Origin of the sequence: Paraburkholderia sp. Ac-20340, from assembly GCF_017104965.1 — a bacterium.
Lineage (GTDB): Bacteria > Pseudomonadota > Gammaproteobacteria > Burkholderiales > Burkholderiaceae > Paraburkholderia.
The window spans coordinates 57,672-113,924 of sequence record NZ_JAAGPR010000021.1 but is presented as its reverse complement, the minus strand read 5'-3'; the positions used below and the strand labels follow the sequence as shown (position 1 = coordinate 113,924).

54 protein-coding genes (2 of these 54 running past the window's edge) are annotated in these 56,253 nt (G+C 62.1%); 38 read left to right on the top strand and 16 right to left on the bottom strand.

All coding sequences use genetic code 11. From position 1 onward, the window contains the following. Positions 1–404: the beginning of a SulP family inorganic anion transporter gene (locus G3N59_RS23955; RefSeq protein WP_205985277.1), read on the bottom strand. Its footprint begins 1,171 nt before the window's first position; only the first 404 of its 1,575 coding nucleotides appear in the window; the start codon lies at positions 402–404; the stop codon falls past the left edge of the window. Between the two features lie 37 nt (positions 405–441). Next, positions 442–1,047 carry a carbonic anhydrase gene (locus tag G3N59_RS23950; RefSeq protein ID WP_205985276.1) on the bottom strand — a complete coding sequence of 202 codons (606 nt, stop codon included), beginning with the start codon at positions 1,045–1,047 and terminating at the stop codon, positions 442–444. Positions 1,048–1,366: 319 nt separating this feature from the next. Here G3N59_RS23950 and G3N59_RS23945 point away from each other — a divergent pair, with 319 nt between their 5' ends. From G3N59_RS23945 to G3N59_RS23925, 5 genes are all read left to right on the top strand, one after another. Continuing rightward, on the top strand, positions 1,367–1,906 hold the full coding sequence (locus G3N59_RS23945) for a hypothetical protein (RefSeq protein WP_205985275.1): 540 nt from the start codon (positions 1,367–1,369) through the stop codon (positions 1,904–1,906). Positions 1,907–2,058: 152 nt separating this feature from the next. Further along, positions 2,059–2,406, top strand: coding sequence for a winged helix DNA-binding protein (locus G3N59_RS23940; RefSeq protein ID WP_205985274.1), 348 nt, complete (start codon positions 2,059–2,061; stop codon positions 2,404–2,406). Positions 2,407–2,456: 50 nt separating this feature from the next. Continuing rightward, a complete protein-coding gene (locus G3N59_RS23935) occupies positions 2,457–2,954 on the top strand; it encodes a DUF523 domain-containing protein (protein WP_205985273.1) in 498 nt (165 codons plus the stop codon). Between the two features lie 251 nt (positions 2,955–3,205). Next, complete coding sequence (locus tag G3N59_RS23930) at positions 3,206–4,237, top strand: DNA-binding protein (protein WP_205985272.1); 1,032 nt, start codon at positions 3,206–3,208, stop codon at positions 4,235–4,237. A gap of 117 nt (positions 4,238–4,354) precedes the next feature. Continuing rightward, positions 4,355–5,059: a pyridoxamine 5'-phosphate oxidase family protein gene (locus G3N59_RS23925; RefSeq protein ID WP_205985271.1), complete on the top strand. Its 705-nt coding sequence runs from the start codon at positions 4,355–4,357 to the stop codon at positions 5,057–5,059. A 42-nt stretch (positions 5,060–5,101) separates the two neighbouring features. On the opposite strand, the gene G3N59_RS23920 is transcribed toward G3N59_RS23925, so the two are convergent. Then, complete coding sequence (locus tag G3N59_RS23920; protein WP_205985270.1) at positions 5,102–5,617, bottom strand: GNAT family N-acetyltransferase; 516 nt, start codon at positions 5,615–5,617, stop codon at positions 5,102–5,104. Between the two features lie 103 nt (positions 5,618–5,720). Here G3N59_RS23920 and G3N59_RS23915 point away from each other — a divergent pair, with 103 nt between their 5' ends. Next, positions 5,721–6,647 (top strand): LysR family transcriptional regulator, encoded by a 927-nt coding sequence (locus G3N59_RS23915; protein WP_205985269.1) that lies wholly within the window; start codon positions 5,721–5,723, stop codon positions 6,645–6,647. 3 nt (positions 6,648–6,650) lie between these two features. On the opposite strand, the gene G3N59_RS23910 is transcribed toward G3N59_RS23915, so the two are convergent. Then, on the bottom strand, positions 6,651–7,058 hold the full coding sequence (locus tag G3N59_RS23910) for a hypothetical protein (protein ID WP_205985268.1): 408 nt from the start codon (positions 7,056–7,058) through the stop codon (positions 6,651–6,653). 84 nt (positions 7,059–7,142) lie between these two features. On the opposite strand from G3N59_RS23910, the gene G3N59_RS23905 reads away from it, so the two are divergent. The 5 genes from G3N59_RS23905 to G3N59_RS23885 all read left to right on the top strand — a co-directional run bounded on the left by G3N59_RS23905 (position 7,143) and on the right by G3N59_RS23885 (position 11,455). Beyond that, positions 7,143–7,529 (top strand): hypothetical protein, encoded by a 387-nt coding sequence (locus G3N59_RS23905; RefSeq protein WP_205985267.1) that lies wholly within the window; start codon positions 7,143–7,145, stop codon positions 7,527–7,529. A 163-nt stretch (positions 7,530–7,692) separates the two neighbouring features. Continuing rightward, on the top strand, positions 7,693–8,982 hold the full coding sequence (locus tag G3N59_RS23900; protein WP_205985266.1) for an FAD-binding oxidoreductase: 1,290 nt from the start codon (positions 7,693–7,695) through the stop codon (positions 8,980–8,982). A gap of 15 nt (positions 8,983–8,997) precedes the next feature. Further along, the gene (locus G3N59_RS23895) at positions 8,998–9,555 is read left to right on the top strand and encodes an XRE family transcriptional regulator (RefSeq protein WP_205985265.1); all 558 of its coding nucleotides are present in this window, start codon (positions 8,998–9,000) and stop codon (positions 9,553–9,555) included. A 98-nt stretch (positions 9,556–9,653) separates the two neighbouring features. Then, the gene (locus G3N59_RS23890; protein ID WP_205985264.1) at positions 9,654–11,000 is read left to right on the top strand and encodes a glutamine synthetase family protein; all 1,347 of its coding nucleotides are present in this window, start codon (positions 9,654–9,656) and stop codon (positions 10,998–11,000) included. A gap of 176 nt (positions 11,001–11,176) precedes the next feature. Further along, the gene (locus tag G3N59_RS23885) at positions 11,177–11,455 is read left to right on the top strand and encodes an HU family DNA-binding protein (RefSeq protein ID WP_027818693.1); all 279 of its coding nucleotides are present in this window, start codon (positions 11,177–11,179) and stop codon (positions 11,453–11,455) included. A 216-nt stretch (positions 11,456–11,671) separates the two neighbouring features. Here the strand turns inward: G3N59_RS23885 and G3N59_RS23880 are convergent, their stop codons facing one another. Beyond that, a complete protein-coding gene (locus G3N59_RS23880; RefSeq protein WP_346777923.1) occupies positions 11,672–13,192 on the bottom strand; it encodes a GGDEF domain-containing protein in 1,521 nt (506 codons plus the stop codon). A gap of 62 nt (positions 13,193–13,254) precedes the next feature. After that, a complete protein-coding gene (locus G3N59_RS23875) occupies positions 13,255–13,560 on the bottom strand; it encodes an NIPSNAP family protein (protein WP_205985263.1) in 306 nt (101 codons plus the stop codon). Positions 13,561–13,694: 134 nt separating this feature from the next. On the opposite strand from G3N59_RS23875, the gene G3N59_RS23870 reads away from it, so the two are divergent. Continuing rightward, complete coding sequence (locus G3N59_RS23870) at positions 13,695–14,591, top strand: LysR family transcriptional regulator (RefSeq protein WP_205985262.1); 897 nt, start codon at positions 13,695–13,697, stop codon at positions 14,589–14,591. 118 nt (positions 14,592–14,709) lie between these two features. Here G3N59_RS23870 and G3N59_RS23865 read toward each other — a convergent pair whose 3' ends face one another. Beyond that, the gene (locus tag G3N59_RS23865) at positions 14,710–16,461 is read right to left on the bottom strand and encodes an IlvD/Edd family dehydratase (RefSeq protein WP_205985261.1); all 1,752 of its coding nucleotides are present in this window, start codon (positions 16,459–16,461) and stop codon (positions 14,710–14,712) included. 167 nt (positions 16,462–16,628) lie between these two features. Continuing rightward, complete coding sequence (locus G3N59_RS23860; RefSeq protein ID WP_205985260.1) at positions 16,629–17,936, bottom strand: MFS transporter; 1,308 nt, start codon at positions 17,934–17,936, stop codon at positions 16,629–16,631. Positions 17,937–18,251: 315 nt separating this feature from the next. On the opposite strand from G3N59_RS23860, the gene G3N59_RS23855 reads away from it, so the two are divergent. Together G3N59_RS23855 and G3N59_RS23850 are read left to right on the top strand one after the other, a co-directional pair. Beyond that, a complete protein-coding gene (locus G3N59_RS23855; protein ID WP_241023887.1) occupies positions 18,252–19,010 on the top strand; it encodes a hypothetical protein in 759 nt (252 codons plus the stop codon). Positions 19,011–19,406: 396 nt separating this feature from the next. Continuing rightward, positions 19,407–19,706 carry a hypothetical protein gene (locus tag G3N59_RS23850; RefSeq protein WP_205985259.1) on the top strand — a complete coding sequence of 100 codons (300 nt, stop codon included), beginning with the start codon at positions 19,407–19,409 and terminating at the stop codon, positions 19,704–19,706. Positions 19,707–19,859: 153 nt separating this feature from the next. Here the strand turns inward: G3N59_RS23850 and G3N59_RS23845 are convergent, their stop codons facing one another. Then, positions 19,860–21,002, bottom strand: a complete 1,143-nt coding sequence (locus tag G3N59_RS23845) for an MFS transporter (RefSeq protein ID WP_205985258.1) — start codon at positions 21,000–21,002, stop codon at positions 19,860–19,862. 64 nt (positions 21,003–21,066) lie between these two features. Here G3N59_RS23845 and G3N59_RS23840 point away from each other — a divergent pair, with 64 nt between their 5' ends. From G3N59_RS23840 to G3N59_RS23825, 4 genes are all read left to right on the top strand, one after another. After that, entirely contained in the window at positions 21,067–21,687 is a 621-nt protein-coding gene (locus G3N59_RS23840) for a TetR/AcrR family transcriptional regulator (RefSeq protein ID WP_205985257.1), read from the top strand. Between the two features lie 453 nt (positions 21,688–22,140). Continuing rightward, on the top strand, positions 22,141–23,166 hold the full coding sequence (locus G3N59_RS23835) for an amidohydrolase family protein (protein WP_205985256.1): 1,026 nt from the start codon (positions 22,141–22,143) through the stop codon (positions 23,164–23,166). Between the two features lie 2 nt (positions 23,167–23,168). Beyond that, positions 23,169–23,852 carry a 4-carboxy-4-hydroxy-2-oxoadipate aldolase/oxaloacetate decarboxylase gene (ligK, locus tag G3N59_RS23830; RefSeq protein ID WP_205985255.1) on the top strand — a complete coding sequence of 228 codons (684 nt, stop codon included), beginning with the start codon at positions 23,169–23,171 and terminating at the stop codon, positions 23,850–23,852. A gap of 64 nt (positions 23,853–23,916) precedes the next feature. After that, positions 23,917–24,570, top strand: a complete 654-nt coding sequence (locus G3N59_RS23825; protein WP_241023885.1) for a substrate-binding domain-containing protein — start codon at positions 23,917–23,919, stop codon at positions 24,568–24,570. Positions 24,571–24,680: 110 nt separating this feature from the next. Here the strand turns inward: G3N59_RS23825 and G3N59_RS23820 are convergent, their stop codons facing one another. Further along, a complete protein-coding gene (locus tag G3N59_RS23820; RefSeq protein ID WP_205985253.1) occupies positions 24,681–25,127 on the bottom strand; it encodes a rhodanese-like domain-containing protein in 447 nt (148 codons plus the stop codon). Positions 25,128–25,224: 97 nt separating this feature from the next. Here G3N59_RS23820 and ftrA point away from each other — a divergent pair, with 97 nt between their 5' ends. Continuing rightward, entirely contained in the window at positions 25,225–26,241 is a 1,017-nt protein-coding gene (ftrA, locus tag G3N59_RS23815) for a transcriptional regulator FtrA (protein WP_205985252.1), read from the top strand. A gap of 4 nt (positions 26,242–26,245) precedes the next feature. Here ftrA and G3N59_RS23810 read toward each other — a convergent pair whose 3' ends face one another. The 3 genes from G3N59_RS23810 to G3N59_RS23800 form a co-directional block, all read right to left on the bottom strand. Further along, positions 26,246–27,253 (bottom strand): NAD(P)-dependent alcohol dehydrogenase, encoded by a 1,008-nt coding sequence (locus G3N59_RS23810; protein WP_205985251.1) that lies wholly within the window; start codon positions 27,251–27,253, stop codon positions 26,246–26,248. 47 nt (positions 27,254–27,300) lie between these two features. Beyond that, positions 27,301–27,675 carry a DUF427 domain-containing protein gene (locus tag G3N59_RS23805; RefSeq protein WP_205985250.1) on the bottom strand — a complete coding sequence of 125 codons (375 nt, stop codon included), beginning with the start codon at positions 27,673–27,675 and terminating at the stop codon, positions 27,301–27,303. A gap of 202 nt (positions 27,676–27,877) precedes the next feature. Then, positions 27,878–28,720 (bottom strand): MetQ/NlpA family lipoprotein, encoded by an 843-nt coding sequence (locus tag G3N59_RS23800; RefSeq protein WP_205985249.1) that lies wholly within the window; start codon positions 28,718–28,720, stop codon positions 27,878–27,880. Positions 28,721–29,039: 319 nt separating this feature from the next. Here G3N59_RS23800 and G3N59_RS23795 point away from each other — a divergent pair, with 319 nt between their 5' ends. The 7 genes from G3N59_RS23795 (at position 29,040) to G3N59_RS23765 (ending at position 36,797) form a co-directional block, all read left to right on the top strand. Continuing rightward, a complete protein-coding gene (locus G3N59_RS23795) occupies positions 29,040–30,302 on the top strand; it encodes an SfnB family sulfur acquisition oxidoreductase (RefSeq protein ID WP_205985248.1) in 1,263 nt (420 codons plus the stop codon). A 36-nt stretch (positions 30,303–30,338) separates the two neighbouring features. Beyond that, complete coding sequence (locus tag G3N59_RS23790) at positions 30,339–31,580, top strand: SfnB family sulfur acquisition oxidoreductase (protein WP_205985247.1); 1,242 nt, start codon at positions 30,339–30,341, stop codon at positions 31,578–31,580. Next, positions 31,580–32,959, top strand: coding sequence for an LLM class flavin-dependent oxidoreductase (locus G3N59_RS23785; RefSeq protein WP_205985246.1), 1,380 nt, complete (start codon positions 31,580–31,582; stop codon positions 32,957–32,959). Before G3N59_RS23790 ends, G3N59_RS23785 begins: the two co-directional genes overlap by 1 nt. A gap of 117 nt (positions 32,960–33,076) precedes the next feature. Then, positions 33,077–33,343: a helix-turn-helix transcriptional regulator gene (locus G3N59_RS23780; protein WP_205985245.1), complete on the top strand. Its 267-nt coding sequence runs from the start codon at positions 33,077–33,079 to the stop codon at positions 33,341–33,343. A 3-nt stretch (positions 33,344–33,346) separates the two neighbouring features. Continuing rightward, positions 33,347–34,675, top strand: a complete 1,329-nt coding sequence (locus G3N59_RS23775; RefSeq protein WP_205985244.1) for a type II toxin-antitoxin system HipA family toxin — start codon at positions 33,347–33,349, stop codon at positions 34,673–34,675. 138 nt (positions 34,676–34,813) lie between these two features. Further along, positions 34,814–35,551, top strand: a complete 738-nt coding sequence (locus G3N59_RS23770; protein WP_205985243.1) for a response regulator — start codon at positions 34,814–34,816, stop codon at positions 35,549–35,551. Next, positions 35,535–36,797 carry an ATP-binding protein gene (locus G3N59_RS23765; protein WP_205985242.1) on the top strand — a complete coding sequence of 421 codons (1,263 nt, stop codon included), beginning with the start codon at positions 35,535–35,537 and terminating at the stop codon, positions 36,795–36,797. The genes G3N59_RS23770 and G3N59_RS23765 overlap by 17 nt, the downstream gene beginning before the upstream one ends. On the opposite strand, the gene G3N59_RS23760 is transcribed toward G3N59_RS23765, so the two are convergent. After that, positions 36,776–37,456 (bottom strand): TetR/AcrR family transcriptional regulator, encoded by a 681-nt coding sequence (locus tag G3N59_RS23760; protein WP_205985241.1) that lies wholly within the window; start codon positions 37,454–37,456, stop codon positions 36,776–36,778. The genes G3N59_RS23765 and G3N59_RS23760 overlap by 22 nt on opposite strands. A 279-nt stretch (positions 37,457–37,735) precedes the next feature. On the opposite strand from G3N59_RS23760, the gene G3N59_RS23755 reads away from it, so the two are divergent. The 4 genes from G3N59_RS23755 to G3N59_RS23740 all read left to right on the top strand — a co-directional run bounded on the left by G3N59_RS23755 (position 37,736) and on the right by G3N59_RS23740 (position 44,722). After that, entirely contained in the window at positions 37,736–38,983 is a 1,248-nt protein-coding gene (locus G3N59_RS23755; RefSeq protein ID WP_205985240.1) for an efflux RND transporter periplasmic adaptor subunit, read from the top strand. Positions 38,984–38,994: 11 nt separating this feature from the next. Continuing rightward, on the top strand, positions 38,995–42,159 hold the full coding sequence (locus G3N59_RS23750) for an efflux RND transporter permease subunit (RefSeq protein ID WP_205985239.1): 3,165 nt from the start codon (positions 38,995–38,997) through the stop codon (positions 42,157–42,159). Then, positions 42,152–43,663, top strand: coding sequence for an efflux transporter outer membrane subunit (locus tag G3N59_RS23745; protein WP_205985238.1), 1,512 nt, complete (start codon positions 42,152–42,154; stop codon positions 43,661–43,663). The genes G3N59_RS23750 and G3N59_RS23745 overlap by 8 nt, the downstream gene beginning before the upstream one ends. A 132-nt stretch (positions 43,664–43,795) precedes the next feature. Continuing rightward, positions 43,796–44,722, top strand: coding sequence for a LysR family transcriptional regulator (locus G3N59_RS23740; protein WP_205985237.1), 927 nt, complete (start codon positions 43,796–43,798; stop codon positions 44,720–44,722). Between the two features lie 6 nt (positions 44,723–44,728). Here G3N59_RS23740 and G3N59_RS23735 read toward each other — a convergent pair whose 3' ends face one another. Next, complete coding sequence (locus G3N59_RS23735; RefSeq protein ID WP_205985236.1) at positions 44,729–45,862, bottom strand: polyamine ABC transporter substrate-binding protein; 1,134 nt, start codon at positions 45,860–45,862, stop codon at positions 44,729–44,731. Between the two features lie 301 nt (positions 45,863–46,163). On the opposite strand from G3N59_RS23735, the gene G3N59_RS23730 reads away from it, so the two are divergent. From G3N59_RS23730 to argE, 5 genes are all read left to right on the top strand, one after another. Continuing rightward, complete coding sequence (locus G3N59_RS23730; RefSeq protein ID WP_205985235.1) at positions 46,164–47,543, top strand: aspartate aminotransferase family protein; 1,380 nt, start codon at positions 46,164–46,166, stop codon at positions 47,541–47,543. Between the two features lie 255 nt (positions 47,544–47,798). After that, positions 47,799–49,142 carry an NAD(P)/FAD-dependent oxidoreductase gene (locus G3N59_RS23725; RefSeq protein WP_205985234.1) on the top strand — a complete coding sequence of 448 codons (1,344 nt, stop codon included), beginning with the start codon at positions 47,799–47,801 and terminating at the stop codon, positions 49,140–49,142. Next, a complete protein-coding gene (locus G3N59_RS23720) occupies positions 49,143–49,574 on the top strand; it encodes a RidA family protein (protein ID WP_205985233.1) in 432 nt (143 codons plus the stop codon). A 20-nt stretch (positions 49,575–49,594) separates the two neighbouring features. Continuing rightward, positions 49,595–50,272: a DUF1028 domain-containing protein gene (locus G3N59_RS23715; RefSeq protein WP_205985232.1), complete on the top strand. Its 678-nt coding sequence runs from the start codon at positions 49,595–49,597 to the stop codon at positions 50,270–50,272. After that, positions 50,265–51,428, top strand: coding sequence for an acetylornithine deacetylase (gene argE, locus G3N59_RS23710; RefSeq protein WP_205985231.1), 1,164 nt, complete (start codon positions 50,265–50,267; stop codon positions 51,426–51,428). The genes G3N59_RS23715 and argE overlap by 8 nt, the downstream gene beginning before the upstream one ends. A 3-nt stretch (positions 51,429–51,431) precedes the next feature. Here the strand turns inward: argE and G3N59_RS23705 are convergent, their stop codons facing one another. Then, positions 51,432–52,352 (bottom strand): LysR substrate-binding domain-containing protein, encoded by a 921-nt coding sequence (locus tag G3N59_RS23705; protein ID WP_205985230.1) that lies wholly within the window; start codon positions 52,350–52,352, stop codon positions 51,432–51,434. Between the two features lie 240 nt (positions 52,353–52,592). Here G3N59_RS23705 and G3N59_RS23700 point away from each other — a divergent pair, with 240 nt between their 5' ends. The 3 genes from G3N59_RS23700 to G3N59_RS23690 form a co-directional block, all read left to right on the top strand. Then, on the top strand, positions 52,593–54,086 hold the full coding sequence (locus tag G3N59_RS23700) for an aldehyde dehydrogenase (RefSeq protein ID WP_205985229.1): 1,494 nt from the start codon (positions 52,593–52,595) through the stop codon (positions 54,084–54,086). 127 nt (positions 54,087–54,213) lie between these two features. Further along, the gene (locus G3N59_RS23695) at positions 54,214–55,629 is read left to right on the top strand and encodes a cytosine permease (RefSeq protein WP_205985228.1); all 1,416 of its coding nucleotides are present in this window, start codon (positions 54,214–54,216) and stop codon (positions 55,627–55,629) included. A gap of 242 nt (positions 55,630–55,871) precedes the next feature. Continuing rightward, a protein-coding gene (locus G3N59_RS23690) for a muconate/chloromuconate family cycloisomerase (protein WP_205985301.1) crosses the window boundary here: on the top strand, positions 55,872–56,253 show its 5' portion. It continues 755 nt past the right edge of the window; only the first 382 of its 1,137 coding nucleotides appear in the window; the start codon lies at positions 55,872–55,874; its stop codon lies off the right edge, out of view.

The window sequence follows — 56,253 nt, the reverse complement described above, 5'->3', positions numbered from 1 at the left end:
TGTTTGACGATCAGCAGCAAGCCAATCGATGCCAGCATGCCCTTGATGACGGGCACCGGCACGAAGCTCGCCAGTTGCCCGGCGCGCACCAGACCGAACACGACTTGCAGCGCGCCCGCGATCAGCACCGCGCACAGAAACGCAGAAAAACTGCCGAGCGTGCCGATGGCGGACACCACGATCACGACGAGACCGGCGGCCGGGCCGCTCACGCTCAGATGCGAACCGCTGAGCAGCGCCACCACAAGACCGCCGACGATGCCGGACAGCAGGCCGGCGAACGGCTCGACGCCGGACGCCGTGGCGATGCCGAGACACAGCGGCAGCGCGACGAGAAAGACCACGATGCCAGCGAACAGGTCGCTGCGCAGGGTCGCGAAGTCGATGGAACGAGATTTCGGCATGGAAATTCCAGAGTGGGGAGTTCGATCCAAAGGTCTTTCAGGCGGCGACGGCGGCGTTGTGCGCGTCGTGCAGTTGCAGCAGCCGGCCTTCGCGCAGGCCGAAAACCCAGCCGTGCACTTGCGGCCGGCGTTTGGCGTCGCGCAGGATCGGCGAGGCTTCGAGGCGCGCGACCTGCTCGATCACATTGAGTTCGGCGAGACGGTCGACGCGTGCATCCATGTCGTCGATGGCGTCGAGGTCCGCGCGATGTCGCGCGGCCAGTTCGCGCAGTCCGGCGATGCGACGGTTCACGAGCGGCAGTGCGGGCGAGGGCGCCGAAAGCGCGGCGCGCACGCCGCCGCAATGGTGATGACCGCACACGATGATGTGTTCGACTTCGAGTGCATGCACGGCGTATTCGACCACGCTGGAGGCGTTGGCGTCATCGGCGGCGAACAGGTTGGCAATATTACGGTGTACGAACAGTTCGCCGGGCCGGGCGTTGATGATGCGCTCGGCGGGCACGCGGCTGTCCGAACAACCGATCCAGAGTACGCGCGGCTGCTGGCCCTGTGCGAGTTGGGTAAAGAAGTCCGGTTCTCGGGCCGCTATTTCGCTGGACCACGCGAGGTTGGCAAGCAGGAAGCGTTTCGGAGGGTTCATCGTTTCAGACTCCAGGTCGGCGGGGGAAGTGAGTTTACGAATAGCTTTCGATAGGATGGTTCCGAAAATAAATCGCGCGCGACGAAAAAAAATCGAAAAATATTCAGCGTGGATGTTTTGTTAAATTCGCATGCGCGGGATGACATTTGGGGCATCGAAACCTGGCGTATCGACGCTCTAATCGATTTCCTTTCATGCCTCTTGTAGATTTAACAATTTGACGTTATATTTTTTATAACAATAGAACCTGAGAGAGCACCGCAGCGACGCGGCGCGCCTGTGTATCGTTCTGGCGCGCCGCGATCGCCCGGATTGTCGTATGGCTTCATCCGATATCTGGTTGGTCCGTTATCCGTTATTCCGTGAAGCGCTGTTTCATGGCGCCATGCCGCTTGGCGCGTTGCCGCCCCAGGCGCGCGCGGTCATCGCCCAGCGTGTGTTTGCGGGAGGTGCTGCGGGAGACATTGCCGGGAGCACCGCCCGGCACGTTGTAAGCGATGTGCGCGTGGCGTACGTCGAACTGCCCATGACGCTCGTCGACGAGGCAGTGCGCGCTCATTGCGAACTCGATGAGGGCGAGAATCTGGACGCCGCGATCGGCGAAACCCGTTTGCACTATCCGCGCGTGGCGCGTCCACCGTGTCTGCTGATGCCCGGGCAGGGCGTTTTTCTCGACAGCTGGATGCGCTTTCTTGCCTATCGGGCGCGCGGCGATATCACCGTGCCCGTGCTGGCCGTCGACTGGTTTACGCTTTACGAACGCATTGCGCGGATGCTCGAAGGCGAGCAGGCCGCAACGCCATACTCACGTCTCGCGGCCGATCGTTGTGAATCGCGCGAGCCTGGTTTCATCGAATAGACACAATTAGAAGAAAGCCTCCGGGAGATCGGCGCCAGATCGCCGGAGCGAAAGCGGTTATGGGTTTATCGGCGCGGTAAAATGCATCGCGTTCCCTTGCGCGCGACGTGTTGGGAATGTCCGAGCAGTCGACGATAGGCGAATTTCCCACCATGACGCGCCCTGCTGATATCTATTTCCGTTTTCTGCAATTGGCAGACGCGCTGCGAGGTCTGCCCACGCTGCCGGCGCTCGATCCGCTCGAACAACGCATCCTCGAATGCGTGGCGCGCGTTGCGCAGACGAACGAGCGTCTTTCGGTGCGGGACATCATGGCCAAAAGCGAACTGGGTTCGCCGGCCACGCTGCATGCGCGTCTGACTTCGATGCGCGAGAAAGGCTGGGTGCGTCTGGGCGATACCGAGGACGCGCGCCGCAAACAGGTCGAACTCACGCCCGCCGCGCTGCGCCACTTCGATAAACTCTCCGAAGCGTTTCTGCGCGCCGCGAAAGACGAATAACGCGCGGCTGGCGCTTTTTCATCGTCTGCTCGCCGTCTCCTTCCATTTCGATGATTCACAAGATTCTGGTTAGCGCGTGTCTGCTCGGCAGCCCGGTTCGATACAACGGCGCGGCGAAGACGCTGGCGCATCCGCTGCTCGACGCGTGGCAGCGCGAAGGGCGCATCGTCTCGGTGTGCCCGGAGTTGATGGGCGGATTCGGCGTGCCGCGTCCGGCGGCTGAAATCGCATTCGCGCGGCAAGGCGCCGATGTGCTGGCGGGCGGCGCGCAGGTGGTCGATCTTTCCGGCGCGGATGTTTCGGCGTTGTTCGTGGCCGGTGCACAGGCAGCGCTGGCTGCCGCGCGCGAGCACGACTGCCGCTTTGCCTTGCTGATCGATGGAAGTCCCTCGTGTGGGAGCGGATTCATCTACGACGGCAGTTTTTCCGGCCAGCGCCACGCCGGGGCAGGGGTGACGGCGGCCTTGCTGCGCGCGAACGCTATCGAAGTATTCGCCGATTCGGAAATCGAAGCGCTGGCCGAACGGTTGGCGCGCGAAGAGGGCTGAGATCGATTGAAACGGTTCGTGCCGCCGGATTCGAAAGCGCACGTTGTTCTCTTCCTCGCTTCACGTTGATAGCGGCGCGCGCTCCGCGAGCATCGCAAATTCCTGATTTTCCGTCCTGGGCACGTTCTCAGAGATGGTTCATGGCAAAAATACGAACATTATAAAAGTAATGTCAAAATATGAACTCTAATAGGTAGAAAATCGACTGTTTACGTTGTAATATTAATGAATCGAATACGCACGCAAACACCATGTCAGACGTCGCCCCCGAAGAAGTCCGCATCAGCGCTGAAATCGAGCGTCTCAAGGCTGAATTCCCCAAGACGCGCGAGCTCTATCGCGAGGTGTGCGCCCTCTTGTTTTTCCGCTTCGGCATAACGCCTACCGCGAACCGTCTTTATCAACTGGTTCATCGCGGCAGCATGGGCACGCCTACGGCGGTGCTGTCCGAGTTCTGGGCGGAATTGCGCGAAAAGAGCCGCGTGCGCATCGAGCATGCTGACCTGCCGGAAGAGTTGCAGGGCGCGGCGGGCGAACTGGTCGCCGCGTTGTGGACGCGCGCCACGGCGGCTGCGCAGGCTTCGCTCGAAGCGTTGCGCGTGGAAGTCGAAGCGGTGCGCCACGAAGCCGAAACGCGCGTCGCGACCTTGCAGAACGATCTGGTGCGTACGGAAACCGCGCTGGAGCAACGCACGACAGCCTTGCTGGCCGCGCAGGTGCGTATTCACGAACTGGAGCAGGTACAGGCCGCAGGCGAGGCCACGCGCGTGGCGCTCGAAGGGCAGGTTGCGGGTTTGCAGCAGGAAGGCCGCGAGCGTGACGCGGCGCTCGTCCAGGCGCGTGCCGATTTCGCCGCCGAACTCGACAAACTGCGCGCGGGCGCCGAACTGGCGGAAACGCGTTTGCAGGCGTCGGAAAAGCGTGCGCTGCTGGAAATCGAGCGCGAGCGGGCGACGAGCACGCGCCTGCAACGCGATCTGGACGCCGCCACGAAGCGCGCGACACAAGCGGAAGAGTCCGCTCGCGCCGAAGCGCAGGCACTACAGGCGCAACTGGGCGATCTGCGCCATCAGGCCGGGATGCTCGAAGGCCGTCTGGAAGCGCAGCGCATCGCGCACGCGGCGCAGACGCAGGAAGTGGAAGCCTTGCGCACCAAGGCTACCGCAGCGGCGGCGGCCAATGCCGTTCCCGGCACGCGTCGTACGCCGCGGCGTGCGGCAAGATCGGCGGAAGTCGCTGCGAAGCCTTTGCGCGTGCCGCGCAAGAAAGCGGTGCAAAACTGATCGACATCGACGCGGCCCGTGGCCCTACACATCCTTGCCATGCTGGATCTACTCATGGGGCCACGACTTCGCTAACGTAATCGGCTTTCCCCCACCAGAAAGCAGGAGAAGCCGAGGATGTCCGAGAGCGAGAACAACAATAACAATAACGAAGCCGATTCCGTCGCCCGCCAAAGCGTGCCGACGCCGCGCACGCGCATGCGCCGCATCGCCGAGCGCGCGCAATACGATCGCGACACGCTGTACGCGATTCTCGACGCCGCGTACGTCTGCCACGTCGCCTTCGCGGACGATCATGGCGTGCATTGCATCCCTACCGCATGCTGGCGCGAAGGCGATCATCTCTACATTCACGGCTCCAATGGCAGCCGCATGCTCAAACTCGCCGCCGATGGCGCGCAGGTCTGCGTGACGATCACGCATCTCGACGGCCTCGTGCTCGCGCGCTCGGCCTTCAATCACTCGATGAACTATCGCTCGGCGATGATCTATGGCGCGTTCGAAGTGGTCGCGAACGAGCACAAGTCGGCTGCGCTCGACGCGTTCATGGAGCACATCGCGCCCGGGCGCCTGCACGAAGCGCGCGCGGGCAATCGCAATGAACTGGCCGCGACGACCGTGCTGCGTCTGCCGCTCGACGAATCGGTTGCCAAGGTGCGTGCGAAAGGCCCGGAAGACGACGAGGAAGATCTCGATCGTCCGGTCTGGGCAGGCGTGTTGCCGATGGCGCTCAAGCCGCTCGCGCCTGAACGGGACGGGGCGTTGCCTGAAAGCGGCGAACCTGCGTACGTGAGCGAATGGGCGAAACGCGCCGCAGGCTGATGGTTTTCGGCCGCGCCGCCGGGCTGCCCGGCGGCGCAGATCTCATTGCGTGATAGCCGAAGTCGATTGCACTGGCGTTGGCGCGAACGCCATCTCCCGGATCGCATCGCCTTCGACGCGATAGCGAATCCACTCGCTTTGCGCCTTCGCGCCGAGCGATTCGTAGAACTGGATCGCCGGTTCGTTCCAGTCCAGCACGCTCCATTCGAAGCGTCCGCAGCCTTTTTCCCACGCAATCGCCGCGAGATGCTGCAGCAGGCGTTTGCCTGCGCCAAGTCCGCGCGCGTCGGGAGAAACGTACAGATCTTCCAGATACAGACCGGCTTTGGCCTGCCACGTCGAATACGAGAAAAAATACACCGCGTAGCCGATTGCCTTGCCGTCGAGTTCGCAGATCAAGGCCTTCGAAGGCGATTCCGCACCGAATAGCGAAGCGACGATGCTTTGCGTCGTCGCGGCAACCTGGTCTTCGGCCTTCTCGTAGATGGCGAGTTCGGTAATGAAATGGAGGATGAGCGCCGCGTCGTCAGCGACGGCGGGGCGGATAGTCAGTGCCATGATGATGATTCGGTTCCAGGGAAGCAAGGGAGTGGCAGGCTGACGATGTTAGTCGAAATGCAATCTGCGTATACTGCATTTTCCTCATTGCCGAATGAACGTTATGCATCATGACCTGCGTCGTCTCGACCTGAACCTGCTGCTCGTATTCGACGCGCTCGTGCGACACCGCTCGGTGACGCTGGCGGCCGACGAGTTGTCCATGAGCGCATCGGCGTTGAGCCATGCGCTGGCGCGCCTGCGCGATGCGCTCGCGGACGAACTGTTCGTGCGCGTCGGCAATGAAATGCGCCCGACGGCCGCCGCCGAACGCATCATGCGACCGGTTGGCGAGGCGCTCGATCTGCTGCATGCGGGGCTCGCGCCGGTGCGTCAGTTCGATCCCGCCGCGAGCGAGCGCACATTTGTGTTCGCCGCGACCGACTACACGGCGTTCGCCATCCTTCCTGCCTTTATCGCGCGGATGCAGCAGGCCGCGCCGAATGTGCGTTTCAAGGTGGTGTATTCGCGCGGGCGGGAGTCAGCCGACGAACTCGCTTCCGGGCGCATCGATTTTGCGCTCGGCTATGACGAAGAGGCGTTGCCGTTGCCCGCCGGTGTCGAAAGCGCGGACTGGTTTTCCGATGAATACGTGGTGATCGCCAGCCGTCAGCATCCGTCGATTCGTCGCAAGCTGAGCATGGCGCAATATCTCGCCGCGCAGCACGTGGTCGTGACACCGTGGGACGAGTCGCGCGGCTCGATCGATCTCGTGCTCGACCGCCTGGGCGTGGCGCGCGACGTGGCGGTGCAATTGCCGTCCGTGCTCGTCGCGCCTTTTATCGTCGCGAATTCCAGCCTGCTGATGACGGTGCCGCGTCACGCCGCGCGCGTGTTGCGCGATGCCGCGCCGGTGACGATCTATCCCACGCCGTTCGCTCCGCCACGTTATACGCTGAAGATCTATCAACACAGGCGGCACGCGGGGACGCCCGCGCATCAATGGATACGCGATCAGTTGCTGCGGTCCGTGCCCAGTCGGGTGGGCTAAAGCTCATCCGTTTATTGCCGTTAACTGCTTATTGTTCGCAAGAAATGAGAGGTCGGGGGAGTGGGTTGCAATAGCAATAGCAATAGCAATAGAACGAAAAGAACGGGAATTAACGCGATAGTCATGATCATGGGGTGCTCGCTGGCAACTCAGGCAGCCCATGCGATCGCGCAGACCAAGGTCCATCACGTCCAGCAAACGCATCATTCGAAAGTCTCGGCGGAGTCGCACGAACATCACCGGCCTGAGCGCTTCCAGCACGTTGGGCACTCGAAACACGAGGAACGGGCGAAACGCGCGCGTGGGGTGATGACCCATCCAGAGGCGCGCCGATATACGCATCGCGTGCGCTTTCACCAGCACCCGATTCACCACGGTCCATGGGCGCCCCGCGCGGTTCACCATGTTCATCGGGCGCGATCCGAACAGGAAATGTGGCCCACCCAGACTACACACGCTCCCACGTGGGTTCTCCCTCCCGTCTGCGAGCAGGTCGTGAACTACACCGGCGCGTGCCAGCCAGCGGTGCTGGAAAGTCTTCGCGTTCTCGGTGTCCAGGCGCCGAATGTGGAAGACCGTGAGCGGATGGCCCAGCATCTCCAGTCGATGCTGGATCGCGAGGGCCTGGACCGCGTGCAGGCCGAATGCCAGTCTTTATTGGCGGAGGATCAGCGAAAGATCGGCGGGCTGCAGACGCTGCTGGCGCGCGCCCATGTCGTCCCCCCGGATGACTGCTCCCAGGCGGTTCAGAATCTGGCCGGCGAGCAACTGACGGCTCAGGCCAACGCGGCTCAGGTTCAGTCTGCGTCCGCTGCCGCGGGTGCGTCGGGCGCTGCGCAGGCGCCCGTGGCCTCGTCCGGACCGCAGAACGTGCAGCCCTAGAAACGGTGCTGTTCACCAATCCTGGCGGGTCTCCAGTGCCCGCAACCGGCTGCCTGCTTCCCCGATCTGCGGGATAACGCGTAGGCACGCCCGACTTGCATCCGTGAAATTGCCGTGCTAATTTTTCATGAAATTTGCACGATAAAATTTCACGGATGCCGCCATGTTCGTCGAGTCGACCCAGCATGTTGAGAGCTACTACGCCCAAACCCTGCCAGCCGCCGCGCCTGCGCGCCCGGCGCTGGAAGAGGATTGCGATGTCGATGTCCTGATCGTCGGCGCGGGGTTTAGCGGCTTGCATACGGCGCTGCGGCTGGCGCAGGCGGGCAAGCGCGTCGCCGTGGTGGAAGCCAGCCGTGTGGCGTGGGCCGCGTCTGGCCGCAACGGCGGGCAGGCGCTGCTCGGCTGGTCGTGCGATATGGCGCCGCTCGAGCATTCGCTGGGCGTCGAGCGTGCCCGCGAGCTATGGGACAGCATGCGCTGGGCTGCGCGCGAAGTGCGCGAGCTGCCCGCGCGTCATGGTTTCGATATCGATTACCGGCCGGGAAGTCTCTGGGCCGCCGTGAAACCCAGCCGCGTTGCCCTGCTCGACGAAGCACGCGACGAAGCCGCGCAGAAGTGGGGCTACGACGCGCTGCGCGTGATCGAACAACGCGACATGCCCGAGTGGATCGGCAGCCCGCGCTATCGCGCCGCGCTCTACGATCCCGAGGCAGGGCATCTGAATCCGCTCAAACTCGCGCTCGGCATCGCGGCTGCCATCGAACAGGCTGGCGGCAAGATTTTCGAGCAGACGCGTGTGCAGTCGTGGCGCGAAACGTCGTCCGGCTTTATCGCGACCACCGCGCAAGGCACGATTCGCGCCGATACGCTCGTGCTCGCCTGCAACGCCTATATCGATCGCCTCGATCGCGAACTCGCGCGCCGCGTGCTGCCGGTCGGCACGTATCAGGTGGCGACCGCGCCGCTCGATCCGGCGCTCGCGCAGTCGCTGCTGCCGCGTAATAGTTGCGTGATCGACAATCAGTTTGTACCCGACTACTTCCGCCTGAGCCCTGATCATCGGCTGCTGTTTGGCGGCGCATGTACGTATCTGGGCGGCATCCCGAAGGATATCCGCGCGGCGATTCGCCCGAGCCTGGACCGGGCGTTTCCGCTGCTGCGCGATGTCGCGCTCGAGTTCGCGTGGGGCGGCCATATCGATATCAGCATTCGACGCACGCCCGATGTCGGTCACGCGCGCGGGCGTTATTGGTTGCAGGGTTTTTCCGGGCACGGCGTATTGCCGACGCTTGCAGCGGCGCGCGCGGTATCCGATGCGATCCTCGGCGATACGCGCTTGCTCTCGCACTACGAGGCCATCCATAATCCGCGATTTCCGGGCGGCGACGCGCTGGCCGCGCCGCTGGAGGCGCTGGGCAAGCTCTGGTATCGCCTGCGCGACGTCGTTTGATGGAGTAAAACCGGCATGGACAGGCAGGAAGAGATCGAAGGGCTCGCGATCCTGATTCGCGATCTGCGCAAGCACAAGAAGGTCACGCTGGCGGAACTGGCGGAGCGCATCGGGCGCTCGGTGGGTTTTCTTTCGCAGGTCGAGCGCGGGCTGTCGCGGCCGACCGTGGCGGATCTCACCGCGATCGGCGAGGCGCTGCAGACGCCCACCACGTATTTTTACAGCGTCAGCAAGCCGCGCGCGTTGCCGTGGGTGACGCGACCAGCTGAGCGGCGCACGCTTTATTACGGCGGCGGCATTACGGACGTGCTGGTGTCGCCGAGCATGTCGTCGGGCTTTTCGATGCTGGAAAGCCTGCTGGAACCGGGCGCGACCAGCGGCGAGCGCCCGGTGGACGATAGCGACGAGCAGGGCGGTTTCGTGCTCGACGGCGAACTGACGATCTGGCTCGACGCCGATGGCGAAGCCGTCACGCTCAAGACCGGCGACAGCTTCCAGCTACCTTCGCGCTGCCGCTTTAGCTACGCGAATCTTTCGGAGCAGCCTGCGCGCGTGCTCTGGGTTTTCACCTGATCTAGCCGTTTCAGCACGCATCGCACTGCATGCGTGTTTTCTTGATGATCTGCATTCCTGATTAAAAAAATCTCACTCGCGCCAACAAGGACCCTGACGTGACAGCCATCGCCTCCGATCTCCTGAGCGAAGTACGCGCCTTTCGAGCGGCGCATCCCGACGTGCAATACGTCGATCTGATCAGCCTCGATCTGCCGGGCCATTTCTACGGCAAGCGCTATCCCATCGGCATGCTCGAAAAAGTGGCCGCGGGCGCGATGCTCAAGCTGCCGCAGAACACGATCCTGCTCGGCGCTCAGGGCGGCGTGTATCCGATCGGCGATTATTGCTTTCACGACGGCGATCCAGACGCGGCGCGCCGGCTCGTGCCGGGCACGCTCAAACGGGTACGCTGGGAGCCGCAACCGCTCGCGCAGATGCTCATCACGTCGGACGGCACAGCGGCGCCGATCGGCTTCGAGCCACGCGAAGTGCTCGCGCGCGTGCTGAAGCGTTTCGCGCGGCGCGGGCTCAAGCCGGTCGTTGCCTTCGAGCTGGAGTTCTATCTCTTCGACGCGAAGCTGCGCGAAGGTTTGCCGCAACACGCGCGCGACACGCTGAGCAACGACGCCGACGATCAGCCGAACATGCATATCGAACGGCTTGCGCGTTTTTCGCCGGTGCTGCACGAGATGGTGGAGGCGGCGCGCGAACAGGGTGTCGACGCAACGGTCATCACCGCCGAACTCGGGCCGGGGCAGTTCGAGATCAATTTCGGCCATTGCGACGATGCGTTGCGTGCCGCCGACTGGTCTGCGCTTTTCTGCCGCAGCACGCGCGGCGTCGCTTTGCAGCACGGCTATCGCGCGAGTTTCATGTCGAAACCCTGGCTCGACGCGCCGGGCAGCGGCATGCATGTGCACGTCAGTCTTTACGACGAGGCGGGGCGCAACGTGCTGGCGGCGAATGAGCGGCGCGGCTTGCGTCATGCCGTGGCCGGATGTCTTGCGCTGCTGCCGCATTGCATGCCGATTTTCGCGGCGAATCACAACGCGTTTCGCCGCTACGGAGCGATGGTCAACGCGGCGAGCCGGGCGAGCTGGGGCTTCGAAGATCGCGACGCCTGCATCCGCATTCCAGAGTCGGACGAGGCGAATCTGCGCATCGAACATCGCCTGGCGGGCGCCGACGCGAACCCCTATCTGGTGCTCGCGGCGATCCTCGCGGGCATCGAATCCGGCCTCGACGCGGGCCGGGAACCCATCGCGCCGCTCAACGAAAACCGTGCAAGCGGCGTCGATTTTCCCGGCGATATGCTGACCGCCGTCAGCGCGATGCGGGGCCACGCAGGGGTGCGCGAAGCGCTCGGCGAGGACTTTGTGATGGTCTATTGCGAAAATAAACGTCAGGACCATCTCGATTTTATGCACGCGATTGCCGCACGCGAATACCGGTGGTTTTTGTAAAAATACGCGAAATAGTCACTAAATAGGCGAGAAAATCGCCTTGCATGAATCATTCCCGGTGCTCGCAACCGTCTGTAAGCCCCGTGCGTGTTACGTTTCGATATGCAACGCGATTTGCCTGTTTTGCCCGCGTGAGGTAGGGTATGCAGGTTTTCTCAACTCAACACAGGTAGCAGATGAACAAACAGGAACTCATTGACGCAGTCGCCGCAAGCACGGGCGAGACCAAGGCAGCCACGGGCGCGGCAATCGACGCGATCCTCGAAGTGGTCACCAAGGCGGTCACGTCGGGCGATTCCGTGCAGCTCGTCGGCTTCGGTTCGTTCTCGACCGGTCAACGTGCAGCACGCGTCGGCCGCAACCCGGCCACCGGCGCTGAAATTCAGATCGCCGCTGCCAAGACCGTGAAGTTCACGGCTGGTAAGGCCTTCAAGGACGCAGTCAACGCGTCGTGATGCCGGCAGCCGTCGCACGGCGCGCACGCTGGATGGCATGACAGGGGCGGCTTCGCGCCGTCCTTACATGTGATCTGACGTGCGCCTTTCGCGTGGCCGCAAGCTACGCACGTGCGTCGGCATGACGTATCACAAGCCGGGAGCGAGGCGCTTTGCGTCGCGCTCCCGGTTGCCGTTTACGTCGGAATTTGCTTGCTATTGGCGCGGCAGTAGCGCTTAAAGCTCGCCCTTGCGCGGCTTGTTGCGCAGATCCACCGACTCCGCACCATTGCGTGCGAGTTCGTTGCGCCGGCGCTTCGCCTCGTACATCGCCGCGTCCGCGGCACGCAACATCAGTTCCACACTTTCGCCTTCCGCACAGCTGTCCCAGCCGAGCGAAAAGCTCAAACGCGGGCCGCCATAGAACTGGTTGTTCAGTTCGACCAGCTTGCCGATGCTATCCGCGACAATTTCCGCGTCGCGCGCGTCTGCGCCCGGCATCAGCACCGCGAATTCGTCGCCACCGATGCGCGCCGCGTGATACGGCTTCTGGATGGCTTTCGCGAGCACTTCGCCTGCACGGCGCAGCAGCGCGTCGCCAGCCGCATGACCCAACTGGTCGTTGACGGCCTTGAGGTTGTCCATGTCCAGCACGATCGCGCTGACCGGGAACGGCCCTTTGCGCTGCAGACGGTTCAATTCATCGACGTAAAACGAGCGGTTCTTGAGCTTCGTCAGCACATCATGTTTGCCGAGGAATTCGAGGTAGGCTTCGGCTTTCTTGCGCGCCGTGATGTCCGTGAGCGCGAGCAGCACGAGATCCCAGCGCTCCTCGTGACCGGGAAAAACCGAAAATTGCAGATGGACGTTGAGCTCGCTGCCGTCGAGCGCGTAGTTGATCACCTCGCGCTGCTGGAACAGGCGGCCTTCCCATAGATCGAGCAACTGCTCGCGAAAATGCGGGCGCATTTCATCGCGGAAAATCTGCGGCAGGCGCGCGAGCAGGGTGGCTTTGTCCGGCGCGCGATACATGCCGAGCGTGTAGTGATTGACGTCGAGCACCTGGATTTCGCTCATGCAGCGCTCGACGAACTCGGGATGCACGTCGGTAAAAGTGCGGAAATCGACGATACCCTGCATGCGCACTTCGTCCAGCAACTCGCGGATCGCCGAAAAATTCTCGACCCAGAGCGACACCGGCGCGTGTTCGAAAACACCCAGCGCGTATTGTTCGCTGGCCGTCGCGCGATGACGGGCTTCTTCGAGCGCCGAAACATCTTCGATCGACACCAGCACGCGGCTCCAGTCGTTTTCATGGCCCGGCAGGATCACGCCGCGCAGGAGAATGTCCATGCGCCGCCCGCCGAGCGTGTAATTCACGCTCTTGCTTTCGAAGGTGCTGCTGCCTTGCCACATCTGTTCGAGTTCGCCCACGTGCGCCTGGAACATGTCGTCGCGCAGGACTTCGGCCAGATGTTCGGTCAGTTCGTCGTGGCTGCGCGCGCCGTAGAGCGCGAGCGTATGGCGGTTGACCTTGAGTACGCGGATGCAGGCCGAGCATTCGGCAACGCGGCGCGGATCTTCTTCGAGCCACGCGCGTATATTCGTCACGCCGCCTTCGCGCCAGCGCTCGAACAGGGCGCGTAGCTGGCTATAGTCCTCAAGCCACAGCGAAGTGGGGGTGACGTCGAAGAAGTCGAGCAGATCGACGCCCATACTGGCAAAGCTGGCGGCGGTGGCCGGAGTGCCTTGTTGCATGTCGTTTGCGCAGAAAGAGGTTGAGGCGCGGCACGGAACGCGCCGCGCGCACTACCCGAATCCTACCCGAATACCGGACGCATGAAACTGCGTTCATAACTCACGATGCAGCGTGTGTCGTTTGCATACTGGAACGCCGCCTGGCAGTCGGCGTCATGCTGCGATTGCTGGCGATAGGTTTCGTAGGCGGCGAGGCTCGGGAACGAGAACAGCGCGAGCGCGATATTGTTCGCGCCTTCGCTGGGCAGAAAATAGCCGTGATGCTGGCCGCCGAAGCGCTCGACCAAAGGAATCCACATCTTTGCGTAGGCTTCGAATTCGGCGAGTCGATACGGGTCGATGACGTAGCGCAGCGTGCAGGTGATCATGATCGGGCGATGGCCTCGGTGGTTTGGGTGATCTGCGATTCTAGTTCGATCCGCACAAAATTTTGCTCGGACCAGCGCGTGATGCTGGCCGTCATGATCTTTCAACGATTCCCTTCTCTGTCATAGAATCGGTTATGGACATTCGTTATGTGCAGAGTTTTGTCGCCGTGGTGGAGAGTGGGTCCATCGCCGAAGCAGCGCGACGCCTTGGGCTGACGGCAACTGCGGTTGCCGCGCGGATTCGCTCACTCGAAGAAAGCCTGGGAACCACGCTGATTCAACGCTCAGGACGCAACGTTGGACCCACTGCCGAAGGTGTAAAGGTGTTGGATAGCGCGCATGCACTTCTTCGCGCCGTGAGGGACATGCAGGCCATTGCACAAGATGGCCAGATGCAAATCGGCGAACTGAGGGTGGGCGTGTTCCAGTCGGCGATGGTCAGCATACTGCCGTCGGTCCTGCAGGGTGTGTATGCCACGTATCCCGATCTGAAGATTTTTGTCGATACGGGAAGTTCGGTCGACCTTTGCAAGAAGGTCTGCGCGGGTGAGCTCGATGTCGCCATCGTTGTCGAGCCACAATTCGCCATGCCCAAAACGTGCGAATGGCATCCGCTGACTGAAGAGCCACTAATCGTGGTAGCGCACGAATCGATGAGAGGGCGTGATGCCCACGAACTTCTGACTTCCGAGCCATTCGTTCGTTACGCTCGTTCTGTCCTCGGCGGTCAATTGGCCGACCGCTACTTGCGAGACAACGATTTACACCCGCGGCAGAGACTTGAAATTGACGGATTGCTCGCCATCGCGACGCTCGTGGCCAAAGGGCTGGGCGTATCGTTGGTGCCCGACTGGCCTTCGTTATGGACGAGCGGGCTTGCGATCACGCGTATTGCGCTCCCCGAACGCGCACCGGTACGTCGTATCGGACTTGTGATCGCACGACATTCACCGCGATTCGCGCTGGTGAAGTTGTTCGCGCAGGCAGCCGCGAGTACTTTCAACCGGCCTCATGACGACGCACTGGCGTGAAGCGCGCCTGCGCGGAGAAGCCGCAAACATCACGGCAGGGCACGCGCCGGTGGTTGAGCGACTCGCTTCGTAAGCTGGCGCGGTCCGAGGCATCGTGTGTTGCCCCGGACCTGCATGTTCATTCGGTTGGAGTGTCTTTCTGAAGGCTGGCTGCTCGCAGGAAGTCGAAGTCTACCCCTTCGTCCGCCTGCGTTACGGTTTGCAGGAAGAGCTTGCGGTAGCCACGATCCGCCGTCGGTCGCGTAATGGGCGTTTCCACTGCGCGCTGTTTCAACGCTTCATCGGCGACGAGAAGCGATACCTCTCGATTCACGACGCTGAGACGAATGCGGTCCCCGTTGCGAACATAGGCCAACGTTCCCCCTGCGGCTGCTTCGGGCGTAACGTGCAAGACGATCGTGCCAAATGCGGTTCCGCTCATCCGACCGTCGGAAATTCGGACCATGTCTTTCACTCCGGTACGCGCGAGCTTTCGCGGGATGGGGATGTAGCCGGCTTCCGGCATGCCAGGCGCACCCACCGGTCCGATGTTCTTGAGCACGAGGATGTCGTCGGCATTCACGTCCAAGGATTCGTCGTCGATGCGATTGATCAGGTCTTCGACGTTTTCGAACACAACAGCGCGGCCCTCGTGTTCCATCAGTTTCGGGTCGGCAGCAGACTGTTTAATGATTGCGCCGCCCGGAGCGAGATTGCCGCGGAGAACGGCCAGGCCACCTTGTGGGTAGATCGGTTGCGAAAAAGACCGCACCACATCCTGCTGGAACCCTTGACCACTTGCCTCAATCTGCTCACCCAGCGTGTGACCGCTTACCGTTAATGCATCGAGATGCAGAAGCGGCTTCAGCTCGCGAAGCAGGGTGGCGACGCCACCTGCCTTATGAAAATCCTCCATATAGTGCTGCCCCGTCGGCTTGAGGTCGAGCAGGACGGGCGTTTCCTTGCCCATCTGGTCGAGCGTATCGAGGTCAATCTTGTGACCAAGGCGGCCGGCGATCGCGCTAAGGTGCACTATCGCGTTGGTGGAGCCGCCGATAGCGAGCAGCACGCGCATTGCGTTCTCGAACGCCTTTGGCGTGAGTATCTTGTCGATGGTCAATCGTTCTTTTGCAAGCGTGACGGCGGTCGTGCCGGTTTGCTCTGCCACGCGGATACGGTCGGCCGTTACCGCGGGAGGCGTTGCACCGCCAGGCACCGTCATGCCCAGGGCTTCGGCGATACATGCCATGGTGCTCGCCGTACCCATGACGGAGCAAGTGCCCACGCTCGCAACGAGTTGGTTATTGACGTCGTCGACCTCTTCCTGGTCGATTTCGTTCGCACGGAACTTGCCCCAGTATCGGCGGCAGTCCGTACATGCCCCCACACGTTCGCTCCGATGCGAGCCCGTGAGCATGGAGCCAGTGATAAGTTGAATGGCGGGCATACCGGCCGAGGCGGCACCCATCAATTGGGCAGGCACCGTTTTGTCGCAACCGCCGATCAGTACGACCGCATCCATCGGCTGCGCGCGAATCATTTCTTCCGTGTCCATCGACATCAGATTGCGCAGATACATCGACGTCGGTGACGAGAAGCTCTCGTGAATCGAGATGGTCGGAAAGTCAATCGGCAAACCGCCTGCGAGCATGACACCCCGCTTCACCGCCTCGACGAGTTGCGGCATGTTTCCATGGCATGCATTGAAGCCGCTGCCGGTGTTGACGATTCCGATGACCGGACGGTCAAGCGCCTGATCCGTATAACCGGCACCTTTGATAAACGCTTTGCGAAGGAACAGCGAGAATCCCTGGTCACCGTAAGAGGTCAACCCGCGCTTCATGCCAGTAACATCGGCGGGTGTTTGCGGACTATCTTTTTTGTCAGCCATGACTTTCTCCAAAATTTGCACTTGCTATCTGCCGCTTAATCTTTCGATTCGTCACGTCAGTGAAACGGACTCAGTCAGATGTAGAGGGCGGTTGACTCATGTCGATGAGGTGGCTGCGTCTGCATTCCGATATGCAGCCTCGGCCGCTTTCTGCAAACCTGCACGCGTCATCGGTTCACCACCTTGGCCGGAAGGAATACCAGAATCAATACCGCAGAGAGCGTCAGGCTTCCCGCGACAAGGTATAAGCCGGAGGTCAAGGAGTGAGTCTCGGTTTTTAGCCAGCCCATGACCGAAGGGCTGACGAATCCGGCGAGATTGCCGGTCGAATTGATGAGCGCGATACCGGCCGCTGCGGCGGTGCCACCGAGGAACGAGGTGGGAAGCGCCCAAAACATCGGCAGGGCGGAAACGATGCCCGCTGCAGCGAGTGACAGGCCAATCATCGCGGGCACAAGCTGATGGTCGCTGAGCGCACAGAGACAGAATCCCATCGCAGCTACGAGCGCGGGAGCGCTAACATGCCAACGACGCTCGCGCATACGGTCGGCACTGCGCGCAACCAGAATCATTGAAATGAGCGCGCAGGTGTAAGGAATCATCGTGAGCAAGCCGACCGTCAGCGGGTCATTGACGCCGGACGCCTTGATAATGGTCGGCTGCCAGAAACCGATTGCGTACGATCCCATGATGATGCCGAAAAGGATAAGACAGAGTAGCCAAACCCAACCGGACGAGAATGCATCCTTGACCGAGCCATGAGTGCGACTGACCGCGTCGCCGTCGATTTCCCGTGTGATTTGCGCTTTCTCTTCGCCACTGAGCCAGTTCGCGTCTTTCACGCGGTCGTCGAGAAAGAAGAAGACGATGATGCCAAGCGCGATTGCCGGCATGGCCTCGATAATGAAAAGCCACTGCCAGCCGCTATGACCTGCGACTCCCGCGAAAGAGTGCATGATGAATCCCGAGAGGGGACCGCCAAGCATGCCGGAGACCGGATTGCCGGCCGTAAGCACGGCCATCATCTTCCCGCGCCGATGGGAAGGAAACCAGTAGGTCAGGTACAGAATCATGCCGGGATAAAACCCAGCTTCTGCAACGCCTAGAAAGAAGCGGACGATGTAAAACATGGTCGGCGTGGTAACCCACGCGGTAGCGAGCGAGAGGATTGCCCAGGTCACCATGATGCGCGCGATCCAGCGGCGTGCACCCACACGATGAAGCAGCAGATTGCTAGGGACTTCGAACAAAAAATAGCCGACAAAAAACAGGCCTGCTCCAAGACCGTAGACTGCCTCGCTGAAGTTGAGGTCGTTCAGCATCTGGAGTTTGGCAAACCCCACATTCACCCGGTCAAGGTAGGCGACCACGTAACAGACGAACAGAAGCGGCATGAAGCGCCACGCTGCTTTTCGAAACGTAGCATCCGCGGATGTGCGCGTGGCATCCGCAGGTATGGCTGGATGTGAGGACATCGTTGTCTCCTGATTTATCGTCGTGATGGGCACGCGACGTCGGCATGCCGCCCCTCGTGAGCGGAGGCGTTCGCCTGCATTGTTGATGTTCGTATCTCGCTGGCCAGGTACTGCGTTCAGCGGCTTACGATCCGTGTCGAGAATATGCAGGAGCGCGTGCCGGCATTGAAGTCGATGGCATTGGGTTCAGAACGAAAAGATTTTTCGGTGTGCCACGGTCGGCGGTATCGATTGGGGACAGAACTCGCCGTTTTGGCCGCGCCTCGTGCCGTCGCCGTTTAGCTATACGTTGGCGCGCCTGCCGGGATGAGCACGATGAATCGTTACAATGTCTCGCTGAGTTCTCTGCGACAGAATCGAATGCGAAATACCTTGACCTCCTTTTTCTGGAGCGGCGACGCCATCCGCAGTCGCCGCGTCAGTGACATCGTTTTATCCGGAACGCTCGATCTGCCGGCGCCTTCTGCGGCCGTGCTTGCGGATTGGCAAAGAGAAATAGATGTGCGGCTCGCTCTGGAGCCTGGAGATGTCGAGGTGATGCCGCTGGCGCGCACGCAAATGCGCTGGCCGGACTACAAGCGCTGCGTGCAGGCGACGTCTGAGTGGACCGGCACCCTGGGGCTGCCCGCACTGATTGCAGATTGCGACATGGCGCTGATGGGCTGTCGTGGCGCGAGGTATCACCACGACGGCGAACAATACGGCGGTAACGCCTTCTGCAATCTCTTCCTGACGGAAGATAAGGGTCTGGATTTGCACTTTCCCTTGACGGGCCAACGCATTCCCATCAAGCGGGGAACAGCCGTAATTTTCGATCCGGTTCAGCCGCACGGGGTCATTCAGCGCAGCAGCGACAGTTTCTCGGCGGCCGAATTCGCCCCGGGCCAGGACTTTGCCCAGATTTTCCTGACGTGGGAACTTCCCATCGAAGACGCCAATATTGCTAGCGCGCTGAAGATCGCTTTCGATGTTGCTCCCTCGACGTCGCTGCAACTCGAGAATGAGCAAGTCTGGTCTAACGGCTCACCAGCCGCCGTGTGCCCGGAATCGGGCCGCTTGCTTCGCGTTGACTAGCATTCGAGTCACGCCCGGTAGCGTGTGAGTGCGCTGACCTAAATCGGAACTCGCGTGTGGTCGCCCGCAGGTCCGCGCGGTGCCAGGAAGCGGACGTTCTGCGACAGAGGGATCTGTACAGGAAATGTCTGGGAGGACAGCGTCGGAAGCAGCAGGGTGCTTGTGGCGATTTCGTCGCGCCATTTTCCTTAATGGCAGCTTTCAAGGACGTGGCGATAACCGCAACGATGCGCTGGAACCTTCGATTCTATTCGCTTCTCTGCGTACAGCAAGGCATCCGTTGTTTCGAACGCAAACCCCATGTACGTTGTCCGGCAGCTTTGTTCCGGTTGTGCAACGATAGCCGTGCAACTCGCAACGGTCTGCAGGTTTTAGATAGCCGAACGGGGAGGATAGATGAGAGAAGATGCCACGACATTATTTGTCGCTTCCGAGGACATTGGCACAGCGCTGAATTTGCTGGAGAGCGTTGAGATTGAGGTCGGCTTCGATAGCGACGATCCGGAGAGCGTCGAGCAGGCGATTCTCGCTGTCGAGGAAGCGATCAATACTCGCCTGATGGCCTATCGTGGAGACGATCGCATTGAATCCGCGATTCTTCGCGTCAAGTTCGACTTCCGGTGCGCAATACTTGACCACGCCTCGTCCGAGGATGCCGATGAGGAGGAGATCAGCAGCGTTCACTTCTTGCATTGACGATCGCGGGTGGGGACCAGATGAACCGCCACGGAGAGCAGAACTGGAACCCGACGCCGGATGCAACTGTCCGGGCGGCAATCCCGCATGGGGGTGCCGCCCGGATAACGCGTTCGTTTTCTGCGAAGGACAGCGATTGCTACGCGCGATGCCTTACGTTCTGCGGAATTGGTTGAGCAGCGGCAAACCCAATGCAACAACCAGCCCCATCGCAGCAGCGGCTCGAAACAGTGCTGCTGTGTTGCCTGGCGAATATTGCATGAAAGACGGTATGCATTGCCCTGCAAAAATAGCCATCGAAAGCGCCGCGAGCGCACTGCCGCGCCTATTTTCCGAGCTGATTTCAACCGTCAAATGATTCACTAGAGGCACCGAAAGACCGAATCCAGCGCCCAGCGCAACAGCACCGCAGAAAAATGCCGGTAGTGCATCGGAGACCGAAAATATTGCGTGTGCAACGGCGTAGGAAATGAACGCAACGAAGAGGGTCGTATTCGATCCCGCACGCGATGCCAAGCGAGGCATGAGCGCAGCAAAGCCCACGGCTACCAATGAAACGAACGCAAGGAAATAGCCCGTGAGCGCTTCTCCAATGCCGATTTCGTGAAAGCGAAGGGGCAGGACGATGACACCCACAAAGAAGCACCCCATCGAGAAGAATGCCGCGCAGTAGACGCGCAGCAATTCCCTGGGCATACCCGCAGCATCTTGCTCAAGTGTCGGACCTGCCTGTTTCGGTTGAACCGGAATGTAGCGCAGCGCCAGCGCCAGGAGGACCCATGCGAGTGCGTATTGTGAGAACGGATACCACCAGCCGCGTGACGCAAGCCAACCGCCGATCGTCAGGAATATGACGCCGCCCAATTCAATCGCCATGCCTTGACGGGCAATCATGGCTAGCCGTTGCTGACCGTCGTAAAAGGTCGAGATGAGCCCCGTGCCCGTCGCCATCACCAATGCGGTTGCCCCGCCCAACAGAAACCGGTCGATGAGCACGACGTACGGGCCGTGAAGCAGGGGCGCCGCCACTCCGAATGCTCCGTAAAGAAAGAGTCCCAACAACAGACCCGGACGCAGGCCGACTTTATCGACCAGTCGGCCCGCCACGGGACCGAGCACAACGACACCCACGGAAGGCATCGTCACAAGCCAGCTTTCCAGGCCTTTCAGGCCAAGCTGGTGAGCCACGACGGGCAATCCCGGCACAATCGCGCTGCCGACCATGATGGTCAGGCATGCAGTGGCCAAAAGAACAAAGGCCCCGGACGGCCGGAGCAAACGAGATGAAGCGGACATGATTGGCAACCTCAATTACGAGACTGCGGTATCATAATTTAAATACGAGACTACGGTATTGAATATGAGCACGTTGGATAAGGACGATGCGCAGGCGCGCCAGCCGGGGCGTCCGCGCGACGATGCCACGGCCCCGGCGCTGCGCCAGGCGGCGCGACAACTGGTGATCGAGCAGGGCTACAGCGCGGTCAGCATCCAGCAGATCGTCAACGCGGCGGGCGTTGCGAAGCAGACGCTGTATCGGCGCTGGTCAAGCAAGGCCGAACTGGTCCTCGATGCGTTTCTGGAAAGTGCCGCGCGCGTGCAGGTGCTGGAGAATGGCGCGCTCGATCGGGTCCTGCGGCAGTATCTGCTCGATCTCTTCGACAATCTGGCGATCGACGGTCCCGCTATTCGGAGCCTGATCGCCGCTGCGCAGGAAGAGCCCGATTTCCTTGAGCGCTTCAGGCATCGATTCGTCGAACCGCGTGCCCGTGTGGTGGCTGACATTCTCGAGGCGGCGCAACGCAATGGCGAAATCTGCCGCGATGCCGATCTGGAAATCGCACTCGCGAGTTTTCATGGCGCCTTCTGGTACCGACTGCTCCAGGGCGAACCGCTCGATGCCGCGTTTGCGAGCCGCCTGGCTGATTTCGTCGTGCGTGCGCTGTCGTCTGGGAACGGTGCGGCGCGAGACAGCGAGTAGCAGCGGCGCGCAGATCGGGCCGACATCTCGCATGGACAGGATTCGCCGCCCGCGATCATCGTCCTCCAACGGACGGGCCAGTGTCTTGTCGAGGTCGGCAAGCTTTGCGTCCGGTGACTTGCGGTGCGCGAAGAGCGCGAGAGATGGAAGGGCGCAAGCCAATCGGTTTCGTTTATGTTCATGGATGCGCAGGCCGATGTGGCCGGGCCTTGCTGGCGGGCGAGGCTGACGATGTTGGGGGAGCGGATCGCCACAGCGCGCGGGCGATTCGAAAAGCTTATTGAGGTATCGAATCAGTTTATCGGCACGTATTTTCAGGCGTGTTTTAGCGATACTTGCGGTACCGGCTATGACGCATGTACCGAAAGCTTTGCCCACTCTCATTCCCGATCGGCGCCGTGCAACGGCTGAAGTCCGTGCACCACGTCGAATCCGCGCACCCGGAAGGTAACGATGATCATCGACATCCACGGCCACTACACGACCGCCCCCAAGGCACTCGAAGCGTGGCGCAACCGTCAGATTGCAGGTATCAATAGTCCTGCGGAAATGCCCGCTGTGTCCGAGCTGAAGATCAGCGACGACGAGCTGCGCGAGTCGATCGAGCAGAACCAACTGCGCCTGATGCGCGAGCGCGGTCTCGACCTCACGGTGTTCAGCCCGCGCGCCAGCTTCATGGCGCACCACATCGGCGATTTCGAAGTGTCCGCCACGTGGGCCGCGATCTGCAACGAGCTTTGCTACCGCGTGAGCCAGCTGTTCCCGGAGCATTTCATTCCGGCCGCGATGCTGCCGCAGAGCCCCGGCGTGGATGTCGCCACCTGCATTCCTGAACTCGTGAAGTGCGTGGAGCAGTACGGCAACGTCGCGATCAATCTGAATCCCGATCCGTCGGGCGGCCACTGGACGAGCCCGCCGCTCTCCGATCGCTCGTGGTACCCGATCTACGAAAAGATGGTCGAGTACGACATTCCGGCGATGGTGCACGTGAGCACGAGCTGCAATGCGTGCTTCCACACCACGGGCGCGCACTATCTGAACGCCGACACCACGGCGTTCATGCAATGCCTCACTTCGGATCTGTTCCGCGACTTCCCCACGCTGAAGTTCGTGATTCCGCACGGCGGCGGCGCAGTGCCGTATCACTGGGGCCGTTTCCGCGGTCTCGCGCAGGAAATGAAGAAGCCGCTGCTCGAAGAGCATCTGCTCAAGAACATTTTCTTCGACACCTGCGTGTATCACCAGCCGGGCATCGATTTGCTCACGAAGGTGATTCCGGTCGACAACATTCTGTTCGCGAGCGAAATGATCGGCGCGGTGCGCGGCATCGATCCGCAAACCGGCCACTATTTCGACGATACGAAGCGCTACGTGGAAGCCGCGGACATGAACCCGGACCAGCGCTACAAGATTTACGAAGGCAATGCGCGTCGCGTGTATTCGCGCCTCGACGCCACCCTCAAGGCACAAGGACGTTGATCATGACTGAACTCGGAGTGGTTTATCGCAACATCGCGCGCGCAGACCGCCGCGCGGCCGACGAACTCGGTGCGCTCGGCAGCGCGACGGTGCATGAAGCCATGGGCCGCGTCGGCCTGATGAAGCCGTATATGCGTCCGATCTACGCTGGCGCGCCCGTGAGCGGCACGGCGGTGACAGTGCTGCTGCATCCCGGCGACAACTGGATGATGCACGTGGCCGCCGAACAGATTCAGCCCGGCGACATCGTGGTTGCAGCCATCACGGCCGAATGCACCGACGGTTACTTCGGCGATCTGCTCGCGACCAGCTTCAAGGCGCGCGGCGCGCGTGCGCTGATCATCGACGGCGGCGTGCGCGATGTCAGCGTGCTGCAGGAAATGGGCTTTCCGGTGTGGAGCAAGGCTGTGTCCGCGAAAGGCTGCATCAAGGCGACGCTCGGCTCGGTCAACATTCCCGTGGTGTGCGCGGGCGCGCTCGTGAATCCGGGCGACGTGATCGTCGCGGATAACGATGGCGTGGTTGTCGTGCCCTCGCAGAAAGCAGTGGAGACGCTCGATAAGGCCGCTGCGCGGGAATCGTTCGAGGAAGAGAAGCGCTTGAAGCTGGCATCGGGCGTGCTCGGTCTCGATATGTACAAAATGCGCGAACCGCTCGAAAAGCTCGGTTTGCGCTATATCGACTAGAAGGCCAAGGGCCGCAAACATGACGCTAGCGAATGACACAAGCGGGATTGCCGGGATTTCGTCCATGGCGACGAGACATGTCCTGGGTGAACTCGCCGCGAGCTATCGCGCGCGAACGGGCCAGGTGGTGTCGATCGAATCGGTCGGCGGTGTCGAAGCGGCCCGGCGACTGGAAAGCGGCGAGTCGTTCGACTTCGCGGTGCTGGCAAAAGATGCCATGCTGCGCCTGGCGGACGCTGGCTTTATCGACGCGGCTACGCTCGTTGACGTCGCACAGTCCGGCGTCGCCATCGCGGTTGTTGCTGGCGCGAGTCGTCCCGAACTCGGTAGCGAGGACGCGGTACGACGGGCCGTTGAGAACGCCAGGGCGATTGGTTATTCGACAGGGCCGAGCGGCACCCATCTGATGACGCTACTCGAGCGCTGGGGTATTGCGGAGCAAGTCACGCCGCGGCTTGTTCGTGCGCCCGCAGGGGTGCCGGTCGCCAGTCTTTTGACCACGGGCGAGGTCGAACTCGGGTTTCAGCAACTCAGCGAGCTGATCAACGTCGATGGCATTAGTATCGTCGGTGAGCTTCCTGCCGAAATCCAGCGGGAAACGGTTTTTGCTGCGGGAATCTGCAGCCAATCTGCCAGCGCTCCCGCGGTGCTCTCATGGCTTTCGTCACTGCGCTCGGACGAAGCCGGAGTGGTGAAGCGTCGTCACGGTATGGTCTGATATCGCGAGCGATGGCGCGCGTGCCGGTTCGTGGCAAAGGCGCCGCTGCATCAACAGGCGTCTTGGTCGCATCGCGGGTTTGCTGGCAAAGCAGGGCGATTTTCCCGCGACTAGCCAGTGGTCGCCGTGGCTGAATTAGCAGCGCCGGACCTGGCCGCCTGCGCATTCCCGCTCAACTCAAATGCCTCATCCAGCCAGCCCGTGATGCCGCCCGTCATGATCTTGACCGGGCGCCCGAGCCGCGCAAGCCGGATCGCGCCACGCGCGGCGCCATTGCAATGCGGCCCTGCGCAGTAGGTGACAAAAAGCGTTTCGGGCGGATAAGCGGCGAGCTTTGATTCGACGATCTTGCCGTGCGGCAGGTTGACCGCGCCGGGTACATGGCCGCGTTCGAACAGCGCCGGGCCGCGCACGTCGAGGAGCACGAAATCGGGCGGCGCGCTGCCGGTGAGCGCCGCGTGGACGTCGGAGCAATCGGTTTCGTAGGCCAGCGAGGCGCTGAAATGGGCGAGCGCCTCTGGGCTGGCGGCGGCGGGGACTTCGGATACGGATGACATGCGCGCTTCCTTGTTGGGGTGTCGATGGCTGTCATTTTCGCTTTCCCGCATGGCCGGCGACAGTGGCGCGATTGCCAATCTCCGGTAACATCGCGCCATGGCCGATTTTTCCCGCTTATCCGCTCATCTTGTTGTCGCGCTTGCCTACGACCGTCTTTGCACGTTCGAATTCGGCTGCGTGACGGAGTTGTTCGCGCTCGAACGTCCCGAGCTTGACGTCGACTGGTATCGATTCGCCGTTTGCGCTGCCGAACGCGGTCCGCTGCGCGCGGCGGGCGGCATCACCGTGTCCGCGCCTTACACGCTGGCGATGCTCGACCGCGCGCAAACCATCGTGATACCGGGCTGGCGCGACCCGGACGAACGGCCGCCCGAAGCGCTGCTCAAGAAGATACGCAGCGCTTATGCGCGCGGCGCGCGGCTGTGTTCGATCTGTTCGGGCGTGTTCGTGCTGGCGGCCGCCGGTGTGCTGGACGGCAAACGTGTGACCACGCACTGGCGTTACGCCGAGCGTTTGCAGCAGCGTTATCCCGCGCTGCACGTGGAGCCCGACGCGCTTTATATCGACGAAGGCCAGTTGCTGACTTCAGCCGGTTCGGCGGCCGGTATCGACATGCTGCTGCATCTGGTGCGCCGCGACCACGGTGGCGCGGTCGCTAATCGTGTCGCGCAGCGCCTGGTCGTGCCGCCGCATCGCGAGGGCGGGCAGGCGCAATTCGTTCCCCGGCCGATGCCGCGTGACGAAGCCAGTCCGCTGGCCAGACTGATGGACTGGGTGCGGGCGAATCCGCGTCTGGACCATAGCGTCGCCTCGCTGGCGGCGCAGGCCGCGATGAGCGCGCGCACGCTGCAGCGGCAATTCCTCGATGCAACCGGTATGGGTCCGTATGCGTGGGTCGTGCGCGAGCGCGTGAGTATCGCGCGCGATCTGCTCGAATCGCGGCCCGATCTGCCGATGGAGCGCGTGGCGGATCTGTCGGGCTTCGGCTCGGAAGAGTCGTTGCGGCGGCACTTCCGCCGTATCGCGCTGACAAGCCCGGCCGCCTATCGTGAACAATTCGCGCGCGGTTCGGATGGTTCGGAGGGTTCGTATCGTTCGCACGCGCGCGATTGATCGATCAGTATTCCAGAACAATTTTGCCGAAGTGTCCGCCAGCCTGTTGCAGGCGGAACGCGTCGCCAATGCCTTCGAGCGGGAACGAGCGGTCGATCACGGGCTTGACGCCCGTCGCGTCGATGGCGCGCACGAGATCGATCTGATGCTGGCGGCTGCCGACGATCAAACCTTGCAGGCGCTGCTGGCGGCGCATCATCGTGCCCGTCGGCACCTGGCCTTCGATGCCGGTGAGCACGCCGATCAACGCAATATGACCGCCCACGCGCGTCGCCAGAATCGATTGCTCGAGCGTGCCAGGGCCGCCCACTTCCACGACATGATCGACACCCAGACCGTTCGTGTACTCCAGCACCTGGCGCGACCATTGCGGCTCGCGCTTGTAGTTGATCACGTGGTCCGCGCCCAGTTGCTTCGCGCGTTCGAGTTTGTCGTCGGAGGAAGAGGTGGCGATGACCGTCGCGCCCATCGCCTTGGCGAACTGCAGCGCGAAGATCGACACGCCGCCCGTGCCGAGCACCAGTACGGTTGCGCCCGCCTTGATCGCGCCGTCTACCACCAGCGCGCGCCAGGCCGTCAAACCCGCGGTCGTGAGCGTGGCCGCTTCGGCATGCGTGTAGCCGCGCGGGCTGCGCGTGAAGGCCGTGGCCGGCGCGATCACGGCTTCGCGCGCATAGCCGTCCACGCCGTCGCCGGGCGTGGTGGAGAAGTCGGGAATCGTGGGCGCGCCGTCGATCCAGGTTGGGAAGAAGGTCGATACCACTTGATCGCCCACGGCGAATTCGCTTACGCCCGGGCCGACCGCTTCCACGACTCCCGCGCCATCCGACATCGGAATCCGGCCATCGGCGGCGCCCATGCGGCCGAGCACCACGCCCAGATCGTGATAGTTGAGCGAACTGGCGTGCACGCGCACACGAATTTCGCCAGCCCTGGGTTCGCCGGGCGCGGCAATGTCGACGAGCTTGAGGTTGTCGAGCCCGGCGGGCGCGATCAGCTTGATGGCTTGCATGAATTTCTCCGGAAGACCTTGCAGGACAATGGAACCGGCCAGACGCCCTAAAGTTCCTCGATCGAATCCACGCGATCCGGATAGAACGCCAGATGATCCTTGATCTGCGCGACGGCTTCGTACGGCGTTTCGTAAGTCCAGACCGCGTTGATCGAGCGGTCGCCGCCCGGATTGATCGTGTAATAAGAACAGTCGCCCTTATAAGGGCAGTAGGTGGTGTGATCGGTACGCGAGAGCAGCGTCATATCGGCGTCGTCGCGCGGGATGTAGAGCACGCTCGGGTAGTTCGCTTCGCGCAGCGTCAGGGCGTGGCGCGTATCCGCGATGGTCTGGCCCGCCACTTTCACGACGATCCGCGCCGGATTGCGCTCGATTGTGATCGGATGATCCGGGCCGGGAATCTTGACGGGTTTCGCGCTCATGGCGGTACTCCTTTCCTGTCGGTTGCGGTGGCGACTCCGTAGTGTAGGACGAAAAACCGATATCGGCCTGGGAGGCGACAGGAGGAAAGGAGGGCGTAATGCGCGGAGAGGTGATGCGGGTGTTGGCGGGTTCGAGCCGCGCCAACACCGCGTTGGTCATGAAACGGTTTTAAGCGGCCGGACCCCGCCGCCAAAGTTTGCTTTACTGCTGCGGCGCGCCGTTCCAGGCCGGCAACGTGGTGCCGTGATACACCGCGTTGATCTTCGCCGCCACGTTAGCCTGCTGATAGCTGGCCACGAGATCGCGCACCCAGGGCGCATTGGCGTCTTTCTCGTTCACGGCGATAAAGTTGCGATACGGGCTGCCGTCCACTTTCTCCTGCGCAATACGTTCCTGCGGAATGCGGATACCCGCCTTGACCGCCCAGTCGGTATTGACCACGGCGGCGTCCAGATCGCCAATCGCACGGCCGACGATACCCGCATCGAGTTCCTTGATCTTCAGTTGTTTCGGATTGCTTGCGATATCGCGCGCGGTCGGCAGCAGGCCGACGTTGTCGCGCAGTTTGATCAGCCCATACGATTGCAGCAGCAACAGCGCGCGGCCTTCATTGCTCGGGTCGTTCGGCACGCCGATCGACGCGCCCGTCGGCAATGCCGCGACCGAAGGATGCTTGCGCGAATACAGGCCGATAGGCTGCACATAGGTGAAGCCCACAGGCACGATCGTGTAGTGGCGCGCGGCAATCTGCGCGTCCAGATACGGCTTGTGCTGGAACGAATTGGCGTCCAGATCGTGCTGCGAAAGCGCTTCGTTTGGCTGGGTGTAGTCGGAGAACGTCGTCACCTTGACGTCGATGCCATGCTGCGCGGCATTGGCGGCAACCACGCGCCACACGTCTTCATCTTCGCCCGACATGATGCCCACGCGCACCGTATGTTGAGCGGCCGCAGCCGTCTGGCCGAACGGTACGAGCGCGGCGCCCGCGATCAGCGCGATCGAAGCCAGCCCCGTTGCCAGCAGTGTTCTCTTGTTCTTGTTCATGATTGTGCGACCGTGACGTGGTGAATGATGGGGCGATGCTAGGGCGCAACTGCATCATTACCAAACAATTTCGCGCGCGTTGTTTATCGCAGGGATCGTGATAAGCACTTTACGTGGCGTGCTAAGGCGGGTGCGCTCCGCATCGACGATATCCCTGTTTTTGTTCCCCGTGCTTGCAGCGCCACGCGCGCGCATAGCCGGTTTCGTCATATGCAATCGCGGAAAAACTGGTAGGGGATTGGCGTTCGCGCTGTTCAAATGTTTGGCATGACCCGCGCAACATGCAGGCGGGACGCCATTCAAAATCAGTCGATTCGCCATGCCCACCAGTGAATTTTCCAACGCCGCAACGCGTGTGCCGCGGCTTCCCGATCCGCGCCGCGTACGGCGTATTGCGAACGATGCCGAAGCACTCGAAGCGGCTCGCGAACTTGCGCGATTCGCCGCGCCAGGCGCTGCGCAACGCGACCGCGAGCGTGCGCTGCCGTGGGACGAACTCGAGCGCTGGTCCGAAAGCGGGCTGGGCGCGATGACCGTGCCGCGTGAATATGGCGGTGCGGAAGTCTCGTACGCCACGCTCGCCGAAGTGTTCGTGCTGCTATGCGCCGCCGATCCCGCTTTCGGCCAGATTCCGCAGAATCACTTTGGCGTGCTGGGCCTGTTGCGCGAAAGCGGCTCGCCTGCGCAGAAAGCGCGTTTCTATGCGCAGGCGCTGGCGGGGCATCGATTCGGCAATGCCGGACCCGAACGCCGCTCGGCCGCTTCGCCCACCATCCTGCAAGGTGCGACGCGTCTCTCATCGACGCCGGACGGACTGCGCCTGAACGGCGAGCGTTTCTATTCGACGGGCGCGCTGTTCGCGCATCGCGTCCCCACGCGCGCCATCGACGATGAAGGTCGCGCCGTGCAGGTCTGGGTGCCGCACGATGCAGCGGGTCTCACCGTCATCGACGACTGGAGTTCCTTCGGACAGCGAACGACTGCGAGCGGCACGGTACGTTTCGACAATGTCGCGATCGATCCACAGGACGTGTTGCCGCTCTGGCAACTCGCCGACAAACCAGGCCTGTTCGGCCCGACTTCGCAGATCATTCAGGCGGCGATCGATCAAGGTATCGCCGAAGCTGCCGTGGCCGATGCCATCGCTTTCGTGCGCGATCGCGCGCGGCCGTGGATGGATTCGGGCGTCGCCCGCGCGGCCGACGATCCCTACATCATTGCCGATATCGGCCGTCTGCAGATCGACCTGCACGCCGCGCGCGAAGTGCTGCTCGATGCGGGCCGCACGCTCGATGCGCTGGCCGTGGAAGCGTTTGGCAATGGCCTGAGCGAGCAAGGCAGCGCGCGCGCTTCGGTGGCGGTTGCCGCGGCGAAAGTGCTGACTACGCGCATCGCGCTGGAAGCGAGCGAAAAGCTCTTCGAACTCGCGGGATCATCGGCCACGCGTGCGGCGCACAACCTCGACCGCCATTGGCGCAACGCGCGCACTCATACGCTGCACGACCCTGTGCGCTGGAAACTGCATCTGCTGGGCAACTATCACCTGAATGACGCGCTGCCTGCGCGACATTCGTGGAATTGAGCGGCGAAAGATCGGGAATAGATCGGGAATAGACGCATGAATGTCGATATCTCTGCCGCGCTCCTGGAGCGCGATGACGAACACGCTGCGCAAACGCCCGCACGCATCGAAAGCGATGCACAGGCGATCGAGGCGGCGCAGCGACTGGCGAATGCCTTTGCTCAGGAAGCCGCGCTACGCGATCGCGAACGCCGTCTGCCCTGGGCCGAACTCGATGCCTTCGTGGCCAGCGGTCTCTGGACGATTACGGTGCCGCGCGAATTCGGCGGCCCTGGCGTGCGAAACGGCACGCTGGCCGAAGTCACGGCCACCATCGCCGCAGCGGACGGTTCGCTCGGCCAGATTCCACAGAATCATTTCTACGCGCTCGAAGTGCTGCGCGTGGGCGGCAGCGTGGAGCAACAGCGCTTTTTCTATGAGCGCGTACTCGCAGGCGAGCGCTTTGGCAATGCACTCGCCGAAATCGGTCATAAGGATTTTCTGCGCCGCACGCGGCTTTCGCGCGACGCGCAGGGCTGGCGTATCGATGGCCGCAAGTTCTATTGCACCGGCGCGCTCTACGCGCACTGGATTCCCACGCTCGTCGTGCGCGAAGAGGACGGACGCGATGTGACCTATCTCGTGTTCGTGCCGCGCTCCGCTCAAGGCGTGACGATTACCGACGACTGGGACGGTTTCGGCCAGCGTGTCACCGGCAGCGGCTCGGTGCAGTTCGACGGCGTGCGCGTGGAGCCGCAATGGATCGTGCCATTCCAGACTTCGTTCGAGCGTGCGACCACCATCGGCCCGCTTGCGCAGATCATTCATGCGGCCATCGATCTCGGTCAGGCGCGCGGCGCGTTCGACGCGGCGCTGCGTTTCGTGCGCGAACGCTCGCGCCCGTGGATCGACGCCAGGGTCGAGCGCGCCGCGGATGATCCGCTCACGATTGCGCAATTCGGCGATCTTTACGCGCGCCTGAGTGCCGCCGAGGCGCTGGTGCGTCGCGCGGGCCGCTACGTGGACGCGGCGCAGGCCGCGCCCGGCGAGCAATCGGTCGCCGAAGCCTCGATCGCCGTCGCCGAAGCGCGTGCGCTCACCACGACGATTGCGCTCGACGCCGGTTCGCGTCTGTTCGAACTCGCGGGCACGGCGGCCACGCTCGACGGCCTCGGGCTCGACCGTTTCTGGCGCAACGCGCGCACGCACACGCTGCATGATCCGGTGCGCTGGAAGTATCACGCGATCGGCAATTTCTATCTGAACGATGCGCTGCCGCCGCGCCACGGAGCCTTGTAATGCCGCAAACCCGCAAGAAGCCCATTCTGCTCAACGCGTTCAACATGAATTGCGTGAGCCATATCAATCACGGTTTGTGGACGCATCCGCGCGACCGTTCGGCGGATTACCGCAAGATCGCTTACTGGACCGATCTCGCGCGCACGCTCGAACGCGGTCTGTTCGACGGGTTGTTTCTGGCCGATATCGTCGGTGTCTACGATGTGTATCAGCGCAATGTCGATGTGACGCTGCGCGAGTCGATCCAGTTGCCCGTGAACGATCCCACGCTGCTCGTGCCGGCGATGGCGGCGGTCACGCAGCATCTGGGTTTCGGCGTGACGGTCAATCTCACTTATGAGGCGCCGTATCTGCTGGCGCGGCGTTTTTCCACGCTCGATCATCTGACGCAAGGGCGCATCGGCTGGAATATCGTCACGGGCTATCTCGACAGCGCGGCGCGTGCGATGGGCGTGGCCGGACAGTTGCCGCACGACGAGCGCTACGAGCGCGCCGACGAATATCTCGACGTGCTCTACAAGCTCTGGGAAGGCAGTTGGGAAGCCGATGCCGTGCGGCGCGACAAGGCCGCGCGCGTCTATGCGGACCCGGCGAAGGTGCATCGCGTGCAGCATGCGGGGCGCTATTACAAGGTCGATGGCTATCATCTGGCCGAGCCGTCGCCGCAGCGCACGCCGGTGCTGTTTCAGGCGGGCAGTTCCGGGCGCGGGCAGCGTTTTGCCGCGCGTCACGCCGAATGCGTGTTCATCTCGCCGCCCAACCGCGCGGTGGGGCGCGAGACGGTGCGCGCGCTGCGCGAGCAACTGGTGCGCGCAGGGCGGCGTCCCGACGATGTGAAGGTGTTCGTGGGCGCGGCGGTGGTCACGGGCGCAACCGGGCGCGAGGCGCAGGAAAAGTTCGCGGATTACCAGCGCTACGTGAGCCGCGAGGCGGGGCTCGCGCATTTCGCGGCGAGCACGGGCATCGACTACGCGCAATACGATCTGGACGAGCCGGTCGATTACACGCCCGGCAATGCCATCGAATCGGCCACGCGCACGGCGAAGCAGCACGGCTGGACGCGTCGCGCGCTGCTGGAGATGTTCGAGCTGGGCGGGCGCTATCCGGCCATCGTCGGCAGTCCGGCGCAGGTCGCGGACGAGCTTCAGGCCTGGGTCGACGAAGCCGATGTGGACGGTTTCAATCTGAGCCGCACGGTGGCGCCCGAGAGTTACGAGGATTTCGTCGATCTGATCGTGCCCGAATTGCAGGATCGCGGTATCTACAAGACGGCGTACGAAGAGGGCACGCTGCGCCAGAAGCTGTTCAAGGAAGGCGATACGCTGCCGCAGCGCCATGCGGGCGCGTCGTTCCGCCGGGAGGCCGCAGTGCTGGCCTGATCGGGCAGCTTTGTCCGATATCATCGATAGCGATATTTCCTGTTTATGCGTGTCAGCGATATTGCGTGAATATCGTCCACAGGCATATAATCGGTTTATGCCTCACAGGAATATCGCATGAAGATCATCGTCCACACGCCGGCGGGGCTTGCCGAGATCCTGCAATCGGCGAGAAAAGAACGCGGCCTGACCCAGACGCAGGCCGCCGCTTCGCTCGGCATCGGCCAGCCGCGGCTTTCCGCGCTGGAAACCACCGGCACGGCCAGCATCTCGCTGGAGCAGATGCTCGCGCTGTTCGCGCTCTACGAGCTCGAACTCTGCGTGCAGCCGCGCGACGACGAAGACCCGGAATACGAGCTGCGCGAAAAACGCGTGGAGTGGTAAGCGATGGGCCGCAAGTCGCATTCGCGCACCCTGTCGATCTGGGCCAATGGCGAGCGCGTCGGCACATGGACGCTAACGGGTTCCGGCGACGCCGAACTGCGCTACGACGCGGGCTGGAAAGCCTCGGACGCAGGACGGCCGTTGTCGCTTTCGCTGCCGTTTGGCCTGGGCGAGCGGCCCTTGCGCGGCGCGCGCGTCTATCACTATTTCGACAATCTGCTGCCCGATAGCGCGGTGATCCGCCGGCGCATCGCCGCGCGCTTTCGCACCGAATCCATCGACGCCTTCGATCTGCTCAAGGCGATCGGGCGCGATTGCGTGGGCGCGGTCCAACTGCTCGACGAGGACGAAACGCCCGCGCCGCTCGCGCGTATCGACGGCACGCCGCTCGACGATGCCGCCATCGAAAGGCTGCTGCTGGAGACGTCCGGCGCGGTGCTGCCAGGCGCAGGCGACGCCGAAGAAGAACTGCGCATTTCGCTGGCCGGCGCGCAGGAAAAGACCGCGCTGCTTTATCACGACGGCCGCTGGCTGCTGCCGCACGGCGCCACGCCCACCACGCACATTCTCAAGCTGCCGCTGGGTTTTATCGGCCATCGCAAGGTCGATTTCAATACGTCGGTGGAAAACGAGTGGCTGTGCCTGGCCGTGCTCAAGGCGTATGGATTGCCGGTGTCGAACGCGCGCATCGTCACGTTCGGCGCGCAGAAGGTGCTGGCGGTGGAGCGCTTCGACCGCGCCGTGTCGCGCAGCGGCGCGCTGCTGCGTCTGCCGCAGGAGGATTTTTGCCAGGCGCTGGGCGTTGCGCCGCATTTCAAGTACGAAGCGCAGGGCGGGCCCGGTGTGCGCGAGATTGCGGATCTGCTGCGTCAGTCGCAATCGGCGCGCGAAGACATCGAAACCTTTCTCGCCGCGCAGATCGCCTTCTGGATGATGGCCGCGCCCGACGGCCACGCGAAGAATTTCAGCCTGCGTCTGCTGCCGGGCGGGCGGTTTCAGCTTGCGCCGCTCTACGACGTCATGTCGATCTGGCCCGTGGAAGGCGATGGCGGCAATCAGTGGTCGTGGCACAAGGCCACGCTGGCGATGGCGGTGTGGGGCAAGAGCCGCCATTACCGCATGCGCGACGTGAAGCGCGCCCATTTCGACGCCACCGCGCAGCTTTGCCACTATGGCCCCGATGCCGCGCCGATCATCGAGCGTCTCGTGGCGCGCACGCCCCAGGTGATCGAAACCGTCGGCGCGAACCTGCCCGCAGGCTTTCCTGCTCGCGTGGCCGAACGGCTGTTCGACGGGCTGCGTTTCAGCGCGCAACGGCTCATTGCGTCGTGACCGGCGTGACCAGGGCAAAATAGTCGTTTTGATACGCGCCGCATCTTTTTGCCTGACACGCTTTGCCATTGAATTTTCAGCAGAAACCCGTTTGCCGGCACGTTGATCGTTGCCTTGCCGTCCCCGGAGGCGCACCCGATGTCCGATCCTGAATTCCAGGTCCTGCTGGTCGACGACGACGAAGCGCTGCGCGATCTTCTGCGCGCCTTCTTCCAGCAACGCAATATCGAATTTTCCGTGCTGCACGATGCGATGCAGCTCGAACGCCGGCTCGAACGCGAGCGGCCTTCGGTCATCGTTCTCGACGTGATGATGCCGGGCGTCGACGGCCTCACGGCGCTCAAGGAGCTGCGCGGGCGCGGCGACCGCATTCCCGTCATCATGCTCACGGCGCGCGCCGATGGCACCGATCGCGTGGTCGGCCTCGAACTGGGCGCGGACGATTACCTCGGCAAGCCGTTCATGCCGCAGGAACTGCTCGCGCGCATCCGCGCGGTGCTGCGCCGCCAGGGCGATCCCGACCGCGGCGCGCCCGCCGAGCGGCGCGCGCCGTGCCGCTTTGGTCCGTTCGAGCTGAACTTCGCCACGCGCACGCTGCTGCGCGAGGGCGAGCCGGTCAAACTGACCGGCGCCGAATACGCCATGCTCGAAGTGTTCGCCCAGCATCCGATGGAAACGCTCTCGCGCGCGCGTCTGCTCGATCTGCTGCACGGCCCGGGCGCCGAAGTGACCGAGCGCGGCATCGACGTGCCGGTCTGGCGTCTGCGTCGTCTGATCGAAGTCGATCCGTCCAACCCGCGCCGCCTGCAGACGATGCGCGGCGTCGGCTACATGTTTGTTCCCGACGAAGACGACGCCGATGAAGCGGACCTTTGACACGCTGTTCATCCGTCTTTCGCTGATGACGGTGGGCCTGATCGTGGCCGTGCATTTCATGGCGCTGCTGCTGATCGATCAGGCGCGCGCGAAGATCGATGCGCAGCGCTCGCTCAACAATATGATGGTGGCCGCACAGGTGCGCGAGCGTGATCCCGTGCTCGCCGACCAGGTCGCGCAAACGCTGGGCATCCGCTATGTCAGCGCGGAGCATGCCGTGGCCGAAGGTTGCCCCGCGCCGTGCACGGATTCGTCGGGGCCGCTGGAAGAGACGTTGCGGCCGCGACTCGGGCCGGGCGGCCATGTGGTGGTCGAGCCGGATAACGGCAACGTCTGGATACGCAGGCAGAACGCGCCGTACTGGATCATGATGCCGGGCTTCATGCCGCCGCTCAGCCATTTCATGGGCTTTTCGGCGCTGACGCTGATTGCCGCCGTGATCGTCGCGGTGATTTTTGCCTGGCAGGTGCAGCGGCCTGTGCGTTCGCTTGCGCGGGCGGCGCGCGAATATCGCATCGGCCGGGGCGTGCATCGTGTGGCTGAAGCGGGGCCGCGCGAATTGCGCGAACTCGCCAGCGATTTCAACGATATGGTGAGCGAACTGGCGGAAGCGGAGCGCGAGCGCTCGGTCATGCTGGCGGGCATCGCGCACGATCTGCGCACGCCTATTACGCGCATGCAGTTACGCGCCGATCTGCTCACCACCGACACCGACCGCGCCGCCTTGCTGCGCGAAACCGAATCGATGTCGCGCATCGTCACGCAGTTTCTGGACTTCGCGCGCGAGAGCGTGAATCAGTCGGCTTTTGTGGGAGTGGAAGAGCATTGCCGCCGCGATTACGGCGCGCAACAGGACGACGATGCGCTGGTGAAACTCGATCTGCGTGCAGGCGAAGGCTTCCAGTTGCCCGCCGTCGATCTCGACCGCATGCTGTCGAATTTGATCGAAAACGCGCTCACCTATGGCGAGCCGCCCGTGGAAGTATCGACGTCAAAAGAAGAGGGCCGTTACGTGCTGCGCGTGCGCGATCACGGCGCGGGCGTGCCCGAAGACGACCTGCATCGCGTGCAGCGGCCGTTCGTGCGTCTCGACGCGGCGCGCAGTGGCGAAGCGCATTGCGGGCTGGGTCTTGCGATCGTGCGCCGGCTCGTGCGTCAACACGACGGCACGATGGACGTGTCCAACGCCGCGCAAGGCGGCCTCGTCGTAACGATGAGTTTTCCCTACCCGCGCAAGGCGGATTGAACGGTCATGCCCGGACGGTACACGGGCTGCTGGGAAAGATGATCGGGAGTGCTGAGCTGTACGCAGCAGAGCACCGTTTCCACCACGCGCGCGACGAGCAGATCGTCGGCGCCGGGCTGGCCGCCCGCGAGCTGGCGGCAGAAGAAACCGGTGAGCGCGGCATAGATGAAGCGCGCTGACGCCGGCATATCCAGCGACATGTCGATCTCGCCGCAGCGCGCGGCATCGCCGAGCACATCGGCGATTTTCAGTTCGGCAATGGCTACCGCCGCTTCCATGCGTTTGGCGAGTGCGGCATTGCGACGCACCGATTCGGCGTCGGCGAGCGCGATGCCGTAAAGACGGCGCGCCGAGCGGTTGCCCAGCATGCGTTTGAGCTTGCTGCGCAGCTCCTGCGCGAGCCACGCCATCGGCCGGATGGTGGCGGGACGCAAGCCCAGATCGAAGGGCGCGAGCGTGAGATCGGGCCGCTCGAACAGCGCTTCGAACACTTCGGCCTTGCTCTTGAAGTGCACGTAAATCGCGCCGCGCGTCACGCCGGCTTTCGCGGCGATTTCGTCGAGCGTGGTCTGCGCAAAGCCCTTGCGCGCGAAGATCTGCTCCGCGCAGTCGAGTAGCGTTTTGCGCAATGCCAGCGACTGCTCTCTCGTCCTTCTCATATCAAACAACCCTTCAAATCGTCCGTGTGACGTGCCTGAACTGCGCACGCAACCGGAATCCGACCCCGCCGCGTAGCCCTTTCGACAAGGCGTGCACGCATGCCGGGCATCAAGTCGGGCCGATCTTATCAGTCCGTTTTCGGCGTTTGCTTAGTGAATCTTACGGAGCGTTTGTACCGTAACCCGGCGCTTTGTTTTGCCGCGTACATTGCGCGTGAAGCAATGTTTAAGGGATTGGTAAGCCAGCAGGGCCGCAAGCCCGCCGCGCCTCAAGCGAATATGACAAGACATTCAGGAATTCACGCCATCACACCGGGAACACCCATCATCCGCGCCATCGCACTCGTGTGCGCCACCATCGGTCTTGCCGCCTGTTCGGACAAGCCGCAATCCACCGCCGCCGCCACGCCCGAAGTCAACGTGATGCGCGTGCAGACCACAGCCGTACCTGTTTCCGTCGAACTGCCGGGCCGCGTGAGCGCGCATCTGGTCGCCGAAGTGCAGGCGCGCGCGACGGGCATCGTGCTCAAGCGCACCTTCGTCGAAGGCAGCCAGGTGAAGGCCGGGCAACTGCTTTATCAGATCGATCCCGCGCCGTATCAGGCCACGCTCGACAACGCCAAGGCGACGCTTGCCAAGGCGCGCGCCACGCTGATCGCCGCGCAGGCGCAAGCCGATCGTTACAAGGTGCTGGTTGCAGCCAACGCGGTCAGCAAGCAGGACTACGACAACGCCGTGGCATCGGCGGGCGAAGCGCAGGCCGATGTGGAAGCCGACGCCGCCAGCGTCGAAACCGCGCAGATCAACCTTGGCTATACCTCGGTGTATTCGCCGATCACGGGCCGCATCGGCAAGTCGTCGGTGACGCCGGGCGCGTATGTGCAGTCGAGCGGCGCGACCGAACTCGCCACTGTGCAGCAGCTCGATCACGTGTATGTGGACCTCACGCAATCGAGCGTCGATGGCCTGAAACTGCGCCGCGCCGCCGCCGAAGGCAAGGTCACGCTGACCGGGCCGCACGCCGCGAAGGTGCAACTGATTCTGGAAGACGGCCAGCCGTATCAAGGCGAAGGCAACCTCGAATTCTCCGATGTCACCGTCGATCAGACCACCGGTTCGGTCACCGTGCGTGCGACGTTCGACAATCCGCAAAACGTGCTGCTGCCTGGCATGTACGTGCGCGCGCGTATCGACGAAGGCTATAACGAGCAGGCCGTGCTGCTGCCCGAAGCCGCCGTTCAGCACGACCAGAAGGGCAATGCGACGGCTTACGTCGTCAACGCGCAGAACAAGATCGAATCGCGCCAGCTCACCACGGGCGGCGTGACCAACGATAACTGGATTATCGAAAAAGGCCTTCAGGCAGGCGATCGCGTGGTGGTGGCAGGCGGCATGAAGGTGCAGCCTGGCGCGACCGTCAAGACCGTCGATCAGGGCGCAACGCCCGCTGCCGCTGCAGTGGCCGCTACGCCTGCATCGGCTTCGGCACCCGTGGCCGCGTCTGCCGCATCCGCCGGCGCAGCGTGAGGGTGGACTGAATGGCACGATTCTTTATTGACCGGCCGATCTTCGCCTGGGTGATCGCGATCATCCTGATGATGACGGGCGCGGCTTCTATTTTCAACTTGCCGGTGGCGCAGTATCCGACGATCGCGCCGCCTTCCATCCAGATCAGCGCGAGCTATTCGGGCGCTTCGGCAAAGACCGTCGAAGACACCGTAACGCAGGTGATCGAACAGCAGATGAGCGGTCTCGACCATCTGCTGTACATGTCGTCGACTTCCGACGATTCGGGCGCGGCGACGATCACGCTGACCTTCGCGGCGGGCACCAATCCCGACATCGCGCAGGTGCAGGTGCAGAACAAGCTGCAACTGGCGACGCCGGTGCTGCCGACCGTGGTGCAGGAAGCCGGTATCAAGGTCACGAAGTCCAGCAGCAGCTTCCTGATGGTGATGGCCTTCGTGTCCGCCGACGGCAGCATGGACCGCTACGATCTCGCGAATTACGTGGCCTCGCATATCGAGGACCCGCTTAGCCGCGTGGATGGTGTGGGCACGGTGACGCTGTTCGGCACGCAGTTCTCGATGCGCGTGTGGCTCGACGCCAACAAGCTGAATCAATACGCACTCACGCCTGTCGATGTCGAAACGGCGATCACGAACCAGAACGTCCAGGTGGCGGCCGGTTCGATCGGCGGCACGCCTGCCGTGAAGGGCCAGGCGATGCAGGCGACCATCACGGAAGCGTCGTTCCTTCGGACCCCGGAAGAATTCGGCAACGTGTTGCTGAAGGTGAACCAGGACGGCTCGCAGGTGCGTCTGAGGGATGTGGCGCGTATCGAACTGGGCGGCGAAAACTATAACTTCGACACCAAGTACAACGGTGCGCCGGCAGCCGGCTTCGGTATTCAGCTTGCGACGGGCGCCAATGCGCTGCAGACCGAAAAGCTGGTGCAGGCCAAGCTCGCCGAGCTGTCGAAGAACTTCCCGCACGGCCTGGTCGTGAAGTATCCGTACGACACCACGCCGTTCGTGCGTCTGTCGATCGAGGAAGTGGTCAAGACGCTGCTGGAAGGCATCGTGCTGGTGTTCCTCGTGATGTATCTGTTCCTGCAGAACCTGCGCGCCACGCTGATCCCGACGATCGCGGTGCCGGTGGTGCTGCTGGGCACGTTCGCGATCATGAACGCGGTGGGCTTCTCGATCAACACGCTGTCGATGTTCGGGCTCGTGCTGGCGATCGGTCTGCTGGTGGACGATGCGATCGTGGTGGTGGAGAACGTCGAACGCGTGATGGTGGAAGAAGGCTTGTCGCCGAAGGAAGCCACACGCAAGGCAATGGGCCAGATTACCGGCGCGCTGGTGGGTGTGGCGCTGGTGCTCTCGGCGGTGTTCGTGCCGGTGGCCTTCTCGGGCGGCTCGGTGGGCGCCATCTATCGTCAGTTCTCGCTGACGATCGTGGCGGCGATGGTGCTGTCCGTGCTGGTCGCGCTGATTCTCACGCCGGCGCTGTGCGCGACCCTTCTGAAGCCGATTCCCAAGGGTCATCACGAAGAGAAGAAGGGTTTCTTCGGCTGGTTCAATCGCACCTTCGACAAGAGCCGCGACAAGTACCACGGCGGCGTGCAGCATGTGATTCGCCGCTCGGGCCGCTGGCTGGTGATCTATCTCGCGGTGATCGTCGGCGTGGGCTTCCTGTTCGTGCGTCTGCCGAAGTCGTTCCTGCCCGATGAGGACCAGGGCACGATGTTCGTGCAGGTGCAGACGCCGCCGGGCTCGACCCAGGAAACCACGGCACGCTCGCTCAAGGCCGTGACCGACTATCTGCTCACGGACGAGAAGAACATCGTCGAATCCGTGTTCACGGTGAACGGCTTCAACTTCGCGGGCCGTGGTCAGAACTCGGGGATGGTCTTCGTGCAGATGAAGGACTTCTCGAAGCGCCGCTCGTCGGACGAAAAGGTCCAGGCGCTGGTGGGCCGCGTGTTCAAGCACTTCGCGAACGACAAGGACGCCACGGTCATTCCGATCAACCCGCCGTCGATTCCTGAACTGGGTACGGCTTCGGGCTTCGACTTCGAACTGACCGACAACGCTTCGCTTGGTCACGAGAAGCTGATGGCCGCGCGTAACCAGTTGCTGGCGATGGCGGCGAAGAATCCGGATCTTGCGCTGGTGCGCCCGAACGGTCTGAGCGACACGCCGCAATACAAGGTCGATATCGATCGCGAGAAGGCCGAAGCCATGGGCGTGGCCGCCTCCGACATCGACGATACGTTCTCGATCGCGTGGGGTTCGAAGTACATCAACAACTTCCTCGATACCGATGGCCGTATCAAACGCGTCTACGTGCAGGCCGATGGCCCGTTCCGTATGAACCCGGACGATCTGGGCCGCTGGTATGTGCGTGGCTCGTCGGGCACGATGGTGCCGTTCACCGCCTTCGCAAAGGGCAAGTGGACGTTCGGTTCGCCCAAGCTCGAACGCTACAACGGTATTTCGTCGCTGGAAATCCAGGGGCAGGCCGCATCGGGTAAATCGACCGGTCAGGCCATGAGCGCAATGGAACAGATCGCTTCGAAACTGCCGGCAGGGATCGGTTATTCGTGGACGGGTCTGTCGTTCCAGGAAATCCAGTCGGGCAGCCAGGCGCCGTTCCTCTACGCGATTTCGATCATCGTGGTGTTCCTGTGTCTCGCCGCGCTGTATGAAAGCTGGTCGATTCCGTTCGCGGTGATTCTGGTGGTGCCGCTCGGTGTGATCGGCGCGCTGCTGGCCGTGACGATGCGCGGGCTCGAAAACGATGTGTTCTTCCAGGTGGGGCTGTTGACGACGGTGGGTCTGTCCGCGAAGAACGCGATTCTGATTGTGGAATTCGCGCGCGAATTGCAGGAGCAGCATGGCATGACCGCTGTTGCGGCGGCGCTGGAAGCGGCGCGTCTGCGACTGCGTCCGATCCTGATGACGTCGATGGCCTTCGTGCTGGGCGTGCTGCCGCTGTCGATCAGCAACGGCGCGGGTTCGGCTTCGCAGCATGCGATTGGTACGGGCGTGATCGGCGGTATGTTCACGGCCACATTCCTCGCCATTTTCATGATTCCGATGTTCTACGTAGTTATTCGTTCGAAATTCGGCTCGTCGAAGCAGGACGAACAAGGCAGCGCCGATACGGCGCACGTGCAGGAGGACAGCCATGAATAAGCTCACCTTGAGCGCGCTGGCTGCGGCAGTGGTTTGCTTCACCTCGGCATGCACACTGGCGCCGCATTACACGCAGCCGGCTGCGCCGGTTTCATCGACGTATCCGGGCGGGCCGGCTTACGACAGCCAGCCCACGGACGGCGCGCGTAGCGCGCAGGGTCACGCGGCGGCCGATATCGGCTGGCGCGACTTCTTCAAGGACCCGCGTCTGCAAAAGCTCATCGAGCTGGCGCTGCAAAACAACCGCGATCTGCGCGTTTCCGTGCTGAAGGTGGCGCAGGCGCGCGCGCAATACCGCATCGAACGCGCGAATCTGCTGCCGACGGTTTCGGCGACCGGCACGGGCACCCGCACGCGCACGCCTGCCGATCTCTCGTACGTGGGCCGCGCGACGGTGTCGAGCGACTACGACGCGGCAGCAGGCGCGTCGTGGGAACTGGACTTCTTCGGCAAGGTGCGCAGCCTCTCGAATCAGGCGCTGCATACTTATCTGTCGACGGCGCAGGCACGCAAGGCGGCGGAAATCACGCTGGTTTCCGAAGTCGCCGACCAGTACCTGACGATGATCGCCTATGACGACTCGCTCAAGGTCACGAAGGCCACGCTCGATTCCGCGCAGAAGTCTTACGATCTGACCAAGACCGAGTTCGATACCGGCACGGGTTCCGAACTCGATCTGCGCGAAGCGCAAGGTGTCATGCAGCAGGCGCATGCGAACTACGAGAGCCAGTTGCGTCTGCGCGCGCAGGCGGAAAACGCACTCGTGCTGCTGGTGGGCGCGCCGTTGCCGGCCGATCTGCCGGCAGGCCTGCCGCTGGATTCGCAGGATCTGCTCGCCGATATTCCCGCCGATCTGCCGAGCGCGCTGCTCACGCGCCGCCCCGACATCCTCGAAGCCGAGGAAACGCTCAAGGCCGCCAACGCCAATATCGGCGCGGCGCGCGCAGCGTTTTTCCCGAGCATCAGCCTGACGGGACAATTCGGTTATGCGAGCGCGAGCCTTGGCTCGCTCTTCAAGCCGGGGCAGCTTGCGTGGGACTTCGGCCCGACGATCACGATGCCGATCTTCGAAGGCGGCGCGAACAAGGCCAGCCTCGACGTGGCGAAGCTCGAAAAGGACGAAGATGTGGCCGCGTACGAAAAGGCCATTCAAACGGCCTTCCGCGAAGTGGCGGACGGGCTGGCCGCGCGCGGCACGTACGACACGCAGATCACCGATCTGCGCGCCTACACCGAGAGCCAGCAGCGCCGTTATACGCTTTCCGATCTGCGTTATCGCAACGGCGTGGACAGCTACCTCACGGTGCTGAGCGCGCAGACCGATCTCTATACGGCGCAGCAGTCGCTGATCAGCGCGAATCTGGACCGGCTGACGAACCTCGTCGATCTGTACCAGTACCTGGGCGGCGGCTGGATCGCCAATACCGGCGATAAACCGCGCAACGCCGATTCGGACAGCACGGCGATGCAGACGTCGCAATCGAAAGAGAGCGCCGTTCACTAAGGGCGTCCGTCGAGCGAGGCGGAGAAGCGTTCCGGTGTGCAGGGCAAGTGTCGTTTCCATGACTTGTCCTGCACGCGGAATTCTGGCGTGATAACACATCGTCATTGCCAACTTCGTCCCATCTCGCTTGATATGGAAAGCCCCCGACTCAACTTCTCCTTGCGTCAACTGCGCTACTTCGTGACGGCGGCGGAAACGCTGTCGTTCACGCTGGCGGCGCGGCTGATGCATATCTCGCAGCCTTCCATTTCCAGTGCGATCTCCGAACTCGAAGACGCATTCGGCATTCAACTGTTCATTCGCCATCATGCCGCCGGTCTGTCGCTCACGCAGGCAGGGCGCGAATTGCTCGGCAAAACGCGCGATCTATTGAAGAACGCCGAAGAACTCCAGGCCGTCGCGCGCGGGCTCGATACTGGCATGACGGGCACGATTGCACTCGGCTGTCTGGTTTCGCTGGCGCCGCCGTTGTTATCCGGCTTGATCAGCCGCTTTCTGGCCGATCATGCTGGCATTGCTTTCAAGACGATGGAAGCGCATCAGGATGGTTTGTTCGAAGGGCTGCACGACGGCTCGCTGGACATCGCACTCACGTACGATATCGATCTCACCGATGACATCGACTTTCGGCCGCTGGTGCATTTGCCGCCTTATGTGATCCTGCCTAGCCGCCATCCGCTTGCGCAGCATCGTGCGGTTTCGCTGTCGAATCTCATCGACGAGCCTTATGTGATGCTCGATCTGCCGCATAGCCGCGAATATTTTTCTTCGCTGTTCGATACGGTCGGGCAGCGGCCGGTGCCGGTGTTCCGCTCTTCGCAACCGGAAGTGGTGCGCGGCATGGTGGCGAACGGTCTGGGCTTCAGCATCCTGAACTTCCCGCTCAAATCGACCCAGACGGTCGATGGCGAAGATTTCGTGGTGAAGCGCTTCAAGGAGAAAGTGGTTGCGACTACGCTGGGTATTGCGCAGTCGCGCACCATGAAGCCGCGCGTGGTGGTGCAGCGCTTCGCTGCATTCGCCGAGGAATTGATCAAACGGCAGTACGCGCGGCCCTGACGAATCCTAGTGACCAGTCTTGAGCTGCGCCCAGAGGCGGTTTTCCAGACGCAGGATATCGGCGGGCAAGGCTTTCATCATGGTCATTTTCGCTAGCACGTCCGGCGCCGGATAGACGCCGGCGTCATTGGCCACGGAGGCGGTCACGAACGCACGCGCCGCCTTGTTCGGCGTGGGGTAGAACACCTCGTTCGTGATTCCCGCATTCACTTTCGGGTCCTCGATATAGTTGATCCAGGCGAGCGCGGCCTCGGGATGCGGTGCGTCCTTGGGAATGCCCATGATGTCGAACCAGATCAGCCCGCCTTCCTTCGCATTCGAGAACCTGATTTCATAGCTGCGTTTGGCATCCACGGCGCGGCGATGCGCAATGCCGATATCGCCGGACCAGCCAAACGCCACGCAGATATCGTTATTCGCAAGGTCGTTGATATATCCGGACGAATTGAATTGCGTGATATACGGGCGGACTTTCTTGAGCGTTTCATACGCCGCCTGATAATCGCCGGGGTTGGTGCTATTGGGGTCTTTGTGCATATATTGCAGCGTGGCCGCGAACACATCGACGGCCTGATCCAGGAATGACACGCCGCAACTCTTCAGTTTCGACATATTTTCCGGGTCGAACACCAGCGCCCAACTGTCGACGGGCGCGTTGCCGCCGAGCGCCTTCTGCACGGCCTGCACGTTGTAGCCCATGCCATCCGTGCCGTAGGCATACGGCGCGCCGTACTGATTGCCGGGATCGGCCTGCGCAATGATTTTCATGAGTGCAGGATCGAGATTCGCCAGATTGGGCAATTTCGATTTGTCGAGCTTCTGGTAGATGCCCGCTGGAATTTGCCGCGCCATGTAATTCGATGTGGGCACAACGATATCATAGCCGGAGCTACCGGCAAGCAGCTTGGCCTGCAAGGTATCGTCGCCGTCGTAGTTATCGTATTTGACCTTGATGCCCGTTTGTTTTTCGAAATCGGGAATGGTGTCCTTGCCAATATAGTCGGACCAGTTATAGACGTTCAACTGCGTTTCAGCCGCCCTGGCGGGCGCGCTGGTCAGACTTCCCGTGCTGGCGAGCGCCGCAAGCGAAGCCAGGGCAATCGAAGGACGCACAAACTGCCGGATACGATCGATGCGCATGAATGTCTCTCTATGAATGAGGATTGGCCATAAGGGCTGCGACGAACGACGGCTGAATCCTGGCACGCGAAGATCGGGAGAAAAAAATAGTTTATCTAGGTCATGTACAGGTTTTTCCTATGCGATGCGCCATGGAACTGGCATCGACAAATTCTATGCAATAGCCAGAAATTGCATTCTTTACCTTGTTATTTTGTCGAGGGAGAGTGAGCCGAACTGGTGTTCGTTTTTGTTGCGGACACCGAGGGTATTCACCAGGCGTAACGGTGCTCAATAGAAGTCCGATTCTGGAACCAGAACCATGAATACACGCGATCTCCCCCAGCGCAGTACCCGTGACTATCAACAGAGCGATGCCGCGCATCATCTGCATGCGTTCGTCGACCAGAAGGCGCTGAACGCGGAAGGGCCACGCGTTATGGTGCGCGGCGAGGGTGTGCATCTCTGGGACAACGACGGCAATCGCTACCTCGACGGTATGTCGGGCTTGTGGTGCACGAACGTCGGTTATGGACGCAAGGAACTGGTCGATGCCGCCGCGCGGCAGATGAAAGAACTGTCTTACTACAACATGTTCTTTCACACCACGCATCCTTCGGTAATTGAACTGTCCGAGAAGCTGTTTTCGCTGCTGGGCGGCCATTTCAGCCATGTCGTTTATACGAACTCCGGTTCCGAATCGAATGAAGTGCTGATCCGCACGGTGCGCCGCTTCTGGGACGTAATGGGCAAGCCGGAAAAGAAGGTGCTGATTGGCCGCGTGAATGGCTATCACGGCTCGACGGTCGGCAGTGCGTCGCTGGGCGGTATGGCGTTCATGCATGAAATGGGCGATCTGCCGATCCCCAATATCACGCATGTCGATGAACCGTACTGGTACGCCAATGGCGGCGATCTCACGCCGGAAGCATTCGGCCTGAAAGCCGCGCAATCGCTCGAGCGCAAGATTCTCGAGCTGGGCGCGGACCGCGTTGGCGCCTTCGTTGCGGAACCGTTCCAGGGCGCGGGCGGCATGATTTTTCCGCCCGACGGTTATTGGCAAGAGATCGAGCGCATCTGCCGCAAATACGATGTGCTGCTGTGTGCCGACGAAGTGATCGGCGGCTTTGGCCGCACCGGCGAATGGTTTGCGCATCGGCACTTTGGCTTCGAACCGGATTTGATCTGTATCGCCAAGGGTTTGACATCGGGCTACGTGCCGATGGGCGGGCTCATCATGAGCCGCCGCGTTGGCGAGGCGCTGGTCGAACGCGGCGGCGTTTATGCACACGGTCTCACGTATTCGGGGCACCCGGTTGCCGCAGCGGTGGCACTGGCGAATCTGGATGTGCTCGATCGCGGCGGGCTGGTCGAGCGCACGAAAACAGATACTGGCCCTTATCTGCAGAAAGCGCTACGCGACGCCTTTGCAGGCCATCCGTTAATCGGCGAAGTGCAGGGCGTGGGGGCCGTTGCCGCGATCCAGTTTGCGAAGGACAAGAGCACGCGCGAGCGCTTCGTCAACGAAGCGGAATTGACGTGGCATAGCCGTTCCGTGGGTTTCGATCTGGGCGTGATCGTGCGTTCGACCAATGGTCGGTTGATCGTCGCGCCGCCGCTCGTGATCGACCATGCGCAAATCGACGAACTGGTGGACAAGATGCGCCTGGCAGTGGACGCGACCGCTGAAACCCTGCTGTAAAACGTTCGAATTACAACGCCCGCTTCGTTCCCACTCGGGAGCGAGCGGGCGTTTTTTATTGACCGCAATACAGCCAAAAAAGTGCAGAGGAATTTTTTTGCTAGGCAGGAACGACAAAAATCATCGTTTCGCAATTCCTCGACTCTGAACAGAATAGACACAACCAAACCCAACCGAACCCACACACAGGGTCGCACAGGCGGTGCGTTTTCTGGTTTGTTGCCAACTCAGGCCGCCTTGCATAAGGAAACCGCAATGACAATCGAAACCGTTGATACGCTCGTCGTCGGCGCCGGGCAGGCCGGCGTGGCAATGAGCGAGCACCTGGGCAAGCTGGGTGTGCCGCATCTCGTGCTGGAGCGCGAGCGCATCGCCGAGCGCTGGAGAACCGGCCGCTGGGATTCGCTGGTCGCAAACGGTCCTGCATGGCACGACCGTTTTCCGGGCCTGGAGTTCGACGATCTCGACCCTGATGCTTTTGCCTCGAAAGATCGCGTGGCCGATTATTTCGAAGCCTACGCAAAGCAGTTCAATGCGCCGATCCGCACGGGTGTGGACGTCACAAAAGTGGTGCGCAATGCAGGCCGCCCCGGCTTCACGGTCGAAACGAGCCGCGGCGTGATCGAAGCGCAACGCGTGGTGGTCGCCACCGGCCCGTTCCAGCGCCCGGTGATTCCGCCGATCGCGCCCAAAAATGCCGCCGGTCTCGTGCAGATTCACTCGGCCGATTATCGCAATCCGCAGCAATTGCCCGAAGGCGCCGTGCTGGTGGTGGGCGCGGGTTCGTCGGGCGTGCAGATTGCCGAAGAATTAATGCGTGCGGGCAAGCGTGTTTATCTCTCCGTGGGTCCGCACGATCGCCCGCCGCGCGCGTATCGCAATCGCGACTTCTGCTGGTGGCTGGGCGTGCTCGGTCTCTGGGATCTGGAAACCGCCGTGCCGGGCCGCGAACACGTGACGATTGCCGTGAGCGGCGCGCGTGGCGGCCATACCGTCAATTTCCGCAAGCTCGCGCATGCGGGCATGACGCTGGTGGGGCTGACCCAGTCGTTCAACGACGGCGTGGTCAAATTCGAAAGCGATCTCGCGACCAATCTCGCGAATGGCGACGCCAACTATCTCTCGCTGCTCGACGCCGCTGACGCCTATGTCGCCCGCAACGGTCTCGATTTGCCGGAAGAACCCGAAGCGCGCGCGGTCGTGCCCGACCCGGAGTGCGTCACGCAACCGCTCCTCGAACTCGACCTGAAAAAGGCCGGTGTGAGCTCGATCGTCTGGGCCACCGGTTACGCAAACGACTATGGCTGGCTGCAGGTCAACGCCTTCGACGAGAAAGGCAAACCGAAGCATCAGCGCGGCGTATCGAGCGAGCCGGGCGTCTATTTCGTGGGCCTGCCGTGGCTCTCGCGCCGTGGCTCGTCATTCATCTGGGGCGTGTGGCACGACGCGAAGCATGTCGCCGGCCATATCGCCACGCAGGCTCAATACCTCGACTATCGCGACGCGACGCAACGCACTCAATCCACCAGTGTGGAAGCGAACATCGACGCTCGCGAAGAAACCCGTAACGAATCGAATAACGCAATCGGAGTCATTTAAATGCCCACGCATACCCGCATCCGCATGTTCAATACCAAGGATACTTATCCGAACCAGACGCTCGACAACGATCTTTGCCAGGCCGTGCGTGCCGGCAATACGGTGTACGTGCGCGGCCAGGTAGGCACCGATTTCGACGGCAAGCTCGTGGGTCTGGGCGACCCGCGTGCGCAGGCCGAGCAGGCCATGAAGAACGTCAAGCAACTGCTCGAAGAAGCGGGCAGCGACCTGAGCCATATCGTCAAGACCACGACGTATCTGATCGACCCGCGTTATCGCGAGCCGGTTTATCAGGAAGTGGGCAAATGGCTCAAGGGCGTGTTTCCGATTTCGACGGGCCTCGTGGTCTCGGCGCTCGGTCAGCCGCAATGGTTGATGGAAATCGACGTGATCGCCGTGGTGCCGGACGGCTGGACGCCGCCGCAAGCCTGAAAACAAGGGAGAAACGTGCCATGACATTCTCGATTGTCGGCCGCTGCGCCGAAACCGGTCAGCTCGGCATTGCCATCAGTTCGTCGAGCATCGCAGTGGGGGCGCGTTGTCCCTGGGCACGCGCAGGTGTGGGCGTCGTGGCGACGCAAAACGTCACGCTGCCCGCACTCGGCCCGCAGGTGCTGGATCTGCTGGAACACGATCAGCTCGAACCCGCAGCCGCGCTGGACCGCGCATTGAATTCGAATGGCTGGAGTCAGTATCGCCAGGTGACGGTGATCGACGCGCAAGGGCGCACGGCGTTTTTCAGCGGCAAGGAAGCGCTGGGCATTTATCACGCGGCGGCAGGCGAGCAGTGCGTGGCGGCGGGCAATATGCTCGCGGGACAACACGTGATCGATACGATGGTGCAGGCGTTCGAAAACACGCCGGGCGCGCTCGCCGATCGTTTGCTGGCTGCCATGCACGCTGCGATGGCGGCGGGCGGGGAGGCCGGGCCGGTACATTCGGCGGCGCTCAAGATCGTCGACGACCATACCTGGCCGGTGGTCGATCTGCGCGTCGATTGGGCCGATAACGATCCGCTCGGCGAGCTGGACGGTCTTTGGCAGGCATATCGGCCGCAGATGCAGGACTATCTGACCCGCGCGCTGAATCCGACCGCCGCGCCAAGCTATGGAGTCCCAGGCGATGAATGAACGCAGCAGTCGCAAGCTGCTGGAGCGGCTGATCGGTTTCGCAACCGTCAGCCGCGAATCGAATCTCGAACTGATTGCGTTTATCGAGCGCTATCTGGCGGAATTCGGCATTCGCAGCGAGCTTTTCTATAACGCGGAGCGCACCAAGGCAAATCTGTTCGCGACGATTGGTCCGAGCGATCGCGGCGGTGTCGTGCTTTCCGGGCATACGGACGTGGTGCCCGTGGACGGCCAGGCGTGGACGGTCGAACCGTTCCGCCTCACGGAGCGCGACGGGCGACTATATGGACGCGGCACGGCGGATATGAAAGGCTTTATCGCCTCGGTGCTGGCAGCCGTGCCGGAATTCATTGCCGCCGATCTGAAAACGCCCATTCATCTGGCGTTTTCCTATGACGAAGAAGTGGGTTGTCTGGGCGTGCGGCCGATGCTCGAAGAACTGGCGAAACGCCCGCACAAGCCGCTCCTTTGCCTGATCGGCGAACCTACGGAACTCAAGCCGGTGCTCGGTCACAAGGGCAAGCTGGCAATGCGTTGCTGCGTGAAAGGCGCGGCGTGTCATTCCGCTTACGCACCTTATGGCGTCAACGCGATTCAATATGCAGCGCGTCTGATTGGTCAACTCGACGAAATCGGCGCGCGTCTGGCCAGCCCGGAACATCGCGACGAACGTTTCGATCCGCCTTATTCCACGGTGCAAACCGGTGTCATCAAAGGCGGGCGCGCGCTCAATATCGTGCCGGCGGAATGCGAATTCGATTTCGAAGTGCGTGCATTACCGGGTTTCGAGGCTCAGTCGGTAGCCGACGAACTCGCGCAATACGCGCAGGCGCAATTGCTGCCCGCCATGCGCGCCGTGCAGCCCGATACCGATATCCAATGGCAATCGCTCGGCGCCTATCCGGGACTGGCGACGCCGCCCGAAAGCGACGCGGCGCGCCTGCTCGCGCATATCAGCGGATCGACGGATTTCGGTACGGTGGCGTTCGGCACGGAAGGCGGCCTGTACGAACAGGCAGGCATACCGACCGTGGTGTGCGGCCCCGGCAGCATGGACCAGGGCCACAAGCCCGACGAATTCGTGAGCGAAGCGCAGCTTGCGGATTGCGACGCCATGCTCGTGCGTCTCGCGCAATATCTCGCGCGAGCGGAGTGAGTTTTAAATCGACGCCTCGTGCAGATTCGCGAGGTGTTCGCGGCAGAAGTCCACGAACAGTTGCGCGGGCTTGGTCAATTGACCGCGTTTGAGCCGCGCGCTCACGAGACCGGAGGTGGCCACGGGTTCGGTGATATCGATCGTGACCACCTTTTTGCCGTCGTAAGTGCATTCGGAATGCGGGCGCGTGACCAGCAGCGAAAAGCCAAAGCCCTGGCCCACCATGCCGCGCACCATTTCGATCGAAGGCGAGCCGAACACGATATTGGGCGTGAGGCCAAGATCGTGAAAGAGGCTCACGAAATAGGTACGGCTGGGCTGCACGTCGAGCAGAATCATCGGCTCGGCGCAAAGGTCGCGCAGCGATACGTGCGATTGACTCGCGAAGCGGTGGTTTTCCGGCAGCAGCACATAAGGCTTTTGCGGCGGCATCAGCGGCTCGGTGGCGATGGTGCCGTCGAGTTCGTGATCGTAGAGAAAGGCGACGTCGAAGGTGCCTGCAGTGAGTCCCTGAACCAGTTCCTGCTGTTCGCCGTCGCGAATGCGGATATTGACGCCGGGATAGCGTTCGCGGAAACCCGCAATCAGTTGCGGCAGATAGAGCGGCGCCACCGTTTCGAAGCAGCCGATATCGATCTGACCGGTGATGACGTCATTGTCGGCCAGCGCGTTCTGCTCGAATTCGTGCGCCATGCGCAGCAGTTCCTGCGCCTTGCGATAGAAGCGCGTGCCGCCCGGCGTGAGCGACACGCCCTGGGCGTGGTGCCGGATGAACAGCTTGACGTTGAAGCTTTCTTCCAGTGCCTTGATGGCGCTGGAAATGGACGGCTGGGCAATATGAAGCTGGCGCGACGCCTCGGCCACGCTGCCGGCTTCGACGGTTGTCACGAAGTACTTGAGTTGTCGCAGGGTATAGAAAGCCACTTGCACCTCTGATGCAGGGCCGCAGGAACGCGGCACGTTTTACCGGTTTTTCAGGCGTTTTTCGACATTACCTTACCCTGGAAGCGCGTGCGGAAGAAAAGTGCATTGCATAGTTTTATCGTATGACTCGAAAATATTTTTATTAATTTGTCTTTGACGCGAAATATCGCACCATCGCCTCAAACCCTTGCTTTTCCACTATCAACATGGGCTGCCCGGGCGGCCCCTCTGGAGACCCGCATGTTTGATCTCGGCTACTGGCAGCGTCGCGCTGCGGAGCAGGTGTTCATCGACCAGGCCCTGATTGGCGGGCGGCGCGTGGCCGCGCTGTCCGGTGCGACGTTCGACGCCGTCAATCCGGCCACGAACCGTCTGTTGGCGCGCGTGGCCGCCTGCGATACGGCAGATGTCGATCTGGCCGTGCGTGCCGCGCGCGAAGCTTACGACAAGGGCACGTGGTCGCGCGCGCCGGCGGTCGAGCGCAAGAAAGTGCTGCTGCGCCTGGCCGAATTGATGCTCGCCAATCGCGAGGAACTGGCATTGCTCGATTCGCTCAATATGGGCAAGCCGGTCGCCGATGCGTGGAATATCGATGTGCCGGGCGCTGCCCATGTGTTCGCGTGGTACGGTGAATCACTCGACAAACTCTATGACCAGGTCGCGCCCACCGCGCCGAATGCGTTCGCGACGATCACGCGCGAAGCGCTGGGCGTGGTCGCGGCAGTCGTGCCGTGGAATTTCCCGCTCGACATGGCCGCGTGGAAACTCGCGCCCGCGCTGGCCGCAGGCAATAGCGTGGTGCTCAAGCCCGCGGAGCAATCGCCGTTTTCCGCGCTGCGCCTCGCCGAACTCGCGCTGGAAGCGGGCCTGCCCGAAGGCGTGCTCAATGTCGTGCCGGGGCTGGGCGAGCAGGCCGGGCGTGCGCTCGGTCTGCATCCGGATGTGGATTGCCTCGTGTTTACCGGCTCGACCGAAGTCGGCAAATACTTCATGCGCTATTCGGCCGATTCGAATCTCAAGCAGGTCTGGCTCGAATGCGGCGGCAAGAGCCCGAATCTGATCTTCGAAGATTGCGCCGATCTCGATCTGGCCGCGGAAAAAGCCGCGTTCGGCATCTTCTTCAATCAGGGCGAAGTGTGCTCGGCCAATTCGCGGCTTTATGTGCAGCGCTCGATTCAGGAGGAGTTTGTCGAGCGCCTGCTTGCGAAGGCGCGCGACTGGATGCCAGGCGATCCGCTCGATCCGGCCAGCCGCGCGGGTGCCATCGTCGATGCGGGGCAGACCGCGCGCATCATGAGCGCCATCGATCAGGCCCAGCTTGACGGTGCGCGCCTGCTCAAGGGCGGCAAGCGTCTGAACATCAACGGCTCGGACAATTTCGTCGAGCCGACCGTCTTCGCCGGTGTGAACAACGACATGCCGATCGCACGCGAGGAAGTATTCGGCCCCGTGCTGGCGATCAGCACGTTCGACACCGAAGAAGAAGCGCTGCGTCTCGCGAACGACAGCGTGTATGGTTTGGCGGCTTCGTTGTGGACCGATAACCTGAATCGCGCGCATCGCGTGGCGCGTGCGCTAAAGGCTGGCACGGTGTCGGTCAATACCGTCGATGCGCTGGACGTGACGGTGCCGTTCGGCGGCGGCAGGCAATCGGGCTTCGGCCGCGATCTCTCGCTGCATTCGTTCGACAAGTACACGCAATTGAAGACCACCTGGATTCAATTGCGCGGATAGGGCGTATCGGACTGGCCGCAACCGGAGCACGCGGCCAGTCTGCTCGATGGGCAGAGGCAGTGCAAGCGATGCATTGATTAAGTAATCCGAAATAATGGGTTCTTGAAACCCGGCAGGAGACAGTATCGTGGCCAGTACGGATAGCAACAACGCGCAATTGATCGAGAAACACACTATTGGCTATGTGCCGCCCGCAGATCGACACGGCAAGGTCCGCGATCTTTTTACGCTCTGGTTCGGCGGCAATATCGCGCCGCTGCCAATCGTCACCGGCGCGCTGGGCGTGCAGATGTTCCATCTGAATCTGTTCTGGGGAATCGTGGCGATCGTCGTGGGGCAGGCGCTGGGCGGCGTGCTGATGGCGCTGCATTCGGCCCAGGGCCCGCAAATGGGCATTCCGCAGATGATTCAAAGCCGTGCGCAGTTCGGTTCATGGGGCGCGCTGCTCGTGACGGTGATTGCGGGCGTGATGTACGTGGGCTTTTTCGCATCGAATATCGTGCTGGCCGGCAAGTCCTTGCACGGCATCCAGGCATCGGTTTCGGTGCCGGTCGGGATTGTGATTGGGGCAGTGGGGTCGGGGCTCATCGGCATTGTTGGTTATCGCTTCATCCACTTTCTGAACCGCATTGGCACGTGGGTATTGGGTATCGGTATTGCCATCGGCTTTGGCTATATCTTCACGCACGTGACCACGGACGATTTCCTCACGCGCGGCGGCTTCAATTTCGCGGGCTGGCTCGCAACGGTATCGCTTTCGGCGCTGTGGCAGATTGCATTCGCGCCTTATGTTTCCGACTATTCGCGCTATCTGCCGGAAAACGTGCGCGTGTCGTCCACGTTCTGGGCGACGTGGCTCGGTTGCACGATCGGCTCCACGCTCGCGTTCGTGTTTGGCGCCGTGGCGGTGCTCGCCGTGCCGCCGGGTGCCGACGCAATGGACGCCGTCAAACTGGCGACCGGCCCGCTCGGGCTGCCGATGCTGGTGCTGTTTCTGCTCAGCGTGATCAGCCATAACGCGCTGAATCTCTACGGCGCCGTGCTCGCGACCATCACGTCCGTGCAGACCTTTGCGAGCCGCTGGATTCCCACGGCCAATGCCCGCGCGGTATTTTCGGTGGTGATTCTGGCGTCGTGCTGCTACGCAGCGATTGGCGCATCGACGAATTTCGTCGGCAATCTCGTCGATCTCGTGCTGGCTTTGCTCGTAGTGCTGGTCCCTTGGACGGCAATCAACTTGATCGATTTTTATGTCGTGCACAAAGGCAAATACGACATCGCATCGATATTCAAAGCCGATGGCGGCATCTACGGGCGATTCAATCCGCAGGCGCTAATCGCCTATGTCGTCGGTATTGCAGTGCAGATCCCGTTCATGAATACGCCGATGTACACGGGGCCAGTACCCAAATATCTGGACGGCGCCGATCTTTCATGGCTGATTGGATTGCTGCTGACGTCGCCGCTCTATTACTGGCTGGCCACGCGCGATACGGCTTATCGCCGCCGCATCGAAGCAGGGGCAAGCGCTGCTTTGCGGTGAATTTCCCCATCCTTTAGAAGCGCATTTTCCGATGACGCCGCTCCCCACAGGAGCGGCGTTTTTCGTTTGCGCCCAGCACCGAAAATAATTCCAGCGAGGTATGGTGCGTCGCAGTATTCGCGCCTCGTCACGGAAACTCCATACCCTCAAGGTATGGAAACCGGTGTTTAAAAGTATTGGACGCTCTATCCAGGCGGGGCGTATAAATCCATTCCATGAACTCCACGCACGCCACGCCAGCCATGACCCCAGTGACGATTGAACGCATCGAAACCCGCCTGGTCGATCTGCCCACGATCCGCCCTCACAAGCTTTCGGTTGCAACGATGTATGGGCAGACCTTGATGCTCGTGAAGGTATTTTGCAGCGATGGCGTGATCGGCATCGGCGAAGGCACCACGATCGCGGGCATGGCCTACGGCCCAGAAAGCCCGGAAGCGATGAAGGTGGCGATCGACACGTACTTCGCCCCGGCCATGATCGGCCAGGACGCCACGCGCATTCAGGCGTTGATGGCGCATCTGGGCAAGCTGGTAAAGGTCAATCACTTTTCGAAGAGCGCGATTGAAACCGCGCTGCTCGATGCACAAGGCAAGCGCCTTGGCGTGCCCGTGAGCGAGTTGC

Bases quoted from the DNA above. Each gene is read 5' to 3' on its own strand.
- G3N59_RS23950 (WP_205985276.1), bottom strand. From the start codon at position 1,047: ATGAACCCTCCGAAACGCTTCCTGCTTGCCAACCTCGCGTGGTCCAGC.
- G3N59_RS23945 (WP_205985275.1), top strand. From the start codon at position 1,367: ATGGCTTCATCCGATATCTGGTTGGTCCGTTATCCGTTATTCCGTGAA.
- G3N59_RS23940 (WP_205985274.1), top strand. From the start codon at position 2,059: ATGACGCGCCCTGCTGATATCTATTTCCGTTTTCTGCAATTGGCAGAC.
- G3N59_RS23935 (WP_205985273.1), top strand. From the start codon at position 2,457: ATGATTCACAAGATTCTGGTTAGCGCGTGTCTGCTCGGCAGCCCGGTT.
- G3N59_RS23930 (WP_205985272.1), top strand. From the start codon at position 3,206: ATGTCAGACGTCGCCCCCGAAGAAGTCCGCATCAGCGCTGAAATCGAG.
- G3N59_RS23925 (WP_205985271.1), top strand. From the start codon at position 4,355: ATGTCCGAGAGCGAGAACAACAATAACAATAACGAAGCCGATTCCGTC.
- G3N59_RS23920 (WP_205985270.1), bottom strand. From the start codon at position 5,617: ATGGCACTGACTATCCGCCCCGCCGTCGCTGACGACGCGGCGCTCATC.
- G3N59_RS23915 (WP_205985269.1), top strand. From the start codon at position 5,721: ATGCATCATGACCTGCGTCGTCTCGACCTGAACCTGCTGCTCGTATTC.
- G3N59_RS23910 (WP_205985268.1), bottom strand. From the start codon at position 7,058: ATGAACATGGTGAACCGCGCGGGGCGCCCATGGACCGTGGTGAATCGG.
- G3N59_RS23900 (WP_205985266.1), top strand. From the start codon at position 7,693: ATGTTCGTCGAGTCGACCCAGCATGTTGAGAGCTACTACGCCCAAACC.
- G3N59_RS23895 (WP_205985265.1), top strand. From the start codon at position 8,998: ATGGACAGGCAGGAAGAGATCGAAGGGCTCGCGATCCTGATTCGCGAT.
- G3N59_RS23885 (WP_027818693.1), top strand. From the start codon at position 11,177: ATGAACAAACAGGAACTCATTGACGCAGTCGCCGCAAGCACGGGCGAG.
- G3N59_RS23880 (WP_346777923.1), bottom strand. From the start codon at position 13,192: ATGCAACAAGGCACTCCGGCCACCGCCGCCAGCTTTGCCAGTATGGGC.
- G3N59_RS23875 (WP_205985263.1), bottom strand. From the start codon at position 13,560: ATGATCACCTGCACGCTGCGCTACGTCATCGACCCGTATCGACTCGCC.
- G3N59_RS23870 (WP_205985262.1), top strand. From the start codon at position 13,695: ATGGACATTCGTTATGTGCAGAGTTTTGTCGCCGTGGTGGAGAGTGGG.
- G3N59_RS23865 (WP_205985261.1), bottom strand. From the start codon at position 16,461: ATGGCTGACAAAAAAGATAGTCCGCAAACACCCGCCGATGTTACTGGC.
- G3N59_RS23860 (WP_205985260.1), bottom strand. From the start codon at position 17,936: ATGTCCTCACATCCAGCCATACCTGCGGATGCCACGCGCACATCCGCG.
- G3N59_RS23855 (WP_241023887.1), top strand. From the start codon at position 18,252: ATGAATCGTTACAATGTCTCGCTGAGTTCTCTGCGACAGAATCGAATG.
- G3N59_RS23850 (WP_205985259.1), top strand. From the start codon at position 19,407: ATGAGAGAAGATGCCACGACATTATTTGTCGCTTCCGAGGACATTGGC.
- G3N59_RS23845 (WP_205985258.1), bottom strand. From the start codon at position 21,002: ATGTCCGCTTCATCTCGTTTGCTCCGGCCGTCCGGGGCCTTTGTTCTT.
- G3N59_RS23840 (WP_205985257.1), top strand. From the start codon at position 21,067: ATGAGCACGTTGGATAAGGACGATGCGCAGGCGCGCCAGCCGGGGCGT.
- G3N59_RS23835 (WP_205985256.1), top strand. From the start codon at position 22,141: ATGATCATCGACATCCACGGCCACTACACGACCGCCCCCAAGGCACTC.
- ligK (WP_205985255.1), top strand. From the start codon at position 23,169: ATGACTGAACTCGGAGTGGTTTATCGCAACATCGCGCGCGCAGACCGC.
- G3N59_RS23825 (WP_241023885.1), top strand. From the start codon at position 23,917: ATGGCGACGAGACATGTCCTGGGTGAACTCGCCGCGAGCTATCGCGCG.
- G3N59_RS23820 (WP_205985253.1), bottom strand. From the start codon at position 25,127: ATGTCATCCGTATCCGAAGTCCCCGCCGCCGCCAGCCCAGAGGCGCTC.
- ftrA (WP_205985252.1), top strand. From the start codon at position 25,225: ATGGCCGATTTTTCCCGCTTATCCGCTCATCTTGTTGTCGCGCTTGCC.
- G3N59_RS23810 (WP_205985251.1), bottom strand. From the start codon at position 27,253: ATGCAAGCCATCAAGCTGATCGCGCCCGCCGGGCTCGACAACCTCAAG.
- G3N59_RS23805 (WP_205985250.1), bottom strand. From the start codon at position 27,675: ATGAGCGCGAAACCCGTCAAGATTCCCGGCCCGGATCATCCGATCACA.
- G3N59_RS23800 (WP_205985249.1), bottom strand. From the start codon at position 28,720: ATGAACAAGAACAAGAGAACACTGCTGGCAACGGGGCTGGCTTCGATC.
- G3N59_RS23795 (WP_205985248.1), top strand. From the start codon at position 29,040: ATGCCCACCAGTGAATTTTCCAACGCCGCAACGCGTGTGCCGCGGCTT.
- G3N59_RS23790 (WP_205985247.1), top strand. From the start codon at position 30,339: ATGAATGTCGATATCTCTGCCGCGCTCCTGGAGCGCGATGACGAACAC.
- G3N59_RS23785 (WP_205985246.1), top strand. From the start codon at position 31,580: ATGCCGCAAACCCGCAAGAAGCCCATTCTGCTCAACGCGTTCAACATG.
- G3N59_RS23780 (WP_205985245.1), top strand. From the start codon at position 33,077: ATGAAGATCATCGTCCACACGCCGGCGGGGCTTGCCGAGATCCTGCAA.
- G3N59_RS23775 (WP_205985244.1), top strand. From the start codon at position 33,347: ATGGGCCGCAAGTCGCATTCGCGCACCCTGTCGATCTGGGCCAATGGC.
- G3N59_RS23770 (WP_205985243.1), top strand. From the start codon at position 34,814: ATGTCCGATCCTGAATTCCAGGTCCTGCTGGTCGACGACGACGAAGCG.
- G3N59_RS23765 (WP_205985242.1), top strand. From the start codon at position 35,535: ATGAAGCGGACCTTTGACACGCTGTTCATCCGTCTTTCGCTGATGACG.
- G3N59_RS23760 (WP_205985241.1), bottom strand. From the start codon at position 37,456: ATGAGAAGGACGAGAGAGCAGTCGCTGGCATTGCGCAAAACGCTACTC.
- G3N59_RS23755 (WP_205985240.1), top strand. From the start codon at position 37,736: ATGACAAGACATTCAGGAATTCACGCCATCACACCGGGAACACCCATC.
- G3N59_RS23750 (WP_205985239.1), top strand. From the start codon at position 38,995: ATGGCACGATTCTTTATTGACCGGCCGATCTTCGCCTGGGTGATCGCG.
- G3N59_RS23745 (WP_205985238.1), top strand. From the start codon at position 42,152: ATGAATAAGCTCACCTTGAGCGCGCTGGCTGCGGCAGTGGTTTGCTTC.
- G3N59_RS23740 (WP_205985237.1), top strand. From the start codon at position 43,796: ATGGAAAGCCCCCGACTCAACTTCTCCTTGCGTCAACTGCGCTACTTC.
- G3N59_RS23735 (WP_205985236.1), bottom strand. From the start codon at position 45,862: ATGCGCATCGATCGTATCCGGCAGTTTGTGCGTCCTTCGATTGCCCTG.
- G3N59_RS23730 (WP_205985235.1), top strand. From the start codon at position 46,164: ATGAATACACGCGATCTCCCCCAGCGCAGTACCCGTGACTATCAACAG.
- G3N59_RS23725 (WP_205985234.1), top strand. From the start codon at position 47,799: ATGACAATCGAAACCGTTGATACGCTCGTCGTCGGCGCCGGGCAGGCC.
- G3N59_RS23720 (WP_205985233.1), top strand. From the start codon at position 49,143: ATGCCCACGCATACCCGCATCCGCATGTTCAATACCAAGGATACTTAT.
- G3N59_RS23715 (WP_205985232.1), top strand. From the start codon at position 49,595: ATGACATTCTCGATTGTCGGCCGCTGCGCCGAAACCGGTCAGCTCGGC.
- argE (WP_205985231.1), top strand. From the start codon at position 50,265: ATGAATGAACGCAGCAGTCGCAAGCTGCTGGAGCGGCTGATCGGTTTC.
- G3N59_RS23700 (WP_205985229.1), top strand. From the start codon at position 52,593: ATGTTTGATCTCGGCTACTGGCAGCGTCGCGCTGCGGAGCAGGTGTTC.